Below are 49,249 nucleotides of genomic sequence, written 5' to 3' on the forward strand. Positions count from 1 at the left end.
TGAAGCTTATCGGAAGCTGACCGCTGAACACGGAAGTTAAAGCTCGAGCGCCGATGGTAGTTGGGGGTTTCCCCCTGTGAGAGTAGGACGTTGCCAAGCGAAGCGAAAGAACCAGCCCTGTGCTGGTTCTTTTTTTGTGTTTTTTTTGAAAAGGACTTACTGAGAGGTTGTAAAACAAGTCGGAATCCAAGGTTTATTCCGACAGGTTGAGCAAGCGCATAGGCAAACAAGTCGGAATCCAAGGCTTATTCCGACAGGTTGATCAAGCGCATAGGCAAACAAGTCGGAATCCAAGGTTTATTCCGACAGGTTGAGCAAGCACATAGGCAAACAAGTCGGAATCCAAGGCTTATTCAGACAGGTTGAACAAGTACATAGGCAAGCGAGTCCGAATCATTGGTTATTCAAAAAAGACTTCGAATCTTCTTATACTAACCCTCCACTCCGCCTCCTCACATTATCCTACTAAAATAATTTCTTGTAATACCATATTTAATTAACTCGTATACATAATAGAAACTCACTTTTCCGTTTCACCTACAAATAAGAAGGGAATGTAGTATTGGAGGGATATGTATGGATTTGTCGATGATTTTTAATGATGAGTTTTATACGATGAGTATTCGCATATTTTTAGCGGCAATTTTAAGTGGACTAGTAGGACTTGAACGTGAGATTAAACGGCATCCTGCAGGATTTCGAACACACTTACTTGTTGGAGTAGGTTCTTGCTTGATGATGTTATTGTCTTTGTATGGGTTTGGTCCTTATCTAAATGATCATGATAACATTCGGTTTGATCCTGCCCGTATACCATCATATGTCATCAGTGGCATTGGTTTCTTAGGAGCCGGGACAATTCTCGTAAAAGGTGCTACGATTCGAGGATTAACGACTGCAGCCTCTATTTGGGTAGTAGCAGGGTTAGGATTAATTGTAGGGGTTGGAATGTTTGCTCCAGCTATATTAACGACAGCGGTAGTTTTACTTAGTTTAATTTTCTTAAATAAATTCGAATCTGTCGTATTAAATAGGTCAAAGGCACAATTTTTTCATATAGTAGTTAATAAGGATGACATCTCGCTGTCGACAATTTTAAATGTATTTGACTCACATAAGGTAAAAATAATGAATGTATCTTTAAGGTATGGTAAAGGAAAGAACAATCGAACGATTCGTTATACGATTGAAGCTGATATAAAAAATCCAGAAGAAAAAATAAAAGTATTTGAAGAATTATCAAGAATGGAGAGGATTGAAAAAATCTTTTAAAAAAAGTGGGTTTAGACTCTATAAAAACTTGGCAAGGCTAACACTTGTAAGTGCTACAACTTGATAATTTTTATGATTACCTATAAAATTAAAGTCAAATATAGTCAAAGTCAAGCGAGGTGGAAGATAGGTGAAAAATATTTCCGATATTATCGAGCAGTATTTAAAACAAGTTCTTGATAGAAGTGATCGGGATATTGTTGAGATAAAGCGAAGCGAAATCGCTCATCGATTTGAATGTGTGCCATCACAGATTAATTATGTAATAAATACTAGATTCACATTAGAGCGTGGTTATATTGTGGAAAGTAAACGTGGTGGTGGCGGATATATTCGAATCATGAAAGTACAATCTCATGATGATGCACATCTTCTGAAACAATTAATAAATTTAATAGATAGGCGTATTTCACAAGCAAGTGCTGAAGATGTGATTGCCCGTTTGGTCGAAGAGGGTGTTCTCTCTGGGAGAGAAGCAAAAATCATGCTTAGTGTCATTGATCGATCTGTCTTATTTATTGAACTTCCATATAGAGATGAGTTACGGGCAAGAATGATAAAGGCTATGTTGACTTCCTTAATGTACAAGTAATCATTCAATATTAATAAGTTGTTTCACATATAGTTGATAGTTTTAAAAAACATAAATAAGCGTGATTTGATTTTCTATAGTTTAGGTCTTGGAGAGGTGAGGAAGAGTGATTTGTCAGGAATGTAATAAGAGACCTGCGACCTTGCATTTTACAAAGATAGTGAATGGTGAAAAGACAGAGGTTCACATTTGTGAACATTGTGCCCAGGAGAAAAGTGAGATGTTTATGTTTTCGGGAAATGGTTTTTCAATCAATAATTTGTTGGCAGGTTTATTAAATATTGAACCTTCCATTAGTGAAACGAAACCATTTATAAATAATGAAATTACTCAGTGTCCCCGTTGTAACATGACATTTCAACAGTTTGCTAAGGTAGGGAGATTCGGTTGCTCCGAGTGTTACAAAGCGTTTAATAAGCATCTAACACCAATCTTAAAAAGATTGCATAGTGGAAATACAGCACATATTGGCAAGATTCCGAAGCGGGCTGGAGGAAAAATTCATATCCGTAAAGAGATTGAAGAGTTAAAACAAAGTCTTCAAGAACAAATTGTTAATGAGGAATTTGAACAAGCAGCACTACTTCGAGATCAAATTCGTGCCTTAGAAAAAAAGGTAAGTGAACATAGAGAGGGGGAAAGTTAATCTATGTCACTACAACGTTTTATCAATCAAGCTATTAGCTCTTGGATGAATCAGGAGGGCCCTGACTCAGATATTGTATTGAGTAGTCGAATACGATTAGCTAGAAATTTTGAAGATATGCTTTTCCCAACTCTATCTACCAACGAAGAAGCTCAGTCAATTGTAAAGCTATTTGAAGAAAGGTTTGAAAAGGAGTCTTTTCAAGAAATTGGTGAGTTTGAGTTATTAAAAATGGATGAACTTCAGCCACTAGAGAAAAGAGTACTAGTGGAAAAGCATTTAATTAGTCCACACTTAGCAAAAGATGCTACATTTGGTGCCTGCCTTTTATCTGAGAATGAAGAAATTAGTATTATGATTAATGAAGAAGACCATATTCGAATACAATGTCTGTACCCCGGATTTCAATTAAATGAAGCACTAAAGGTAGCTAGTGAACTGGATGATTGGATAGAGCAACATGTAGATTATGCATTTGATGAGCAAAAAGGCTATTTGACAACCTGCCCTACAAATGTTGGAACGGGAATGCGTGCTTCAGTCATGATGCATCTTCCTGCTTTAATTCTAACAGACCAAATGAAGCGAATTATTCCTGCTATTAATCAACTTGGTTTGGTTGTGAGAGGGATATATGGTGAAGGTAGTGAAGCATTAGGAAATTTATTTCAAATATCGAATCAAATGACACTTGGAAAAACGGAAGAGGACATTGTTGAGGATCTAAATAGCGTTGTTAGTCAGTTGATTTCACAAGAACGATCTGCCAGAGAAGCATTAGTTAAGACTTCAAACATACAATTAGAAGACAGAGTATATCGCTCCTATGGTGTTCTGGCTAATAGCCGTATTATTGAGTCGAAAGAAGCAGCAAAATGCTTGTCTGATGTTCGATTAGGAATTGATTTAGGAATTCTCAAGAACATTTCCAGAACAATCTTGAATGAATTAATGATATTAACACAACCTGGTTTTTTACAGTTATATTCAGGTGGTGCATTAAGAGCAAATGAAAGAGATATAAGAAGAGCCACATTAATTCGAGAACGATTAAAGCTTGAAGAAGAAAATACAAATGAGCTTGGAGGTTGATGATCGATGATGTTTGGAAGATTTACTGAGCGAGCACAAAAAGTATTAGCACTAGCGCAAGAAGAAGCGGTGCGTTTAGGACATAACAATATCGGTACAGAACATATTTTATTAGGTTTAATTCGCGAAGGTGAAGGGATTGCAGCGAAGGCTTTAGTTGCTTTAGGATTAGGTCCTGAAAAAATTCAAAAAGAAGTAGAAGGCCTTATCGGTCGTGGTCAAGATGCATCACAAACAATCCACTATACACCTAGAGCAAAAAAAGTTATCGAACTATCTATGGACGAAGCTAGAAAGCTTGGTCACTCATATGTCGGAACGGAACATATCCTACTTGGATTAATTCGTGAAGGTGAGGGAGTGGCTGCAAGAGTTTTAAATAATCTAGGTGTTAGCTTAAACAAAGCTAGACAACAGGTTCTACAACTACTAGGTAGCAATGAGTCTTCTTCAGGGCATCAAGGAGGAGGAGCAGCTAATGCAAATACTCCGACACTTGATAGTTTAGCAAGAGACTTAACTGCCATTGCAAGAGAAGGAAGTCTTGACCCTGTTATTGGTCGAAGCAAAGAAATACAGCGTGTGATTGAAGTCCTGAGCCGTCGTACGAAAAATAATCCTGTTCTTATTGGTGAGCCAGGTGTAGGTAAAACAGCAATTGCCGAAGGGTTAGCGCAACAAATTATTAACAATGAGGTACCTGAAACCCTAAGAGATAAGCGTGTAATGACATTAGATATGGGAACAGTTGTAGCTGGAACAAAATATCGTGGTGAATTCGAAGATCGTTTAAAAAAGGTAATGGATGAAATTCGCCAAGCAGGAAATATCATTTTATTCATTGATGAGCTTCATACATTAATTGGTGCTGGTGGAGCAGAAGGTGCCATCGATGCTTCAAATATTTTAAAACCGTCATTAGCACGTGGAGAATTGCAATGTATTGGAGCAACTACACTAGATGAGTACCGAAAGTACATTGAGAAAGATGCAGCATTAGAAAGAAGATTCCAGCCTATACAAGTAGATGAACCAACTATTGAAGAATCCATTCAAATTTTACAAGGGCTAAGAGACCGCTATGAAGCGCATCATCGTGTTTCAATTACTGATGAATCTATCATTCAAGCTGTAAAACTATCTGACCGTTATATCTCAGATCGATTTTTACCAGATAAAGCAATTGATTTAATTGATGAAGCTGGTTCGAAAGTTCGTTTACGATCCTATACTGCTCCTCCTAATTTAAAAGAGCTCGAGCAAAAGCTAGAGGGTGTTAGGAAGGAAAAGGACGCTGCAGTGCAAAGTCAGGAATTTGAAAAAGCCGCATCCTTACGTGACAGTGAACAGCGCTTGAGAGAAAAGCTTGAAGAAACAAAGAAAAACTGGAAAGAAAAACAAGGTCAAGAAAACTCTGAAGTTACGGTGGATGATATTGCAACAGTTGTTGCGAACTGGACTGGTATTCCTGTAGCTAAGCTAGCTCAAACAGAAACTGAAAAGTTATTAAATATGGAGGAAATCCTTCACTCGCGTGTAATTGGACAGGAAGAAGCTGTAAAAGCAGTTGCTAAGGCAGTTAGACGTTCAAGAGCAGGCTTAAAGGATCCAAAACGCCCAACAGGTTCATTTATTTTCTTAGGACCTACTGGTGTGGGTAAGACGGAGCTAGCAAGAGCTTTAGCTGAATCAATATTCGGTGATGAGGATGCAATGATCCGTATTGATATGTCAGAGTATATGGAAAAGCATTCGACTTCAAGATTAGTAGGTTCACCTCCAGGATATGTTGGATATGAGGAAGGCGGACAACTAACAGAGAAGGTACGTCGTAAACCTTATTCTGTTGTTCTTTTAGATGAAATTGAGAAAGCACATCCAGACGTATTCAATATTTTATTACAGGTATTAGAGGATGGACGCTTAACAGATTCGAAAGGTCGATTAGTCGATTTCCGTAATACAATAGTGATTATGACATCTAACGTAGGGGCTAGTACCTTAAAGAGAAACAAGTATGTTGGATTTAATCTACAAGATGAAACACAAGATTATAAGGACATGAAGAGCAAGGTTATGGAGGAGCTTAAAAAATCCTTCCGACCAGAGTTCTTAAATCGTATTGATGAAATAATAGTCTTCCATGCTTTAGAGAAAAAGCATTTGAAAGACATTGTTACATTAATGTCCGATCAATTAACAAAACGATTAGTTGAACAGGAAATTAAGTTAGAACTAACAGATGCTGCAAAAGATAAAATTGTGGAAGAAGGCCACGATTTAGAATATGGAGCAAGGCCTTTACGTAGAGCAATCCAAAAACAAGTCGAAGACCGTCTTTCTGAGGAATTATTGCGAGGAACGATTGAAAAGGGTCAAAGTATTGTCTTAGACATTGAAAATGGTGAATTTGTCGTTAGGTCTGCTGAAAAGGTAAAATAAGAACTAACTACCTGCCGAGGTATACAATTCAAAACTATATTTTTGATGTATATCTCGGCTTTTTTTGTAAGGTTTGTTATGATTTCTTACAAAAAGTAACATAATTTAACATTAGCAAAGGTATTTTAATAAGAGAGGGTATCTAAATCATGGCAAAGAAAAAAACAAAGTTTATCTGTCAATCATGTGGTTATGAATCACCAAAATGGATGGGGAAGTGCCCAGGATGTGAAGCATGGAATACATTTGTTGAAGAAATCGAAGCAAAGCCCTCAAGAAGAGGTGCGTTTGTCCACAGTAATTCCTCAATCGTTACCAAACCTTCACCTATCTCTTCAATTGAAACAAGTAGCGAGCCCCGTATGTACACTTCAATTTCTGAATTTAATCGTGTTCTTGGAGGGGGGATTGTAAGAGGGTCTCTCGTATTAATAGGCGGTGATCCAGGGATCGGAAAGTCGACATTATTGTTACAAGTTTCTTCACAGCTTGCGAGTAAAGAAAAAGTTTTATATATCTCAGGTGAAGAATCAGTTAAACAGACAAAACTACGCTCAGACCGTCTTGGTGTTGTTTCTGACCAGTTATTTGTTTTGGCTGAAACAGACTTAGAGTATATTTCCCAGGCTATCGAACAAACAAACCCCGGATTTGTAGTCGTAGATTCAATTCAAACAGTCTATCATTCAGAAGTTACATCCGCACCTGGCAGTGTTTCGCAAGTAAGAGAATGTACTTCTGAATTGATGAAAATTGCGAAAACGAAAGGGATTGCTATTTTTATTGTAGGTCATGTTACTAAAGAGGGATCCATTGCAGGTCCGAGATTATTAGAACACATGGTGGATACAGTTTTATACTTCGAAGGAGAGAGACATCATACATACCGTATTTTGAGAGCAGTAAAAAACCGGTTTGGATCTACAAATGAAATGGGCATTTTTGAAATGAAGGAATCGGGATTAGAAGAAGTAGCTAATCCGTCAGAAATTTTCTTAGAAGAACGGTCAAAGGGAGCGGCAGGATCAACTGTTGTCGCTTCAATGGAGGGAACACGACCGGTATTAGTAGAAATTCAAGCATTAATATCTCCAACTAGCTTTGGAAATCCTAGACGTATGGCAACCGGTATAGATCATAACCGTGTATCCTTACTAATGGCTGTTCTTGAAAAGAGAGTTGGACTTCTCTTACAAAATCAAGATGCATATTTGAAGGTAGCAGGAGGAGTAAAGCTGGATGAACCTGCAATTGATCTAGCAGTCGCTATAAGTATTGCTTCTAGTTTTCGTGATCAACCACCAAAACCTACCGATGTGTTCATTGGAGAGGTCGGTCTAACAGGTGAAGTAAGGCGAGTAGCAAGGATTGAACAAAGGGTTCAGGAGGCTGCTAAACTTGGTTTTGAACGAGTAATTATTCCAGAGCGTAATTTAGGAGGATGGACAGTACCAAAAGGAGTAGAGGTTGTTGGAGTAGCAAGTGTGAGGGAAGCTCTACAATACACGTTAGGGGGATAATGAATGATTGAACACCATCAAAATGATAAGAGTTTAAATCATATTCTTCGGTTTATTGCTCCAGGCACACCTATACGGGAAGGGATTGATAATGTACTTCGTGCCAAAACAGGTGGTTTAATTGTTGTGGGCTATAATGAAATAGTTAAAGAGGTTGTAGATGGGGGTTTTCAAATAAATAGCCCTTTTTCACCAGCTTATTTATATGAACTTGCCAAGATGGACGGAGCAATCATTCTAAATGAATCCGGAAGCAAGATTTTATATGCAAATGCACAACTTGTCCCAAGTACAAATACACTGTCTACTGAAACCGGTATGCGTCACCGGACGGCGGAGCGGGTTGCAAGGCAAACAGGTGCACTTGTAGTTGCTATTTCACAACGTAGAAACGTCATTACCCTTTATCAAGGAGAATTCCGTTACGCACTAAAGGATATCGGTGTTATCTTAACAAAAGCCAATCAAGCGATACAAACTTTAGAAAAATATAAAACAGTGCTTGATCAAGCGATTACAGATCTTGGTGCACTTGAGTTTGAAGAGCTAGTAACTCATGCTGAGGTATTACAGGTTCTTCACCGCATTGAGATGGTACTTCGTATCAAAAGTGAGATTCTTTGCTATATTAATGAATTAGGAACAGAGGGAAGACTTCTTCGCTTGCAAATGACAGAGCTTCTAGTGAACGTAGAAAAAGAAGCGGCTCTAGTCATAAAGGATTATATGAAGGATCGAGCTAGTGAGCCTTATGAAATTTTAGATAAACTACAAGAGCTATCAAATGAGGAATTACTAGATGATACGATTATCTTGAAATTATTAGGATATTCAGTTGCAACAGACCCAGATGAAGTAATAGCTACCAGGGGATATCGTATTTTAAACAAAATCCCTAGACTACCTCCACTTATCATAGAAAATTTAGTATCAACCTTTCAAAATATGAAACAAATTATGCAATCATCCGTAGAACAGTTAGACGAGGTTGAAGGGATAGGGGAGGTACGCGCAAGAAAGATCAAAGAGGGGTTAAAAAGAATTAGAGAGCAGTTATTTATTGATAGGCAAATATGAATTGATAATACAATTTATCTATGATAAAATGGGTCCTTTTGTTAAATTGACACTAAAATTCGTAGATGATACTCTAATGGTGATATATTTATATTTTTTTTATTTATATGAATCTTTCCAAAGACAATTAAAAAAACTATAGGATACAGGTTTCAATAATTTTAAAGTGTTAATAATGATAAGGAGGAGGTGAAGGAATGTTAAAACGTATTGTACAGCTATTTTTTCTTATAATAGGAGGAATGCTCGGGATTTTCTTTATACCTGAACTATTTGAGCTGTTAAATGTCGGTGATATTCCGTATTTAGATAAACCATATACACTTGCCATATTAGGTGCTATTATTTTATTCATTACTACATTTTGGTTAGTTGATTACATTGTTGGTTTAATTAGATGGCTTGAAGAAACGTTAGTGAAAGCACCAGTTACCGATGTATTGTTTGGAAGTTTAGGTATTATTTTTGGATTAATCGTTGCTTTTTTAATTGTTATTCCTTTAAAGTCCATACAGTTTACTGTTGTAAATACAGTAGTCCCTATTTTTGTAACCCTACTTCTAGGCTACCTAGGATTCCAAGTTGGTTTTAAAAAGAGAGACGAACTAGTTAATCTATTTAGTAGCTCTAATAAAAGTGGTAAGAAAAAAGGTCTAGATGATGAAGAGGTTGACCCATCAGCAAAGAAGTTAAAAATTTTAGATACAAGTGTCATTATTGATGGGAGAATTGCGGACATTTGCCAAACTGGGTTCTTAGAAGGGGTTATTGTTATCCCTAGATTTGTCCTTGAAGAATTGCAGCATATAGCAGACTCTTCAGATGTACTTAAACGAAATCGCGGTAGAAGAGGGCTAGATATTTTAAATCGTATCCAGAAGGAGTTATCAATCAAAGTTGAGATTTATGAAGGCGACTTTGATGAAATTGCTGAGGTCGATAGTAAGCTTGTAAAGCTAGCACAGTTAACAATGGGTGTAGTAGTTACCAATGATTTTAACCTAAATAAGGTATGTGAATTGCAGAACGTTGCTGTGTTAAATATAAATGATTTAGCAAATGCGGTTAAACCAGTTGTATTACCTGGTGAAGAATTAAATGTACAAGTAATTAAGGACGGTAAGGAATATAATCAAGGAGTTGCCTATCTCGATGATGGTACGATGATTGTTGTCGAGGAAGGTAGGGATTATATAGGTAAAAAGATTGATGTACTGGTAACAAGTGTACTTCAAACATCAGCAGGACGAATGATTTTTGCGAAACCAAAGCTACTAGAAAAGGCATTATAATGAATAAGTCTTAGTTGTTTCAATGAATAGGGGCAAAGGAAATATGAAGTATCAAGTGGTTGTACCTGCAGCGGGGCAAGGAAAGAGAATGCAGGCGGGAAAAAACAAACAATTTATTGAATTAGTTGGTAAGCCAGTTATTATTCATACATTAATGGTTTTCGAACAAGATGAAGATTGTGCTGGTGTTATTTTAGTAGTCAACGAAAACGAACGAGTGGTATTTGAAGAACTAGTATTGAAACACTCTATTCATAAAGTATCGTCAATTGTTTCGGGTGGCCTAGAACGCCAACATAGTGTATACAATGGATTACTAGCAGTAGATGGGGTAGAAATTGTTCTCGTTCACGATGGTGCAAGACCTTTCGTGAAACAACAACTCCTATCAAAATTAGTAAGTGCAGCTTCTGAATCAGGAGCAGCCATTGCTGGAGTTCCTGTTAAGGATACGATTAAAAAAGCCACTAATGCTAATAAAGTTGTAGAAACGGTTGAGCGATCAAGCTTGTGGGCTGTCCAAACCCCACAGGCTTTTCGTGTTTCAATATTGAAACAAGCTCATGAAAAGGCAGTGGAAGACGACTTCCTCGGAACAGATGAAGCAAGTCTAGTTGAGAGGTTGGACCATGAGGTTATTATTGTAGAAAGCGACTATCAAAATATAAAACTAACCACTCCTGAAGATCTCGTTTTTGCAGAAGCAATTCTACAAAAGTGGAAAGGCATTTAGGGTAAAAGGGGGATACACAAGTGATTCGAATAGGGCAAGGTTTTGACGTACATCAGCTTGTAGAGGGGAGACCACTTATTATGGGGGGAATAGAAATCCCATATGAAAAGGGCCTCTTAGGACATTCAGACGCAGATGTTTTATTACATACCATTGCAGATGCTTGTTTAGGAGCAATTGCCGCAGGAGACATTGGAAAGCACTTTCCTGACACAGATCCAAACTTTAAGGATGCAGACTCTGCAGTATTATTACAGCATGTTTGGAAACTTGTTAAAGCAGAAGGCTATACACTCGGAAACATAGACTGTACAATAATTGCACAAAAGCCAAAAATGGCACCACACATCGAACAAATGAGAGAAAGAATTGCCGAACTATTAGAATCAACCATCTCTCAAGTAAACGTAAAAGCAACCACCACAGAAAAACTAGGCTTCACCGGTAGAGCAGAAGGTATTGCTGCTCAGGCTACTGTGTTACTTGTAAGTAAGGATTAAATTTAACATAAGAAAAAACGGAGGATGTACCATGACAAACGAAATCAGAGTAAGATATGCACCAAGTCCAACGGGTCATTTACATATAGGTAACGCACGAACAGCACTATTTAACTATCTTTTCGCTAGAAACCAAAACGGCAAATTTATAATCCGTATAGAAGATACAGACCAAAAACGAAACATTGCAGGTGGAGAAGAAAGCCAATTAAAATACCTAAAATGGCTAGGAATCAACTGGGACGAAAGTACAGATGTCGGCGGAGAGTTCGGGCCATACCGTCAATCAGAAAGAACAGACATTTATGCTAAGTATACTCAAGAGCTTTTAGAGAAAGGCTTAGCCTATAAATGCTACTGTACAGAAGAAGAAATTGAAAAAGAACGTGAAGAGCAAGTAGCAAAAGGAGAAATGCCTCGCTACTCAGGAAAGCATCGTAACCTAACGAGTGAAGAGCAAGCTGCATTTGAAAGCGAAGGGAAACTTCCTAGTATACGCTTCCGCGTTCCTGAAGGGAAAATCTATGCATTCAATGACATGGTTAAGGGTGAAATCTCCTTTGAATCAGATGGGATCGGTGATTTCGTCATTGTTAAAAAAGATGGAACACCAACCTACAACTATGCAGTTGCAGTTGATGATCACTTGATGCAAATTTCTCATGTTCTACGTGGAGAAGATCATATTTCAAATACACCAAAACAAATGATGATTTATGAAGCGATGGGCTGGGATACTCCTGTTTTTGGACATATGACGTTGATTGTGAATGAAAGCAGGAAAAAGCTAAGCAAACGTGACGAGTCCATTATTCAATTTATTGAACAATATGAAGAGCTTGGTTATATCCCAGAAGCCTTGTTTAATTTTATCGCTTTATTAGGCTGGTCACCTGGTGGGGAAGAAGAAATCTTTACAAAAGAGAAATTTATTGAAATCTTTGACTCAAACCGTCTTTCAAAATCACCGGCTTTATTTGATACACAAAAACTTACATGGATGAATAATCAATATGTGAAACAAATTGATATCGAACGCTTAGTTGACTTATCTCTACCTCACTTGATTAAAGCAGGTCGATTGAACACAAACTTAAGTGAACAGGAAATGGATTGGGCAAAAGAGTTAATAGCATTATTCCAAGAGAAGATGAGTTTTGGAGCTCAAATCGTTGAATTAACAGAACTATTCTTTACTGAGGATGTTTCCTTTGAAGAAGAGGCCATAGAAGTATTAAAAGAAGAGCAAGTCCCTGCCGTTCTTACTGCCTTTTTAGATGAAGTAAAAGCCCTATCTACGTTTGGAGCAGAAGAAATAAAAGCAGCGATGAAAAATGTGCAAAAAGCGACTGGATTTAAGGGAAAGCAACTGTTTATGCCAATAAGGGTTGCAACAACAGGACAGACACATGGCCCTGATTTACCAAAAGCAATTCACTTACTAGGTAAGGACAAAATAATTGCAAGACTATCAAAACAAATTAGTTAACAATTACAGTATTTTGTAATATAGTAAGAGTACATCTTTAAAATGCAATACGCAAAAGTGTTGATGAGGAGAGTAAAAAAGCATTTTCTTTTCAGAGAGAACCATCACCGGCTGAAAGTGGTTTACGTAAGATGTTTTTTGAAATGCACCTCTGAGCCTCTTATCAAAAGCTCGGCAATGTATGCACGAAGTCAGTAGATAAGAGCGGATACCATCCGTTATTTGGTTAGAGTTGAGGCAATCGCATTTGTTGCCTAAACAGAGTGGAACCGCGCCTACAAAGCGTCTCTGTGTTTATTTAACACAGAGACGCTTTTTTATTTTGGAAGAGAGAGAATGTGAACGGAGGGACAATAATGTTCAAAGCATTAAAAGAAGACATCGATGTTGTATTTGAACAAGATCCAGCGGCAAGATCTTATTTTGAGGTTATTTTAACATACTCTGGACTACATGCGATATGGTCCCATCGACTTGCCCATAAGCTATATAAAAATAAGTTTTTCTTTTTAGCTCGTTTGATTTCGCAAATTAGCAGATTCTTCACAGGTATAGAGATTCACCCAGGTGCACAAATAGGAAGACGTTTTTTTATAGACCATGGTATGGGTGTTGTAATTGGGGAAACCTGTGAAATAGGAGATAATGTTACCGTGTTCCAGGGGGTCACCTTAGGGGGGACTGGAAAAGAAAAAGGTAAGCGTCACCCAACCATTAAGGATAATGCTCTTATTGCTACAGGTGCTAAGGTACTTGGCTCCATTACGATTGGAGAAAACTCTAAAGTTGGAGCGGGTTCCGTTGTTTTGCATGATGTACCAGCTAACTCAACGGTAGTTGGAATCCCTGGTAGGGTAGTTATAAAGAATGGAATGAAGGTTAAAAAGGATCTAAATCACAGTGATCTTCCAGATCCAGTTGCAGATCGTTTGAAAGAACTTGAAGATAGAATTTTTGATTTACAAGAAGAGTTAGCAAGAGTCCAAAAAGAGAGGAAGCATAAGTATGACAATTCAAATCTATAATACGTTATCTAGGCGAAAGGAAGTTTTTCGTCCAATTGAAGAAAATAAAGTTAAAATGTATGTATGTGGTCCTACAGTCTATAACTATATTCATATAGGAAATGCAAGACCAGCAATTGTTTTTGATACTGTTCGAAAATACTTTGAATTCCGTGGATATGAAGTGAATTTCGTTTCAAACTTTACAGATGTAGATGACAAACTAATTAAAGCTGCCAATGAACTAGGTGTAGATGTACCAACAGTAGCACAGCGATTTATTGATGCCTATCATGAAGATGTATCGGCTCTTGGTTGCTCTCGAGCAGATGTTCATCCTAGGGTAACAGAAAGTATTGATATTATTATTGAGTTTATCGAAACCTTGATTGAAAAAGACTATGCTTATGAATCGGGTGGAGATGTTTACTATAAAACGAGATCCTTTGAGGGGTACGGTAAGCTGTCACATCAATCAATTGATGAGCTACGTTCAGGAGCAAGAATTGAAGTTGGCGAGAAAAAACAAGATGCACTAGATTTTGTTCTGTGGAAAGCAGCTAAAGAGGGAGAGATATACTGGGATAGCCCTTGGGGGAAAGGAAGACCTGGCTGGCATATTGAATGTTCGGCAATGGCAAAGAAGTTCTTAGGCGAAACAATTGATATTCATGCTGGCGGCCAAGACCTTTCGTTTCCTCATCATGAAAATGAAATAGCCCAGTCAGAAGCTCTTACTGGCCAAACTTTTGCAAACTACTGGATGCACAATGGTTATATTAATATTGACAATGAAAAGATGTCTAAGTCGTTAGGGAACTTTGTATTGGTACATGATATTATCAAGCATTACGACCCACAATTAATTCGATTTTTTATGCTGTCAGTCCATTACCGTCATCCAATTAATTATAGCGAAGAGCTCCTTAATCAAACGAAAAATGGTTTAGATAGACTACGCACTTCCTTTGCAAACCTAAATCATCGATTACAGAGCAGTACGAACCTGACTTCAACTAATGAGGAATGGTTAGCGAAAATTGCTTCTTTTAGAAAAGATTTTATTGAAGCAATGGATGATGATTTTAACACTGCCAATGCTATATCAGTTCTATTTGAGCTATCGAAACAAGCAAACTATTATCTTCAAGAGAGAAATACAGCAGAGGTTGTCATTAAGGCATTCTTAAAAGAATTCGAAACACTTTTTGGGGTATTAGGTTTAACATTAGCAGAGGATCAATTACTCGATGAGGAAATTGAAGCACTTATTGAAAAGAGAATTCAAGCCAGAAAAAATCGCGATTTTGCATTGTCTGATCAAATTCGTGATGAATTAAAGGCAAAGAATATCATTCTTGAAGATACTCCTCAAGGGACTCGATGGAAAAGAGGATAATACCAATGTCAACAGAACAAAGGCTGGATGTTCTTCAAATTAACAGTTTAGCATTAGCATATATGGGTGATGCTGTGTACGATACACACATAAGGCATCACCTACTCCTTAAAGGAGCTGTTAAACCGAATCAGCTACATAACAAAGCGAAAAACTATGTGTCGGCTAAAGCTCAAGCAAGAGTACTTCATGCTCTTGCAGAAGAAAGCTTTTTTACAGAAGAAGAACAAGGTGTCATACGCAGAGGAAGAAATGCAAAATCAGGGACTGTCCCTAAAAACACAGATGTACAAACCTACAGATATAGTACAGCATTCGAAGCACTAATTGGCTTCCATTTTCTTCGAAAAAACGAAGAACGAGTGCTCGAAATTATAACTAAGGCAATATCGATTATTGAACAGTAAAAAGCTTATAACTATATATACGTAACAAGATAAATGAAAGGAGGAAAAAATATGTCTAGTGAATTTATCATCGGAAAAAATCCGGTAGTGGAAGCACTTAAAAGTGAAAGAGAAATTAATAAAATTTGGATAGCAGAAGGCTCTCAGAAAGGGCAGATGACCCAAGTTGTCGGGATGGCAAAAGAAAAAGGAATCCTAGTTCAGTTTGTTCCCAAAAAGAAGATAGACCAAATGGTAGAAGGTAACCATCAGGGAGTTGTTGCTTCTGTTGCCGCCTATAAATATGCTGAATTAGAAGACCTATTTAATAGTGCAAAAACAAGAGGTGAGGACCCATTTTTTCTTTTGCTAGATGAACTCGAAGATCCACATAATCTAGGGTCCATTATGAGAACAGCAGATGCAGTAGGAGCACATGGAATTATTATTCCCAAGAGAAGAGCAGTTGGGTTAACTGCAACTGTAGCTAAGGCATCTACTGGTGCAATTGAGCATATCCCAGTCGTTCGTATCACGAATATGGCTCAGACAATCGAAGAGTTAAAGACACGTGGTGTTTGGATTGTTGGTACAGACGCTAAAGGCAAAGATGATTATCGTAATATGGACGGTACAATGCCAATTGGCTTGGTTATTGGTAGTGAAGGAAAGGGCATAGGCAGGCTTATTAGAGATAAATGTGACTTTTTAGTTAGACTTCCAATGGCAGGGAGTGTTACTTCCTTAAATGCATCAGTAGCAGCAAGTTTGTTAATGTATGAGGTTTATCGTAAGCGTAATCCTCTAGGGAGCTAATTAATATGGATATCCTGATTGTTGATGGATATAACATCATTGGCGCTTGGCCTTCTTTAAGAGAGTTAAAATCGAAGGACCTTTCTTCAGCTCGGGATTTGCTAATTGAAAAAATGGCAGAATATCAAGCGTACACAGGATATAGAGTGATTATTGTTTTTGACGCACACCTTGTGAAAGGAATCGAAAAGAAAAATCATAAACACAAGGTTGAGGTAATATTTACCAAAGGTAATGAGACTGCAGACGAACATATCGAGAAATTAGCTAAGCAATTAAATAATATAAAAACGCAAATTCATGTAGCGACTTCTGATTATACTGAACAATGGGCGATCTTTGGACAAGGAGCACTAAGGAAATCAGCACGAGAACTCCTAAATGAAATGGGTTCGGTTGAAAAGAGGATAGAAAATAAAGTCAAAAAAACAGTAGAGAAAAAGCCAGCTTCTAAGATTCAATTATCAAATGAAGTTGCAGAAATTTTCGAAAAATGGCGAAGAGGGCAACAATGACCGGTTGACGCTGTTTTATTTTGTCCTGTATAATATTTCTATCTAGGTAAAGTACAAACTAACTTTTCTAAGAGAATTTAGTATTTTACCATTATGTGCGTTCGGGGGGATCGGTATGAGCTCAAGCTTCGATGTCAAAGACAACACTAAATACGGACTACTCGAGGATGAAGAAGTCATTGAATTAGTTCATATAGGTCAAAGTGATGCACTGGATTACTTAATTAATAAATATCGTAATTTTGTTCGTGCAAAAGCAAGGTCTTATTTTCTAATTGGAGCGGACAGAGAAGATATTGTTCAGGAAGGTATGATTGGCCTTTATAAGGCGATTCGTGATTATAAAGAGGACAAGCTATCTTCTTTTAAGGCCTTTGCAGAACTATGTATTACTCGTCAAATCATTACTGCAATTAAAACAGCCACTCGACAAAAACATATTCCTCTTAATTCCTACGTATCTCTCGATAAGCCTATTTATGATGATGAATCGGACAGAACCTTAATGGATGTTATATCTGGTGCTAAAGTATTAGACCCAGAGGAATTGATTATTAATCAAGAGAAATTCGATGACATTGAAGTGAAAATGGCCGAGCTGCTAAGTGATTTAGAACGTAAGGTATTAGCATTGTATCTCGATGGTAGATCATACCAGGAAATCTCTGAAGATCTTAATCGTCACGTCAAATCGATAGATAATGCACTTCAGCGGGTAAAAAGAAAGCTCGAACGTTATTTAGAAATTAGGGAGCTTACACTATAGTTTTAAATAAAAACATTTAGCTGTTTCATAGAGTGAAGGTTACATATGGTATTGACATTAAAAACAAGCCTATGATAAAGTTTTAAAGATGAAATAATTTGTAAGTTTTTTGTCAAGTCAGACGTATTAACATTTTTAACAATCGCCTACGTGGTCTTTGAAATGGGGTGCTACGATGCGGAAAAAAGTAGTTTTGGCATGTGTAGTCTGTGGAAGTCGTAATTATACGACGATGAAAAATGGAAAAGACGTAGCGGAACGCCTTGAAATAAATAAATTTTGTAAAACTTGCAATGCTCATACAGCTCACCGAGAAACTAAGTGAGGCTCTACATGAGAATTGTTTCAAAATTGCTGGAGGTAACTTGAATGAAGCGTTTAACTAAGTTTTTACGTGATGTAGTTCGCGAAATGAAAAAAGTAAGTTGGCCAAAGCGCAAAGAATTAACACGTTATACGATTATCGTGTTATCTACGGTTATTTTCGTTTCTGTGTTCTTTGCTGTGATTGATTTAGGAATTTCAGAAATTATTCGTTTTGTGATTGAATAAGTATACTATTCTCATGGTATAATGATGGATAATACAGGAAGTCGAAAAAAGCCCGGTGACGGGTTTTTTTAATTGAAACTTTTTAGGGAGGGAAGGACATAGCGTCCTAACATGAATGGAAAAAAATTGGTATGTAGTACATACGTATTCTGGTTATGAAAACAAGGTTAAAGCAAATTTAGAAAAGCGTGTTGAAACAATGGGAATGCAGGATAAAATTTTTAGAGTAGTCGTTCCTGAAGAAGAAGAAACTGATATCAAAAATGGTAAAAAGAAAGTAACGAAAAGGAAGGTATTCCCGGGGTATGTATTGGTTGAAATAATAATGACCGATGATTCTTGGTATGTTGTTCGAAATACTCCTGGTGTTACTGGATTTGTTGGATCTGCTGGATCAGGGTCAAAACCGACTCCTCTATTACCTGATGAAGTTACAAATATATTAAAACACATGGGTATGGAACAGAAAGTGATTGAAGTAGACTTCGAGCTTAAAGAAACAGTTAAGGTAAAAGAAGGTCCGTTTGCTAACTTTACAGGTGCAATTGAGGATATCGATAAGGACAAACAAAAAGTTAAAGTGCATGTAAATATGTTCGGCCGTGAAACACCGGTAGAACTGGATTTTTCACAAGTTGAAAAAATATAGTTTTAAATAACTTGAAATTAAAATCGAAAAGTGGTAATATTTCATAGGTCAGTATGTCTTAACGATATATAGGACTAACTATCAAAATTCTTTATATTCACATAAAGAATACGTTGAGTGGGAGGGTAAACCCCTATTACCACATCACGGACTTTAAGGAGGTGTGTCTCGTGGCTAAAAAAGTAATTAAAATGGTAAAATTACAAATCCCTGCTGCAAAAGCTAACCCAGCACCACCAGTTGGACCAGCACTAGGTCAAGCAGGTGTAAACATTATGGGATTCTGTAAAGAGTTTAACGCTCGTACAGCAGAACAAGCTGGACTAATCATTCCTGTTGAGATTACGGTTTTTGAAGACCGTTCATTTACGTTTATTACGAAAACTCCGCCAGCAGCAGTTCTACTTAAGAAAGCAGCTGGAATTGAGTCTGGTTCTGGTGAACCAAACCGTAAAAAAGTAGCAACAGTTAAGCGTGATAAAGTACGTGAGATTGCAGAGACTAAAATGCCAGATCTAAATGCTGCAAACGTTGAGTCTGCAATGCGTATGGTTGAAGGTACTGCACGTAGCATGGGTATTGTTATTGAAGACTAATTAACCCTGCGTGCTTTTGTTTTGGGGGTTGCGGATATGGTTTTCCAGTTCGCAACCTTTATTCGTGGGAGGTTCCATTCCGCTAAAACCACATTCGAGGAGGATTTTAACAATGGCAAAAAGAGGCAAAAAGTACGTTGAAGCTGCTAAATTAGTAGACCGTACACAAGCTTACTCAGTAGCTGAAGCTATTGAACTAGTAAAGAAAACAACAACTACTAAATTTGATGCATCTGTTGAAGTTGCATTCCGTTTAGGCGTTGACCCTAAGAAAGCTGACCAACAAATTCGTGGAGCAGTTGTTCTTCCAAACGGTACTGGTAAAACACAACGTGTACTAGTATTCGCTAAGGGTGAAAAAGCAAAAGAAGCAGAAGCTGCTGGTGCAGATTATGTAGGAGATGCAGATTTCATCACTAAAATCACTCAAGGTTGGTTTGATTTTGATGTAATCGTAGCTACTCCAGATATGATGGGTGAAGTTGGTAAACTTGGTCGAGTATTAGGACCTAAAGGTTTAATGCCAAATCCTAAAACTGGTACAGTTACATTTGACGTAGACCGTGCAGTTAAAGAAATCAAAGCTGGTAAAGTTGAATACCGTGTTGACAAAGCTGGTAATATCCACGTGCCAATCGGTAAAGTTTCATTCGAAAGCGACAAGCTAGTTGAGAACTTTACAACAATCTACGAAACAATGTTAAAAGTTAAACCATCTGCAGCAAAAGGTACGTACATGAAAAACCTTGCTGTATCTTCAACGATGGGACCTGGAGTTAAGGTAGATCCATCAACTTTTGTTACTTCTAAATAATGGATATTGACTTTTTATAAGTCATTAACTATAATAAATCTTGTTGTTTGAAATAAATAGTTTCATCTGAACCGTAGACAGTAGGTGCCTCAATGAGAGCTTAATTTCCTACCGAGGTGTAGTGATTTGCTGATGGTTAATCCATCTATGAATTTTACTATACAGCCTCCATGTCTCGAGATGTGGAGGTTTTTATATGATTACACCGATGCGGTATCAAGTGTGAGATAAAAATCTACAGGAGGTGTAAGGATGAGTAATGCAGTAGAACAAAAGAAACAAATCGTAACTGAAATTGCTGATAAATTCCGTGCTAGTAAATCAACAATCGTTGTTGACTACCGTGGACTAAGTGTTGCTGAAGTAACTGAACTTCGTAAACAACTTCGTGATGCAGGAATCGATTTTAAAGTTTACAAAAACACATTAACTCGTCGTGCTGCTGAGGCTGCTGAGATCACTGGTCTTAACGACGCATTAACTGGACCGAATGCAATTGCGTTCAGTAATGAAGATGTAGTTGCTCCTGCTAAAATTCTTAATGACTTTGCTAAGAAGCATGAAGCATTAGAAATTAAAGCTGGTGTAATTGAAGGTAACATTGCTACTCTTGAAGAAGTTAAAGCTCTTGCTGAACTTCCATCACGCGAAGGATTACTTTCTATGTTGCTTAGCGTGCTTCAAGCACCTATGCGCAATTTCGCTCTTGTTACAAAAGCTGTTGCAGAACAAAAAGAAGAACAAGGCGCGTAAGTTTAACACGCAATTACAATTATCTATTCGATTTTCCATATTAGGATAAAAAACAAGGAGGATTTTACAATGACTACAGAACAAATCTTAGAAGCTGTAAAAAATATGACTGTTTTAGAACTTAACGACTTAGTAAAAGCAATTGAAGAAGAATTTGGTGTAACTGCTGCTGCTCCTGTTGCTATGGGTGCTGTTGCTGGTGGCGAAGTTGCTGCTGAGCAAACTGAATTTGATGTAATCCTAGCTGGCGCTGGCGACCAAAAAATCAAAGTTATCAAAGTAGTACGTGAATTAACAGGTCTTGGCTTAAAAGAAGCTAAAGAACTAGTTGACAACACTCCAAAAGCTGTTAAAGAAGGCGTTTCTAAAGAAGAAGCTGAAGAATTAAAAGCTAAACTTGAAGAAGTTGGAGCTAACGTAGAAGTTAAGTAATAATTTCATTGATCAATAGAAAGCTCGCTTGAAAACAGGCGAGCTTTTTTTGACTACATCCTTCAGTGATAAAAAGTTGCACTTTTGACGATGCTATAGAATAGCTCAGGAACTCCTATATTAGAGGAGGTACATAACAATGACAGAACACTACTATACAAACAAACCGTCGACAGCAAGTAATCCTCAAAATATAAACTTTACTTTAAGGGGTATTGTCCTTCAATTTAAAAGTGATCGCGGAGTTTTTTCGAAAAATGAAGTAGATTTCGGCTCTCGCCTTCTAATCGAAACATTTCAATTTCCTACTATTGAAGGTGATTTGCTAGATGTAGGTTGTGGTTATGGACCTATTGGTCTTTCGCTGGCAAAGGATTGTTCTTCGCGAAAAGTTGAGATGATCGATGTGAATGAACGTGCAATTGACTTAGCCAAGCAAAATGCAGCTAACAATGAAGTTTCTAATGTTAAAATCTATAAAAGTGATGTATTCAATGCGGTTGATCTAGAGAAAAGATTTGCTGCCATCCTCTCCAACCCTCCAATTCGTGCAGGGAAAAAGGTGGTACATCAAATACTAGAAGAAAGCTATCAATTCCTACTCCCAAAAGGTGAGTTATGGGTAGTTATTCAAAAGAAGCAAGGGGCACCATCTGCAATCGAGAAACTAGAATCTATTTTTGATGAGGTTGAGATTGTGAAAAGAGATAAAGGTTATTATATTATCAGGGCCATCCGTGACTGAAGTGAAAGAAAAAGTAGACATAAAACGAATGTTAGTACTCTATAACTGAAAATGATTTTAATGTCAATACTTTAAGGTGGAAAATGTTGACGGATATTTTTTCCTATGTTAACATTAAAAAATGCCAATATGTATTTTTTTCTAATGCATCTATTTTATTTTTTTATGTATAAATTTAGAGGCATAGGAAAGACTGATAAAATCAATAGTTCGTTTGTGAAAATATGGTTTTCTTGTTCAATCAGAAAAGAGTATTTCTGGTTTTTAAAAGAAAGATACAGTTTATTTGCTGTGTTTTTCTAAGGAGAAACCATTTTTCTTTTTGTCTATTGTGTTTATGGTTAGACAAATAAAATTTGCAAGTTTAACGCTTGATTTGAGGGGTGAATCAGTTGACAGGTCAACTAGTTCAGTATGGACGACACCGTAAGCGTAGGAGTTATGCGCGTATTAGTGAAGTTTTAGAATTACCAAATCTTATCGAAATCCAAACCTCTTCATATCAATGGTTTCTTGATGAGGGTCTTAGAGAAATGTTTCAGGATATTTCTCCGATTGAAGATTTTACTGGTAACTTATCGCTTGATTTTATCGATTATAGTTTAGGAGACCCTAAATATCCGGTCGAAGAATCAAAAGAGCGTGATGTTACATACTCTGCGCCATTACGTGTTAAGGTGCGTCTGATTAACAAAGAAACCGGTGAAGTGAAAGATCAGGACGTATTTATGGGTGATTTCCCACTAATGACTGAAACGGGCACGTTTGTTATCAATGGAGCCGAACGTGTAATTGTTTCACAGTTAGTACGTTCTCCGAGTGTGTATTACAGCGGAAAAATTGATAAAAATGGAAAAAGAGGATTTACAGCAACAGTAATTCCAAACCGTGGTGCTTGGTTAGAATACGAAACAGATGCGAAGGATGTAGTATACGTTCGTATTGATCGTACTCGGAAATTACCGGTTACGGTTCTTTTGCGTGCATTAGGGTTTGGGTCTGATCAAGAAATCATCGATTTATTTGGCGAGAATGAGTACCTTCGAAATACTCTTGATAAAGATAACACCGAGAGTACGGAAAAGGCGTTACTAGAAATTTATGAACGTTTACGTCCTGGTGAGCCACCAACAGTAGATAATGCAAAAAGCTTACTAGAATCTCGTTTCTTTGATCCGAAGAGATATGATCTAGCAAATGTTGGTCGTTACAAGATTAATAAAAAGCTGCATATTAAAAACCGCCTATTTAACCAACGTCTTGCAGAAACTCTAGTAGATGGTGAAACTGGTGAAATTATCGCTGAAAAGGGCACTCTACTAGATAGAAGAGCTCTAGACCGACTTATTCCACATCTTGAAAAGGGGATTGGATTCAAGGTTGTTCAACCTAATGGTGGTGTGCTAGAAGAAGATGTAACGATTCAATCTATTAAAATTGTCTCTCCTAGTGATCCTGATGGGGAACAAGTCATTAATGTAATTGGTAACACAATCATTGATGAGTCAATTAAAAACATTACACAAGCTGATATTCTAGCATCTATTAGTTATTTCTTTAACTTGTTACATCAGGTAGGAGATACAGATGATATTGATCACCTTGGTAATCGTCGCTTACGTTCTGTAGGTGAATTACTACAAAACCAATTTAGAATCGGACTTTCTCGTATGGAGCGTGTTGTACGTGAGAGAATGTCTATTCAAGATACAAATACAATTACACCACAACAATTAATTAATATTCGCCCTGTTATTGCGTCTATTAAAGAGTTCTTTGGTAGTTCACAGTTGTCTCAATTCATGGACCAAACGAACCCTCTAGCAGAATTAACCCACAAACGTAGGTTATCAGCTTTAGGACCTGGTGGATTAACACGTGAGCGTGCGGGCTTTGAAGTTCGTGACGTACACTACTCTCACTATGGCCGTATGTGTCCGATTGAAACTCCAGAGGGACCGAATATCGGATTAATTAACTCTCTATCATCATTTGCAAAAGTAAATAGATTTGGTTTTATTGAAACACCATACCGCCGTGTAGATCCGGAGTCTGGTAAAGTAACAGAACGAATTGATTACTTAACTGCTGATGAAGAGGATTTATATGTTGTTGCACAAGCAAACGCTAGATTGTCAGATGATGGTTCATTTATAGATGAAGATATTGTTGCTCGTTTCAAAGGTGAAAATACAGTTGTTAAACGAGAGCGTATTGATTATATGGATGTATCACCTAAACAAGTAGTTTCTGCTGCGACAGCTTGTATTCCATTCTTAGAAAACGATGACTCGAACCGTGCACTAATGGGAGCGAACATGCAACGTCAAGCAGTTCCTTTAATGAACCCAGAGGCACCACTTGTTGGTACTGGTATGGAATATGTATCTGGTAAAGACTCTGGAGCTGCAGTCATTTGTAAGTATCCGGGTGTTGTTGAAAGAGTAGAAGCAAAACAAGTTTGGGTTAGACGTTATGAAGAGGTTGATGGTCAAAAGGTTAAGGGCAACCTTGATAAATATAGACTGTTGAAATTCATCCGTTCTAACCAGGGTACATGTTATAATCAGCGCCCAATTGTTTCAGTTGGTGATGAAGTTGTTAGAGGAGAAATCCTTGCAGATGGACCTTCAATGGAACAAGGGGAGCTAGCACTTGGTAGAAACGTATTAGTTGGATTCATGACATGGGATGGTTACAACTATGAGGATGCAATCATCATGAGTCAACGCCTTGTTAAGGATGATGTATATACTTCAATTCACATTGAAGAATATGAATCAGAATCACGCGATACAAAGCTTGGACCTGAAGAAATCACTCGTGATATTCCAAACGTTGGTGAAGATGCATTGCGCAATCTTGATGAGCGTGGAATTATCAGAACTGGTGCTGAAGTAAAAGATGGTGATCTACTAGTAGGTAAAGTAACTCCAAAGGGTGTCACCGAACTTACAGCAGAGGAACGTCTATTACATGCAATCTTCGGTGAAAAAGCCCGTGAAGTTCGTGATACTTCCCTTCGTGTACCACACGGTGGTGGAGGAATCGTTCTAGATGTTAAAGTGTTTAATCGTGAAGATGGTGATGAGCTTCCACCTGGAGTAAATCAACTTGTTCGCGTATATATTGTTCAAAAACGTAAAATCTCTGAAGGGGATAAAATGGCAGGGCGCCATGGTAACAAGGGTGTTATATCTCGTATTCTTCCAGAAGAAGATATGCCATTCTTACCAGATGGTACACCTATTGATATCATGTTAAACCCTCTAGGAGTTCCATCACGTATGAACATCGGTCAGGTACTTGAGTTACACCTTGGTATGGCTGCACGCCAGTTAGGTATTCATGTAGCGTCACCTGTATTTGATGGAGCACGTGAGGAAGATGTTTGGGAAACACTTCAAGAAGCAGGTATGTCACGTGATGCCAAAACAGTATTATATGATGGAAGAACGGGTGAACCGTTTGATAACCGTGTATCTGTTGGGGTTATGTACATGATTAAACTTGCTCACATGGTTGATGACAAGTTACATGCTCGTTCAACAGGACCTTACTCACTAGTTACGCAACAGCCTCTTGGAGGAAAAGCGCAATTCGGTGGACAACGTTTTGGTGAGATGGAAGTATGGGCACTTGAAGCATACGGTGCTGCATACACACTTCAAGAAATCTTAACAGTTAAGTCAGACGATGTTGTTGGTCGTGTGAAAACATATGAAGCGATTGTTAAGGGTGAGAATGTTCCTGAACCAGGAGTTCCGGAATCGTTCAAAGTATTAATTAAAGAACTTCAGAGCTTAGGTATGGATGTAAAAATCTTATCTGGTGATGAGAAAGAAATTGAAATGCGTGATCTAGAAGATGACGAAGATCCAAATCAAAGTGATAGTGTATCTTTAGATAATGAAAAGCCAGTTAACGAATTAAAAGAAGAAAAAGATGCTGTTACAAAGGAATAATTCGGGTAACAAGCCAGCAATAAGGGTAAAACCTGGAGATTATAAGGGAGGTAGGCCCCTTGCTAGATGTCAATAATTTTGAGTATATGAAAATCGGACTCGCTTCACCTGATAAGATTCGTTCATGGTCTTTTGGTGAGGTAAAGAAGCCAGAAACAATAAATTACCGTACGTTAAAGCCTGAGAAGGACGGTTTATTCTGTGAACGTATTTTCGGTCCAACGAAGGACTGGGAATGTCATTGCGGTAAATATAAGCGTGTCCGTTATAAAGGTGTAGTTTGTGACCGATGTGGAGTTGAAGTAACACGTGCAAAAGTACGTCGTGAAAGAATGGGGCATATTGAATTAGCTGCCCCTGTCTCACACATCTGGTATTTTAAAGGAATTCCAAGCCGAATGGGACTTGTTTTAGACATGTCCCCTCGTGCACTGGAAGAAATTATCTACTTTGCTTCTTATGTTGTTACAGAAACTGGTGACACTCCATTAGAAAAAAAGCAACTTCTTTCAGAAAAAGAATTCCGTGCATATCGCGAGAAGTACGGAAATACATTCCAAGCTTCTATGGGTGCAGAAGCAATTAAAAAATTACTTTCAGACATTGAACTTAACAAGGAAGTTAATTTCTTAAAAGAAGAATTAAAAACGGCTCAAGGGCAACGTCGTACTCGTGCGATTAAACGTCTGGAAGTGTTAGAGGCATTCAGAAATTCAGGTAACGAGCCATCTTGGATGATTCTAGATGTACTTCCGGTAATTCCACCAGAATTACGTCCGATGGTTCAATTAGATGGTGGGCGTTTTGCAACTTCTGACTTAAATGACCTATATCGTCGTGTTATTAACCGTAACAACCGTTTAAAACGCTTATTAGACCTTGGTGCACCAAGTATTATTGTTCAAAATGAAAAGCGTATGTTACAGGAAGCAGTCGATGCACTGATTGACAATGGTCGTCGTGGCCGTCCAGTAACTGGTCCTGGTAATCGTCCATTAAAGTCGTTATCACACATGTTAAAAGGGAAGCAAGGGCGTTTCCGTCAAAACCTTCTTGGAAAACGTGTTGACTACTCAGGACGTTCCGTTATTGTAGTTGGACCGAATTTGAAAATGTACCAATGTGGATTACCTAAAGAAATGGCACTTGAACTATTTAAGCCTTTCGTAATGAAGGAATTAGTAGAAAAAGGCCTGGCCCACAACATTAAGAGTGCGAAACGTAAAATAGAGCGCGTAAACCCAGAAGTATGGGATGTTCTTGAATCAGTTATCAGGGAACACCCTGTATTACTAAACCGTGCACCTACTCTACATAGATTAGGAATTCAAGCATTTGAACCAACACTTGTTGAAGGACGCGCAATCCGTCTTCACCCTCTTGTATGTACAGCTTACAACGCTGACTTCGACGGTGACCAAATGGCGGTACACGTACCTTTATCAGCTGAAGCACAAGCTGAAGCACGTTTACTTATGCTAGCGGCGCAAAACATCCTTAACCCTAAGGATGGTAAACCAGTTGTTACTCCATCTCAAGACATGGTATTAGGAAACTACTACTTAACACTTGAGCGTAAAGGAGCAATTGGCGAAGGTATGGTATTTAAAGATACAAATGAAGCTTTAATTGCCTACCAAAATGGCTATGTTCATCTTCATACACGAGTTGCGGTTCATGCAGGCTCATTAAATAATGTGACTTTTACAGAGGAACAAAATCAGCAGTTATTAGTAACTACGGTTGGTAAGTTGATCTTCAATGAAATCTTACCTAAATCGTTCCCTTATATTAATGAACCAACAAAACGTAATCTTGAAGAAAAAACACCAGAAAAATACTTTATTCCAAAAGGTGCTAACGTTTTAGAAGCAATTACTAGCCAAGAACTCATCGATCCATTCAAGAAGAAAATTCTTGGAAATATCATTGCAGAAGTGTTCAAGAAGTTCAAAATTACTGAGACTTCAAAAATGTTAGATCGAATGAAGAACTTAGGTTTCAAATACTCTACTAAAGCTGGTATTACAGTAGGTGTGTCAGATATCGTAGTTTTACCTGAAAAACAAGTAATTCTAACTGAAGCGCAAGCAAAAGTAGATAATGTATTAAAACAATTCCGCCGTGGATTAATTACGGAAGAAGAACGTTATGATCGAGTTATTTCAATCTGGAGTGCAGCAAAAGATGTTATCCAAGGTAAGCTAATGGATACACTTGATAGAAGTAACCCAATATTCATGATGAGTGACTCTGGTGCCCGTGGTAACGCATCTAACTTTACGCAGTTAGCTGGTATGCGTGGTCTAATGGCCAACCCGGCTGGTAGAATCATCGAGTTACCAATCAAATCGAGTTTCCGTGAAGGTTTAACGGTACTAGAATACTTCATCTCTACTCACGGTGCGCGTAAAGGTCTAGCCGATACAGCGTTAAAAACAGCTGACTCAGGTTACTTAACTAGACGTCTTGTAGATGTTGCACAAGATGTAATCGTTAGAGATGATGATTGTGGAACAGATAGAGGTCTTCATATCCGTGCATTAAAAGATGGCACAGAGGTAATTGAAGCCCTTGAAGAGCGACTAATCGGTCGTTATGCAAGAAAAACAATTAAACATCCAGAGACAAAAGAGATTATCGTAAAAGAGAATGACTTAATCACTGAAGACCTAGCGACTACAATTGTAGAAGCAGGTGTTGAAGATGCATGGATTCGTTCAGCGTTTACTTGTAACACTAGACATGGTGTGTGTAAAAAATGTTATGGTCGTAACCTAGCAACTGGTTCAGAGGTAGAGGTTGGAGAAGCTGTAGGTATTATTGCTGCTCAATCAATCGGTGAGCCAGGAACACAGTTAACGATGCGTACATTCCATACAGGTGGAGTTGCAGGAGATGATATCACTCAAGGTTTACCTCGTATTCAGGAGCTATTTGAGGCGCGTAATCCGAAGGGTCAAGCGGTTATTTCCGAAATCGATGGTGTTGTTAGTGCAATAAATGAAGTAAGAGATAAACAACAAGAAATCGTTATTCAAGGTGATGTAGAAAGTCGCTCGTACACAGCACCATATAGTGCACGTTTAAAGGTAATTGAAGGTCAAGAAATTAACCGTGGTCAAGAATTAACGGAAGGTTCTATTGATCCTAAAGAGCTTTTAAAAGTAAAAGATATGACAGCAGTACAAGAATACTTATTGCGTGAGGTTCAAAAGGTATACCGTATGCAAGGTGTAGAAATTGGAGATAAACACGTAGAAGTAATGGTTCGACAAATGTTACGTAAAGTAAGAGTTATGGATGCAGGTGATACAGATGTGTTACCAGGTTCATTACTTGACGTACATCAATTCACAGATGCGAATACAAAAGTGATAATAAAAGGTGGAATGCCTGCAACTGGTCGTCCAGTCCTACTTGGTATCACAAAAGCATCACTTGAAACAGATTCCTTCTTATCTGCTGCATCATTCCAAGAAACAACAAGAGTTCTTACAGATGCTGCAATTAAAGGGAAGCGTGATGAATTACTTGGACTTAAAGAGAATGTAATTATTGGTAAATTAGTACCAGCAGGAACAGGTATGAACCGTTACCGTAGAGCAGAACCAATTCTTCAAACCGAAGATAAAGAAGAGACTGTTACTGTAGAATAGATTATATCTCAAAGTTGTGAGGGCAGATGTCAACAGAACCTAAACCTATTATTTTATGCGAAACATAAAAAAATATGTTCTGGGATAGTTGACATCTCTTCCTTACAATGATACTATATCGTAGGTGCTCCTAATAACCTGGTACTTTGGAGGATATGAATAATGTCTTATGATAAAGTATTACAGGCAACTGAGATAATCATAGGTACAAAGCAAACAGTGAAAGCACTACAGAACACAAAGGTACTAGAAGTTGTCGTAGCAGAAGATGCTGATCGGCGAGTTGTTAATAAACTATTACAACTAGCTGAGGAACAACGAGTAAAGATAACTAGAGTGGAATCTATGAAATTGCTTGGAAAAGCATGTGGAATAGAAGTAGGAGCTGCAGCTGTAGCGATTATTCGTTAAAAACTGTTTTTGTGGAAGACAAAGAATCGTATTCTACAAGAACTTTGTTTTTGTCAAAGAATGAACCACCTGGATGTGTGGACTTAGAAATATGTGAAGGGAGGAAAACAACAATGCCTACTATTAATCAATTAGTGCGTAAGGGCCGTGAGACTAAGGTAGTTAAATCTGACTCTCCAGCTTTAAATAAAGGGTACAACAGCTTCAAAAAAGCTCAAACTAACCTTACATCACCTCAAAAACGTGGTGTTTGTACACGTGTTGGTACGATGACACCTAAAAAACCAAACTCAGCACTTCGTAAGTATGCTCGTGTACGTTTAACTAACGGTATCGAGGTTACAGCTTACATCCCAGGAATTGGACACAACCTACAAGAGCACAGTGTAGTGTTAATTCGTGGTGGACGTGTTAAAGACTTACCAGGGGTACGTTATCACATTGTACGTGGTGCGTTAGATACAGCTGGTGTTAATAACCGTATGCAAGGTCGTTCTAAATACGGAACTAAGAGACCTAAAGCTGCAAAAAAATAAGTTAAATAACTCACATATCATGATTGAAAGGAGGAAATGATAATGCCTCGTAAAGGACCTGTAGCAAAAAGAGATGTATTACCAGATCCGATTTATAATTCAAAGCTTGTATCTCGTTTAATCAACAAAATGATGGTTGACGGAAAAAGAGGTAAATCACAAGCGATTTTATATAATGCGTTTGAATTAGTACAACAACGTTCTGGAAAGGACGCTATGGAAGTATTCGAACAAGCAATTAAGAACATCATGCCTGTACTTGAAGTAAGAGCTCGCCGTGTAGGTGGATCTAACTACCAAGTACCTGTAGAAGTTCGCCCTGAACGTAGAACTACTTTAGGACTACGTTGGTTAGTAAACTATGCTCGTCTTCGTGGAGAAAAAACGATGGAAGAGCGTTTAGCTAACGAAATTTTAGATGCAGCAAACAATAGTGGTGCAGCTGTTAAAAAGCGTGAGGACACTCACAAAATGGCTGAAGCTAACAAAGCATTCGCACACTACCGTTGGTAGGATAAAAACTAGCTCTGTTAAATTACTGATTTTAACAGAGCCTTTTCCGAAAAAAAATATACTTAAACTATGGAAGGAGAAAGACACCCAATGGCAAGAGAGTTCTCCTTAGACAAAACTCGTAATATTGGTATCATGGCACATATTGATGCTGGTAAAACTACGACAACTGAGCGTGTACTTTACTACACAGGTCGTATCCATAAAATTGGTGAAACTCATGAAGGAGCTTCACAAATGGACTGGATGGAGCAGGAGCAAGAGCGTGGAATCACAATCACTTCTGCTGCAACAACTGCTTCGTGGAAAGGTCACCGCGTAAATATCATCGATACACCAGGTCACGTAGACTTCACAGTTGAAGTTGAACGTTCACTTCGTGTACTAGATGGAGCTGTAGCTGTTCTTGATGCACAATCAGGAGTTGAGCCTCAAACTGAAACAGTTTGGCGCCAAGCAACAACATATGGTGTTCCTCGTGTTGTATTCGTAAACAAAATGGACAAAATCGGTGCAGATTTCTTATACTCTGTAGGAACTATCCATGATCGTTTACAAGCAAATGCACATCCAATTCAATTACCAATCGGTGCTGAAGATCAATTCGAAGGAATTATCGATCTTATCGAAATGAAAGCTACTTTCTATGGTAATGACTTGGGGACAGATATTGTTGACAAAGAAATTCCTGAAGAGTACAAAGAACAAGCTGATGAGTACCGTGCTAAATTAGTAGAAGCGGTTGCTGAGCTTGATGAAGAATTAATGATGAAGTACCTAGAAGGTGAAGAATTAACAAACGAAGAAATTAAAGCTGCTATCCGTAAAGGTACAGTTAACGTTGAATTCTATCCTGTAATCTGTGGTTCTGCATTCAAAAACAAAGGTGTTCAAAAAATGCTTGATGCAGTTCTTGATTACCTTCCAGCTCCAGTTGATGTACCAGCGATTAAAGGTATTTTACCTGATTCTGAAGAAGAAGTAATTCGTGAATCAAGTGATGAAGGTCCATTCTCAGCACTTGCATTTAAAGTTATGACTGACCCATATGTAGGTAAATTAACTTTCTTCCGTGTATATTCTGGTACACTAGAGTCTGGTTCATATATCCAAAACTCAACTAAAGGTAAGCGTGAACGTGTAGGTCGTATCCTTCAAATGCATGCTAACTCTCGTGAAGAGATCTCTAAGGTTTACGCTGGAGATATCGCAGCAGCAGTTGGATTAAAAGATACTACTACTGGTGACACATTATGTGATGATAAGAATCCAGTTATTCTTGAATCAATGAATTTCCCTGAGCCGGTAATTCAATTATCAGTTGAGCCTAAATCAAAAGCTGACCAAGATAAAATGGGTACAGCGTTACAAAAATTATCTGAAGAAGATCCAACATTCCGTGCGCACACTGACCCTGAAACGGGCCAAACGATCATCGCTGGTATGGGTGAGTTACACTTAGATATCATCGTTGACCGTATGAGACGTGAATTTAAAGTTGAAGCTAATGTAGGTGCACCACAGGTTGCATACCGTGAAACATTCCGTGGATCTGCAAGAGTTGAAGGTAAATTTGCTCGTCAATCAGGTGGACGTGGACAATTCGGACACGTTTGGATTGAATTCGAACCTAACGAAGAAGGAAAAGGTTTCGAATTTGAAAATAAAATCGTCGGTGGGGTAGTTCCACGTGAATACGTACCTGCTGTACAAGCTGGACTTGAAGATTCAATGAAAAACGGTGTACTAGCTGGATATCAATTAATTGATGTTAAAGCTGCACTAGTTGATGGTTCATACCATGATGTTGACTCAAGTGAAATGGCGTTTAAAATTGCTGCATCAATGGCATTGAAAAACGCAGTTTCAAAATGTAACCCAGTTATTCTTGAACCTATGATGAGAGTTGAAGTTGTTATTCCTGATGAGTACATGGGAGACATCATGGGTGGTATCACTGCTCGTCGTGGACGTGTAGAAGGTATGGAAGCTCGTGGAAATGCACAAGTTGTTCGTGCAATGGTTCCACTATCTGAAATGTTCGGATACGCTACTTCATTACGTTCTAACACTCAAGGTCGCGGAGTATTTACAATGCACTTTGATCACTACGAGGAAGTACCTAAGAGTATTTCTGAAGAAATCATCAAAAAAAATAAAGGTGAATAATTGATTTTCACCTGTAGTTAAAGTATAACTACTTATGTAGGCTTTGAAAGTGGGAGCTATTTCTCACTTTCAGAGCATTTCATACTTAAAATAATTATCTCAAATACTTAAGGAGGTTTTCCCTAATGGGTAAAGAAAAATTTGATCGTTCCAAAGCACATGCTAACATCGGTACAATTGGACACGTTGACCATGGTAAAACTACATTAACTGCTGCTATCACTTCAGTTTTAGCAAAAAGATCTGGTAAAGGTACAGCAATGGCTTATGACCAAATCGATGGTGCACCTGAAGAGCGTGAGCGTGGTATCACAATCTCAACTGCACACGTTGAGTACGAAACTGACAACCGTCACTATGCACACGTAGACTGCCCAGGACATGCTGACTATGTTAAAAACATGATCACTGGTGCTGCTCAAATGGACGGCGGAATCTTAGTTGTATCTGCAGCTGATGGTCCAATGCCACAAACTCGTGAGCACATTCTATTATCTCGTCAGGTAGGTGTACCTCACCTTGTTGTATTCTTAAACAAATGTGACATGGTTGATGACGAAGAATTATTAGAATTAGTTGAAATGGAAGTTCGTGATTTACTATCTGACTATGATTTCCCTGGAGACGATGTGCCAGTAGTAAAAGGTTCTGCTCTTAAAGCTCTTGAAGGAGAAACTGAGTGGGAAGATAAAATTATCGAATTAATGGCTGCTGTTGATGAATACATTCCAACTCCACCTCGTGACACTGATAAGCCTTTCATGATGCCAGTTGAGGACGTATTCTCAATCACTGGACGTGGAACAGTTGCTACAGGTCGTGTTGAGCGTGGACAAGTAAAAGTTGGTGAAGTAATCGAAATCATCGGTTTAACTGAAGAGCCTAAAACAACAACTGTTACTGGTGTTGAAATGTTCCGTAAGCTTCTTGACTATGCTGAAGCTGGAGACAACATTGGAGCTCTACTTCGTGGAGTTTCACGTGATGACATCCAACGTGGTCAAGTACTTGCTAAACCAGGTACAATCAAACCACACACAAAGTTCAAAGCAGAAGTTTATGTATTATCTAAAGAAGAGGGTGGACGTCACACTCCATTCTTCACAAACTACCGTCCTCAGTTCTACTTCCGTACAACTGACGTAACTGGTATTTGTAACCTTCCTGAAGGCGTAGAAATGGTTATGCCTGGTGACAACATCGAAATGACTGTTGAACTAATCGCTTCAGTTGCGATTGAAGAAGGAACTAAATTCTCTATCCGTGAGGGTGGACGTACTGTTGGAGCTGGCGTTGTAGCTTCAATCCAAGAGTAATTCTTATTACACTATAAACAGGAGGCCTTCGGGTTTCCTGTTTTTTATTTGGATTGGCTTGTAGGGTGCTTGGAGTAAATCATGGTTGTTATATATAATATAGAAGGAACTTGATAATCAGGTAATTATATATTTGAGTGAAGATGACCTGGTAGCTCTGGTAACATATATTGTAGTCTGCAATATAAAACATTGGTCGATATATGATTTATCAGCTCAAAAACTAGTTCAAACCCTATATTTTAGGTCGATAAAAAGACTTATCAGCCTATAAAAATAGCTTACCCCTAAAACAAAGATCGATAAAACGATATATAATTAATTGGATGGAGTTCTATTACTCCATAGAACCAAGAAACAAATTTACCCCTTTAACAAAATCAACTTCTCTTAACCCTTCATCATTAAAGAAACTTATATCCATACAAGAATATATTAGCGTGCTAAAACATCACTTTCTTCCATTATATAACTTCAACTATTAATCCTAGAAAACTTGAAAACAGCTTAATAGGTATGTATAATGAAAAAAGTGCGTAAGACATGCATAAAAATATATTTTATGTTGCATTTACCTATTATATTATTATATAATAGTGAATGTTGGTCTTTGACTGCGATGATGTGGAAGGTTGCTGATACACCCGGCCGCTTTGCCATGGCGAGTGTAAGGAAATTTCCACGGAGAAAGTCTATTTTAAAAGTAGGCGAATAAAGGAGGGAAAATAATGGCAAAACAAAAAATTCGTATTCGTTTAAAGGCGTATGATCACAGAATTCTTGATCAGTCTGCTGAAAAAATCGTAGAAACTGCGAAACGTTCTGGTGCAGCTGTATCTGGACCAATTCCGCTTCCAACTGAGAAATCAATTTATACGATTCTTCGTGCGGTACACAAATATAAAGATTCTCGTGAGCAATTCGAAATGCGTACACACAAACGTTTAATCGACATCGTTAACCCAACACCACAAACTGTTGATGCGTTAATGCGTTTAGATTTACCGTCTGGTGTAGACATCGAAATTAAACTATAAAATACATGTTAAAAATATAGGAGGTGTAACTAATGACCAAAGGAATCTTAGGTAGAAAAATCGGTATGACTCAAGTATTCGTAGAAAACGGTGAACTTGTTCCTGTAACTGTTATCGAAGCTACTCCAAACGTTGTTCTTCAGACAAAATCTGTTGAAAGCGATGGTTACGAAGCTATTCAATTAGGTTTCGAAGATAAGAGAGAAAAGCTTTCTAACAAACCTGCAAAAGGTCATGTTGCAAAAGCGAATACAGCACCTAAGCGCTTCTTACGCGAAATTCGCGGAATTGAGGTTGCTGGTTACGAAGTAGGTCAGGAAGTTAACGTAAATATCTTCGCTGAAGGAGATATGGTAGATGTAACAGGAATTTCAAAAGGTAAAGGTTTCCAAGGTTCAATCAAACGCCATGGACAATCACGCGGACCAATGTCTCACGGTTCACGTTACCACCGTCGCCCAGGGTCAATGGGACCTGTTGCTCCAAACCGCGTATTCAAAAACAAACTATTACCTGGTCGCATGGGTGGAGAGCGCGTAACAGTTCAAAACTTACAAATTGTTAAGGTTGATACTGAGCGTAACTTACTTCTTGTTAAAGGGAACGTTCCTGGACCAAGAAAAGCTCTAATCACTGTTAAAAGTGCGGTTAAATCGAAATAATCTCTTTAAGAAAGGAGGAAATGCAAATGCCAAAAGTTGCATTGTATAGCCAAACTGGTTCAACTTTAGGAGAAATCGAATTAAATGATTCGGTATTCGGAATTGAACCTAATAATCATGTGTTATTTGAAGCAGTTATTATGCAAAGAGCTTCCTTACGTCAAGGAACTCATAAAACAAAAATTCGTTCAGAAGTACGTGGCGGAGGACGCAAACCTTGGAAACAAAAAGGTACAGGTCGCGCTCGTCAAGGATCTATTCGTTCACCACAATGGCGTGGAGGCGGAATCGTATTCGGTCCTACACCAAGAAGCTACAGCTTCAAATTACCTAAAAAAGTACGTCGTTTAGCTGTTAGATCAGCATTATCGTCAAAAGTATTAGAGAACAACTTACTAGTATTAGATAACCTAACTTTAGAAGCACCAAAGACTAAAGAAATGTCTGCAATTCTAAAAGGATTATCAGTAGAACGTAAGGCGTTAATCGTAACAGGTGATGTAAATGAGTCTGTTGCATTATCAGCACGTAACATTCCTGGAGTAACTGTTGTTACTGCTAACGGAATCAATGTTCTTGATGTTCTTAACCACGATAAGCTTATCATGACTAAAGCTGCGGTGGAAAAAGTAGAGGAGGTGCTTGCATAATGAGAGATCCTCGTGATATTATTAAGCGCCCCGTTATTACTGAACGTTCAACTGACTTAATGTCTGAAAAGAAATATACGTTTGATGTTGATGTTAAAGCTAACAAGACTGAAGTTAAAGACGCTATCGAGCAAATCTTCGGTGTCGATGTAGAAAAAGTTAACATCATGAACTATAAAGGTAAATTTAAGCGTATGGGACGTCACAGTGGTTACACTAACCGTCGTAGAAAAGCAATCGTAAAATTAACAGCTGATAGCAAAGAAATCGAATTCTTTGAAGTATAAGTCTATTAGTGAAGGAGGGAAATAGAGATGGCGATAAAAAAGTATAAACCAACCTCAAATGGTCGTCGTGGAATGACAGTTTCTGATTTCGCAGAAATCACAACTGCTACTCCAGAGAAATCATTATTAGCGCCTTTACACAGAAAAGGCGGACGTAATAACCAAGGTAAATTAACTGTACGTCACCAAGGTGGCGGACATAAACGTCAATACCGTATCATCGATTTCAAACGTGATAAAGATGGTATACCTGGACGCGTTGCTACAATCGAGTACGATCCAAACCGTTCAGCAAATATCGCTTTAATCAATTATGTTGATGGAGAAAAACGTTACATCCTTGCTCCTAAGAACTTAGTAGTAGGTTTAGAAGTAATGTCTGGTCCTGAAGCTGATATTAAAGTAGGTAATGCACTTCCACTTGCTAACATTCCTGTTGGTACAGTTATCCATAACATTGAGTTAAAGCCTGGTAAAGGTGGACAATTAGTTCGTTCTGCTGGTACTTCTGCTCAAGTTCTTGGTAAAGAAGGTAAATACGTACTTGTACGTTTAAACTCAGGTGAAGTACGTATGATTCTTGCTACTTGCCGTGCTTCTATCGGCCAAGTTGGTAACGAACAACACGAACTTATTAACATTGGTAAAGCAGGTCGTTCTCGTTGGTTAGGCAAACGCCCAACAGTACGTGGATCTGTAATGAACCCGAACGATCACCCACACGGTGGTGGTGAAGGTAAAGCACCAATCGGACGTAAGTCACCAATGTCTCCTTGGGGTAAACCAACACTTGGAGCGAAAACTCGTAAGAAGAAGAACAAATCAGATAAGTTCATCGTACGTCGTCGTAAAAAATAACGGGGTTGAGCTACGGTTCACAGGAACCGTAGGGCAATCACGAAGGGAGGTTCACATATGGGTCGCAGCTTAAAAAAAGGACCTTTTGTTGATGATCATTTAATGGTTAAAGTTGAGAAAATGAATGAAACTGAAAAGAAACAAGTTATCAAAACTTGGTCTCGTCGTTCAACGATTTTCCCTCAATTTATTGGTCACACAATTGCTGTTTATGATGGTCGTAAGCATGTACCAGTATATGTTACGGAAGATATGGTTGGTCACAAACTAGGTGAATTCGCACCTACCCGTACGTATAAAGGCCACGCAAATGACGATAAGAAAACAAGACGCTAATGAGAGGAGGCATTTATTATGCAAGCTAAAGCTGTTGCAAACACAGTTCGTATTGCTCCTCGTAAAGCACGTTTAGTGATAGATTTAATTCGAGGTAAGCAAGTAGGTGAGGCAGTGGCGATCCTACGCCATACGCCTAAGGCTGCTTCTCCAATTGTAGAGAAAGTACTTAACTCTGCAATTGCAAATGCAGAACATAACTACGAAATGGACGCTAATAACCTAGTAATTACAGATGCTTTTGTTAATGAAGGTCCAACATTGAAACGTTTCCGTCCACGTGCAATGGGTCGTGCTTCACAAATTAACAAACGTACTAGCCACATTACAATCGTGGTATCAGAAAAGAAGGAGGGATAATCAGTGGGTCAAAAAGTTAATCCTATAGGTTTGCGTATCGGAGTTATCCGTGATTGGGAATCAAAATGGTACGCAGGCAAAGATTATGCAGACTTATTACATGAAGACCTTAAGATTCGTGAGTATATCGCTAAGCGTCTACATGATGCTTCAGTATCTAAAATAGAAATCGAACGTGCTGCTAACCGTGTAAACGTAACTGTTCACACTGCTAAACCAGGTATGGTAATTGGTAAAGGTGGTACAGAGGTTGAAGCACTTCGTAAAGCGTTAAACCAATTAACTGGTAAACGTGTACACATCAATATTCTTGAAATCAAAAGAGCAGATATGGAAGCAATTCTTGTTGCTGAAAACATCGCTCGTCAATTAGAAAACCGTGTATCTTTCCGTCGTGCACAAAAGCAAGTTATCCAACGTGCAATGCGCGCTGGTGCAAAAGGAATTAAAACAATGGTTTCTGGTCGTCTAGGCGGTGCAGATATCGCTCGTTCTGAACATTATAGTGAAGGAACAGTTCCTCTTCATACACTTCGTGCTGATATTGACTATGGCACTGCAGAGGCAGATACAACATACGGTAAAATCGGAGTTAAAGTTTGGATTTATCGTGGAGAGGTCCTTCCTACGAGAAAGAAAACTGAGGAAGGAGGAAATTAATTATGTTAATGCCAAAACGCGTTAAGTATCGTAGAGAACACCGCGGGAAAATGCGTGGTAATGCTAAAGGTGGTACTGAGGTTCACTTCGGTGAATATGGTATTCAAGCACTTGAAGCATCATGGATTACGAACCGTCAGATTGAGGCAGCTCGTATCGCAATGACTCGTTATATGAAACGTGGCGGTAAAGTATGGATTAAAATTTTCCCTTCTAAGCCGTACACAGCAAAACCTTTAGAGGTACGTATGGGATCCGGTAAAGGGGCGCCTGAAGGATGGGTAGCTGTTGTAAAACCGGGTAAAATAATGTTTGAAATTTCAGGTGTATCTGAAGAAGTAGCAAGAGAGGCACTTCGTTTAGCATCTCATAAGCTACCAATCAAAACTAAGTTTGTAAAACGTGAAGAAATTGGTGGTGAATCAAATGAGTAATCCAAAAGAAATTCGTGAATTAACCACTGCCGAAATTGAACAAAAAGTTAAATCTTTAAAAGAAGAGCTATTCAACCTACGCTTCCAGTTAGCTACTGGTCAGCTTGAGAACACAGCTCGTATTCGTGAAGTTCGTAAATCGATCGCTCGTATGAAAACTGTTATCCGTGAGAGAGAGATCGGCGTTAATAATCGTTAACCAGAGAGGAGGGTTTGCTAAATGAGTGAACGCAACCAACGCAAAGTCTATACTGGTCGTGTCGTGTCTGACAAGATGGATAAGACAGTCACAGTTCTTGTAGAAACCTATAAGAAACATTCACTTTACGGGAAGCGCGTAAAGTATTCTAAAAAATTCAAAGCTCATGATGAGAATAACGAAGCAAAAACTGGCGATATCGTAAAAATTATGGAGACTCGTCCGTTATCTGCAACAAAACGCTTCCGTTTAATTGAAGTTGTAGAAAAAGCAGTTATTATCTAATATATGTTCGGATAAATCACAAATCCGAAGGGAGGTTTCATAATGATTCAACAAGAAACTCGTTTAAAAGTAGCTGACAACTCTGGAGCTCGTGAAGTTCTTACAATTAAAGTTCTAGGTGGTTCAGGTCGTAAGACAGCAAATATTGGTGATGTTATTGTTTGTACAGTAAAACAAGCAACACCAGGAGGCGTTGTTAAAAAAGGTGACGTAGTTAAAGCGGTAATTGTTCGTACAAAACGCGGAGTACGTCGTAATGATGGATCATATATTCGTTTTGATGAAAATGCTTGCGTAATTATCCGTGATGACAAGGGTCCACGTGGAACTCGTATCTTCGGACCTGTAGCACGTGAATTACGTGACAATAACTTTATGAAAATCGTTTCATTAGCTCCGGAAGTATTATAAATCAATTAAAGAAATGCCTTTTAAGGAGGTGCGAGTTAGATGCATGTAAAAAAAGGTGATAAAGTTCAAGTTATCTCTGGAAAAGATAAAGGTAAACAAGGTGTAATCCTTGAGGCTTACCCAAAGAAAGACCGTGTACTTGTTGAAGGTGTGAACATTGTTAAAAAACACTCTAAACCATCACAAGCAAACCCACAAGGTGGAATCATTAATAAAGAAGCAGCTATCCATGTATCAAATGTAATGCCATTAGATCCTAAATCAGGAACTCCTACAAGAGTTGGATTTAAAGTAGAAGATGGCAAAAAGGTACGTGTTGCAAAAAAATCTGGTGAATTATTAGATAAATAGTAGAAGAAAGGAGGTACTGAAATGAACCGCCTAAAAGAAAAATTTCAGAATGACATTACACCTGCTTTAATGAGCAAGTTTAACTATTCTTCAGTTATGGAAGTTCCTAAACTAGAAAAGATCGTTATCAACATGGGTATTGGTGATGCGGTTGCTAATTCAAAAGCATTAGATACAGCTGTTGAGGAATTAGCTACAATTACTGGTCAAAAGCCTGTAGTAACAAAAGCTAAGAAATCTATCGCAGGTTTCCGCTTACGTGAAGGTATGCCTATCGGTGCTAAAGTTACATTACGCGGTGAGCGTATGTATCAATTCATAGATAAACTAATTTCAGTTTCTCTTCCACGTGTACGTGACTTCCGTGGTATTTCTAAGAAATCTTTTGATGGCCGTGGTAACTATACACTTGGTGTTAAAGAACAATTAATCTTCCCTGAGATTGATTACGATAAAGTATCTAAAGTTCGTGGTATGGATATCGTTATTGTAACAACTGCTAAATCAGATGAAGAAGCTCGTGAGTTATTAACTCAATTCGGAATGCCGTTCCAAAAGTAAAGGAGGCGATATCGTGGCTAAAAAATCTATGATTGCGAAACAAAAACGCGTTCAGAAATTTAAAGTACAAGAGTACACTCGATGTGAGCGTTGCGGACGTCCTCATTCAGTATTACGCAAATTTAAACTTTGTCGTATTTGTTTCCGTGAACTAGCTTATAAGGGTCAAATTCCTGGTGTTAAAAAAGCAAGTTGGTAAAACCCGATAATGGGAAGGAGGTAAAATTACAATGGTCATGACAGATCCTATTGCAGATATGCTAACTCGCATCCGTAATGCGAACATGGTACGTCACGAGAAATTAGAAATCCCAGCTTCAAAAATTAAGAGAGAAATCGCTGAAATTTTAAAGCGTGAAGGATTCGTTCGTGATGTTGAGTATGTAGAAGATAACAAGCAAGGAATCATCCGTATTTTCTTGAAATATGGTGCAAATAATGAGCGTGTAATCACAGGATTAAAACGTATTAGTAAGCCTGGTCTTCGCGTATATGCGAAAGCTGATGAAGTACCACGTGTATTAAACGGTTTAGGAATTGCGATTATTTCAACTTCACAAGGTGTTTTCACTGACAAAGAAGCTCGTCAAAAACAAGCTGGTGGAGAAGTACTAGGTTACGTTTGGTAATAAGTTTTTAAATGAATGGAGGTGTAATAGATGTCACGTGTTGGTAAAAAACTTTTAGAAATCCCAACTGGTGTTACTGTTACAATGAATGATAACACTGTTACTGTGAAAGGTCCGAAAGGCGAACTTACTCGTACTTTCCACCCTGATATGACTATTAATGTGGAAGATAACGTTCTTAGCGTTACTCGTCCTACTGATAATAAAGAGCATCGTGCACTTCATGGTACAACTCGTAGTATTCTAGGAAACATGGTTGAAGGTGTAGCAAAAGGTTATGAAAGAGGTCTTGAATTAGTGGGTGTCGGTTACCGTGCTTCTAAATCAGGAAACAAACTAGTTCTTAACGTTGGTTACTCTCATCCTGTTGAAATTACTCCTGAAGCTGGAGTTGAAGTAGATGTACCAGCTAACACTAAGATCATCGTTAAAGGTATCGATAAAGAACGTGTTGGTGCACTTGCTGCTAATATTCGTGATGTAAGACCACCTGAGCCTTATAAAGGAAAAGGTATCCGTTACGAAGGTGAAAAAGTTCGTCGTAAAGAAGGTAAAACTGCTAAGTAATACCGCTTAGAAAAAAGAAAGGAGTGACGTAGATGATTACGAAACCTGATAAAAATGCAGTTCGTAAGAAAAGACATGCACGTGTTCGTTCAAAATTATCAGGAACTGCTACACGCCCTCGTTTAAATGTGTACCGTTCAAATCAACACATTTATGCTCAAGTAATCGATGATTTAAATTCAGTAACGATTGCTAGTGCTTCGACTTTAGATAAAGAACTTAGCTTAGAATCTTCGGCAAACATGGATTCTGCAGTTAAAGTTGGTGAGCTAGTTGCTAAGCGTGCTCAAGAAAAAGGTGTTAAAACGGTAGTATTCGACCGTGGAGGATACCTATATCATGGACGTATTAAAGCTTTAGCTGACGCTGCTCGTGAAGCTGGTCTAGAATTTTAATCAAAAAAGGAGGGACATAACATGCGTCGCGTAGATCCAAACAAATTAGAACTTGAAGAGCGCGTTGTTACTGTCAACCGTGTTGCTAAAGTAGTAAAAGGTGGACGTCGTTTCCGCTTTGCTGCATTAGTCGTTGTTGGCGATAAGAACGGCCATGTCGGAATGGGTACTGGTAAAGCACAAGAAGTACCAGAAGCTATCCGCAAAGCTATTGAAGATGCTAAGAAAAACTTGATCACTGTACCAATGGTTGGAACAACAATTCCACACCAAGTTATCGGACAATTTGGTGCAGGTAACATACTACTTAAGCCTGCTTCAGAGGGTACTGGGGTTATCGCTGGTGGTCCAGTGCGTGCAGTACTTGAATTAGCTGGTGTTAATGACATTTTATCTAAATCTCTAGGTACAAACACACCTATCAATATGGTGCGTGCTACTATTAATGGTCTTAACCAATTGAAGCGTGCTGAAGATGTAGCTAAGTTACGTGGTAAATCAGTTGAAGAACTGTTAGGATAAGGAGGGAAATAAAATGGCAAACAAATTAGCAATTACCCTCACTCGTAGTGTAATAGGTCGTCCTGAAGATCAACGTGTAACTGTTCGCACACTTGGCTTGAAAAAGATGCATCAAACTGTAGTGCACGAGGACAATGCTGCGATTCGCGGTATGATTAATAAAGTTTCTCATCTAGTTACAGTTACAGTTACAGAACAATAATCGAATCTTTATCAATAAGGAGGTGCCCAAATGAAACTTCATGAATTAAAACCAGCAGAAGGTTCACGTAAAACTCGTAACCGAGTAGGTCGTGGTACAGGTTCTGGTAACGGGAAAACATCTGGTAAAGGTCATAAAGGTCAAAACGCTCGTTCTGGCGGAGGAGTTCGCCCAGGATTTGAGGGTGGTCAAACACCTTTATTCCAACGTCTTCCTAAACGTGGTTTCACAAACATCAGTCGTAAAGACTTTGCTATTGTAAACCTTGAAACGTTAAACCGCTTTGAAGACGGCACTGAAGTTACACCTGAACTTTTATTAGAGACCGGTGTAATCAGCAAGTTAAACTCAGGTGTTAAAGTCCTTGCTAAAGGTGCTGTTGAAAAGAAGCTTACAGTGAGAGCTCATAAATTCTCATCTGCCGCTAAAGAAGCAATCGAAGCAGCAGGCGGTAAGGCTGAGGTGATCTAATGTTTCAGACAATCTCCAATTTTATGCGCGTAAGTGATATCAGAAATAAGATCATTTTCACTCTTTTAATGTTAGTTATATTTCGAATTGGTACATTCATACCTGTTCCTAGTGTAAATCCAGATGTCCTAAAAGCTAGTGATGAATTAAATGTGTTTGGTATCTTAAATACGTTTGGTGGGGGAGCACTTTATAACTTCTCTATCCTAGCAATGGGGATTATGCCTTACATTACAGCATCCATTATCGTGCAGTTGTTACAAATGGATGTTGTACCAAAGTTCACTGAGTGGTCAAAGCAAGGTGAAGTAGGTCGTCGTAAATTGGCTCAATTTACTCGTTACGGTACAATTGTGCTAGGTTTTATCCAAGCACTTGGTATGTCTTATGGATTCAACAATATGGCTGGCGGTCAATTGATTGAAAACCCAGGAGTAGGTACTTATCTATTAATCGCTACAGTTTTAACTGGTGGAACTGCATTTTTAATGTGGTTAGGAGAACAGATTACTGCTAAAGGAGTAGGTAATGGTATTTCAATCATTATCTTCGCGGGGATCGTAGCTGCTATTCCTACGACAGTAAATCAAATCTATGCACAGCAGTTTGGCGATGCAGGAGATGCTCTATTCTTACGTATTGTTACTGTTGTTTTACTTTTATTAGCTGTTATTGCAATCGTGGTTGGTGTAATCTTCATTCAACAAGCATTACGTAAAATCCCGATTCAGTATGCAAAGCGTTTAGTTGCGAATAGTCCAGTTGGTGGACATTCAACACACTTACCGCTAAAAGTTAATGCAGCAGGAGTAATTCCAGTAATCTTTGCTATTTCATTTATCATTACTCCACCAACTATCGCTTCGTTTTTTGGTCAAAATGATGTAACATTATGGATTCAAAGAACATTCGATTATTCACAACCGGTTGGAATGATTTTATATGTTGCACTAATTATTGCTTTCACTTATTTCTATACATTCGTTCAGGTAAATCCAGAACAAATGGCAGAGAATTTAAAGAAGCAAGGTGGATATATTCCCGGCATCCGTCCAGGAAAGAATACACAGGAATATGTAACTCGTATTCTATATAGACTTACATTTGTTGGTGCGATCTTCTTATCAGTAATTTCAGTCCTTCCTGTATTCTTTATAAACTTTGCTGGCCTACCACCTTCAGCACAAATTGGTGGAACAAGTTTGCTAATCGTTGTTGGTGTTGCACTTGAAACAATGAAACAGCTTGAAAGTCAGCTTGTAAAGCGCCACTACAAAGGCTTTATTAAATAATATGGTACTGGGAATTTAATTCCCAGAACCTGAATATAAGAGACTGAGGGGGAACAAATATGAACCTAGTATTGATGGGACTACCTGGTGCTGGTAAAGGCACTCAGGCAGAGCGAATTGTTGATAGCTATTCAATCCCTCATATCTCAACGGGTGACATGTTCCGTGCTGCGATTAAAGAAGGAACACCACTTGGAATAAAAGCAAAATCATTTATGGATCAAGGAAACTTGGTTCCAGATGAAGTGACAATCGGTATTGTTCGTGAACGATTAAGTAAAGATGACTGTGAAAAAGGCTTTTTACTTGATGGTTTCCCTCGAACTGTTGCTCAAGCTGATGCATTAGAAGGAATGCTTTCCGAATTAGGAAAGACAATTGACTATGTAATTAACATAGATGTTGACCAAAGCATTCTTATGGATCGTCTTACAGGCCGTAGGATTTGTAAAAGCTGTGGATCTACTTACCACTTAGTTTTTAACCCACCTGCACAAGATGGGGTTTGTGACAAATGTGGAGGAGAGCTATATCAGCGTCCAGATGATAATGCTGAGACTGTAGGTAATAGACTTGAGGTTAACTTAGAACAAACTAAGCCACTTCTTGATTTTTATAATGCTAAAGGGTATCTTCGTAATATTAATGGTCAGCAACATATTGATGAGGTATTTGCTGATATAAAAGCACTACTTGGAGGTTCGGGTGAATGATTATTTGTAAGACTCCACGTGAGATAGAGATCATGCGTGAAGCTGGCAAAATCGTTGCTCTAACACATCAAGAACTGCAAAAACATATTACACCAGGTATTAGTACAAAAGAATTGGATGCAATCGCTGAGAAGTTTATTCTCAAAGCTGATGCACTTCCTTCCTTTAAAGGGTATAATGGTTTTCGCGGAAGCATCTGCGCTTCTGTAAACGAAGAATTAGTACACGGGATACCAGGTGATAGAATACTTCGAGATGGTGATATCATTAGTATCGACATAGGTGCGAAGTATAATGGTTACCATGGAGATTCTGCTTGGACATATGCAGTTGGTACTATATCAGAGGAAAACCAAAAACTTCTAAAGGTTACCGAGGAATCACTATTCAAAGGTTTAGATCAAGCAAAGCCTGGTGAGAGGCTTTCGAATATCTCTCATGCAATTCAGGACTATGTTGAGTCTCACAACTTTTCGATCGTACGAGAGTATGTTGGGCATGGTGTTGGGCAAGACTTGCATGAAGACCCTCAAATCCCTCATTACGGTCCTCCTAATAAAGGACCAAGGCTAAAGCCAGGGATGGTGCTTGCAATCGAACCAATGGTGAATGCAGGTAGTCGATACGTGAAAACGTTAGCTGATAACTGGACTGTTGTCACAGTTGATGGTAAAATGTGTGCTCACTTTGAACATACAATTGCTATTACCGAAAATGGATATGAGATCCTTACAAAAGCCTAAGTGAAGGTGATTATGGTTTGCGCGAATCTGATTCGAGTCCACTCATAGGTCAGTTTGTAATGATTACAGAGGGCAGAGATGCCGGTCAGTATGCAGTGATCATACAAATTCTCGATGAACGCTTCGTATTACTTGCAGATGGGGATAAGCGGAAGTTCAATAAGCCTAAAAAGAAAAACATTAATCATCTTGAATTTTTCAATTGCGTATCTCCGGAAGTTCAGAGCAGTATTAATGAAACGAGTCGTGTGACAAATGGTAAACTTAAGTATGCATTACAAAAGTTTATTAATGATCACGTTACTGATTTGAAGAAGGGAGAACAATTCGATGGCTAAAGACGATGTAATTGAAGTGGAAGGTACTGTTGCTGAGACATTACCTAACGCAATGTTTAAGGTTGAATTAGAGAATGGTCATACTGTATTAGCTCATGTCTCTGGTAAAATTCGCATGCACTTTATTCGCATTTTACCTGGAGATAAAGTTACTGTAGAATTATCACCATATGACTTAACACGCGGTAGAATTACCTACCGATTCAAATAAATGCACTCCGTACTATCAAGGAGGTTTGAAAAATGAAAGTTAGACCATCTGTAAAGCCTATCTGCGAAAAATGTAAAGTTATTCGTCGTAAAGGTAAAGTTATGGTTATTTGTGAAAACCCGAAACATAAACAAAAACAAGGCTAATATACAAGGAGGTGTGTGTATAAATGGCACGTATTGCTGGTGTTGATATTCCACGTGAAAAACGTATTGTAATATCATTAACATATATTTTCGGTATCGGAAAGACTACAGCACAGAAAGTTCTTGCTGAAGCTGGCGTATCACCGGATACACGCGTTCGTGATCTTACTGAAGATGAATTAGGAAAAATTCGTGAAGTTATTGACCGTCTAAAGGTTGAAGGTGACCTTCGTCGTGAAATCTCACTAAATGTTAAACGTCTTATCGAAATTGGTGCTTACCGTGGGCTTCGTCATCGTCGCGGATTACCAGTTCGTGGTCAAAATACGAAAAACAATGCTCGTACACGTAAAGGTCCACGCCGTACTGTAGCGAACAAGAAAAAATAGTAAAGGAGGGAATTGAACAATGGCACGTAAAACGAATACTCGTAAACGTCGTGTGAAAAAGAATATTGAAGCTGGTGTAGCTCACATCCGCTCAACATTCAATAACACAATTGTTACTATTACTGATGTTCACGGAAATGCAATTGCTTGGTCAAGTGCTGGTGCATTAGGTTTCAGAGGTTCTCGTAAATCTACACCTTTCGCAGCACAAATGGCTGCTGAAACTGCTGCAAAAGCTTCTGTTGAACATGGTATGAAAACTCTTGAAGTTACTGTAAAAGGTCCTGGTGCTGGTCGTGAAGCTGCTATTCGTAGCCTTCAAGCTGCAGGTCTAGAAGTTACAGCAATTAAAGACGTAACTCCAGTTCCTCATAACGGATGCCGTCCACCAAAACGTCGCCGTGTTTAATTTTTCTGTATAGATTTTGTATCCATGTCAATAATGGGTTATGATAAAGTAATTTATAAGTTCTTACAGAATTATTAACCAGTTGTTGTGCACATTCGGGAACTTACTTATAGGGAATTTCGGTTAGATCCATATATAGATACAATCTAGCCGGGGTTTCGACGTTTTGAAGGAGGGTTTATAAATGATCGAAATTGAAAAACCAAAAATCGAAACGGTTGACATCAGCGAAGATACCAAGTTTGGTAAATTCGTGGTCGAGCCACTCGAGCGTGGATATGGTACAACTTTGGGTAACTCCTTGCGTCGTATCCTATTGTCTTCTCTCCCTGGTGCCGCTGTAACATCTATACAAATAGATGGTGTACTGCATGAGTTCTCAACAATTGAAGGCGTCGTCGAAGATGTAACATCTATTATTTTAAATGTGAAAAAGCTAGCACTTAAAATCTACTCTGATGAAGAGAAGACGCTCGAAAT

Annotated in this window: 61 protein-coding genes, 1 pseudogene and 2 other annotated features; all 62 genes and pseudogenes read left to right on the plus strand. The window is 38.4% G+C overall.

Annotation, left to right across the window (positions count from 1 at the left end; translation table 11 throughout):
* Positions 1-576: 576 nt before the first annotated feature.
* A complete protein-coding gene (locus J2Z26_RS20750) occupies positions 577-1,272 on the plus strand; it encodes an MgtC/SapB family protein (protein ID WP_227413558.1) in 696 nt (231 codons plus the stop codon).
* 130 nt (positions 1,273-1,402) lie between these two features.
* Positions 1,403-1,864 (plus strand): CtsR family transcriptional regulator, encoded by a 462-nt coding sequence (locus J2Z26_RS20755; protein ID WP_193534141.1) that lies wholly within the window; start codon positions 1,403-1,405, stop codon positions 1,862-1,864.
* Positions 1,865-1,970: 106 nt separating this feature from the next.
* Entirely contained in the window at positions 1,971-2,510 is a 540-nt protein-coding gene (locus J2Z26_RS20760; RefSeq protein WP_193534140.1) for a protein-arginine kinase activator protein McsA, read from the plus strand.
* Between the two features lie 3 nt (positions 2,511-2,513).
* On the plus strand, positions 2,514-3,602 hold the full coding sequence (locus J2Z26_RS20765) for a protein-arginine kinase McsB (RefSeq protein ID WP_193534139.1): 1,089 nt from the start codon (positions 2,514-2,516) through the stop codon (positions 3,600-3,602).
* Between the two features lie 6 nt (positions 3,603-3,608).
* A complete protein-coding gene (gene clpC, locus J2Z26_RS20770; RefSeq protein WP_193534138.1) occupies positions 3,609-6,044 on the plus strand; it encodes an ATP-dependent protease ATP-binding subunit ClpC in 2,436 nt (811 codons plus the stop codon).
* Between the two features lie 149 nt (positions 6,045-6,193).
* Positions 6,194-7,564, plus strand: a complete 1,371-nt coding sequence (radA, locus tag J2Z26_RS20775; RefSeq protein WP_193534137.1) for a DNA repair protein RadA — start codon at positions 6,194-6,196, stop codon at positions 7,562-7,564.
* A gap of 3 nt (positions 7,565-7,567) precedes the next feature.
* On the plus strand, positions 7,568-8,641 hold the full coding sequence (gene disA / locus J2Z26_RS20780) for a DNA integrity scanning diadenylate cyclase DisA (RefSeq protein ID WP_193534136.1): 1,074 nt from the start codon (positions 7,568-7,570) through the stop codon (positions 8,639-8,641).
* 197 nt (positions 8,642-8,838) lie between these two features.
* Positions 8,839-9,933 (plus strand): PIN/TRAM domain-containing protein, encoded by a 1,095-nt coding sequence (locus tag J2Z26_RS20785; RefSeq protein WP_193534135.1) that lies wholly within the window; start codon positions 8,839-8,841, stop codon positions 9,931-9,933.
* Between the two features lie 43 nt (positions 9,934-9,976).
* The gene (ispD, locus tag J2Z26_RS20790; protein ID WP_193534134.1) at positions 9,977-10,666 is read left to right on the plus strand and encodes a 2-C-methyl-D-erythritol 4-phosphate cytidylyltransferase; all 690 of its coding nucleotides are present in this window, start codon (positions 9,977-9,979) and stop codon (positions 10,664-10,666) included.
* Positions 10,667-10,686: 20 nt separating this feature from the next.
* Positions 10,687-11,166 (plus strand): 2-C-methyl-D-erythritol 2,4-cyclodiphosphate synthase, encoded by a 480-nt coding sequence (gene ispF, locus J2Z26_RS20795; RefSeq protein ID WP_193534133.1) that lies wholly within the window; start codon positions 10,687-10,689, stop codon positions 11,164-11,166.
* Positions 11,167-11,197: 31 nt separating this feature from the next.
* Positions 11,198-12,655, plus strand: a complete 1,458-nt coding sequence (gene gltX, locus J2Z26_RS20800) for a glutamate--tRNA ligase (protein WP_193534132.1) — start codon at positions 11,198-11,200, stop codon at positions 12,653-12,655.
* A 51-nt stretch (positions 12,656-12,706) separates the two neighbouring features.
* Positions 12,707-12,948, plus strand: a binding site (T-box leader).
* A 63-nt stretch (positions 12,949-13,011) separates the two neighbouring features.
* Positions 13,012-13,680: a serine O-acetyltransferase gene (gene cysE / locus J2Z26_RS20805; RefSeq protein WP_227413557.1), complete on the plus strand. Its 669-nt coding sequence runs from the start codon at positions 13,012-13,014 to the stop codon at positions 13,678-13,680.
* Positions 13,661-15,058 (plus strand): cysteine--tRNA ligase, encoded by a 1,398-nt coding sequence (cysS, locus tag J2Z26_RS20810; RefSeq protein WP_193534131.1) that lies wholly within the window; start codon positions 13,661-13,663, stop codon positions 15,056-15,058. Before cysE ends, cysS begins: the two co-directional genes overlap by 20 nt.
* Positions 15,059-15,063: 5 nt before the next feature.
* A complete protein-coding gene (locus J2Z26_RS20815; protein ID WP_193534130.1) occupies positions 15,064-15,465 on the plus strand; it encodes a Mini-ribonuclease 3 in 402 nt (133 codons plus the stop codon).
* Between the two features lie 51 nt (positions 15,466-15,516).
* On the plus strand, positions 15,517-16,260 hold the full coding sequence (gene rlmB, locus J2Z26_RS20820) for a 23S rRNA (guanosine(2251)-2'-O)-methyltransferase RlmB (protein ID WP_193534129.1): 744 nt from the start codon (positions 15,517-15,519) through the stop codon (positions 16,258-16,260).
* Positions 16,261-16,265: 5 nt separating this feature from the next.
* Positions 16,266-16,775 carry an NYN domain-containing protein gene (locus J2Z26_RS20825; protein ID WP_193534128.1) on the plus strand — a complete coding sequence of 170 codons (510 nt, stop codon included), beginning with the start codon at positions 16,266-16,268 and terminating at the stop codon, positions 16,773-16,775.
* Positions 16,776-16,890: 115 nt separating this feature from the next.
* On the plus strand, positions 16,891-17,541 hold the full coding sequence (sigH, locus tag J2Z26_RS20830) for an RNA polymerase sporulation sigma factor SigH (protein ID WP_193470964.1): 651 nt from the start codon (positions 16,891-16,893) through the stop codon (positions 17,539-17,541).
* Positions 17,542-17,716: 175 nt separating this feature from the next.
* Positions 17,717-17,866, plus strand: a complete 150-nt coding sequence (gene rpmG, locus J2Z26_RS20835; RefSeq protein ID WP_193534127.1) for a 50S ribosomal protein L33 — start codon at positions 17,717-17,719, stop codon at positions 17,864-17,866.
* A gap of 44 nt (positions 17,867-17,910) precedes the next feature.
* Positions 17,911-18,093 (plus strand): preprotein translocase subunit SecE, encoded by a 183-nt coding sequence (secE, locus tag J2Z26_RS20840; RefSeq protein WP_193470966.1) that lies wholly within the window; start codon positions 17,911-17,913, stop codon positions 18,091-18,093.
* A gap of 115 nt (positions 18,094-18,208) precedes the next feature.
* Positions 18,209-18,742, plus strand: coding sequence for a transcription termination/antitermination protein NusG (nusG, locus tag J2Z26_RS20845; RefSeq protein ID WP_193534126.1), 534 nt, complete (start codon positions 18,209-18,211; stop codon positions 18,740-18,742).
* A 170-nt stretch (positions 18,743-18,912) separates the two neighbouring features.
* A complete protein-coding gene (gene rplK, locus J2Z26_RS20850; protein WP_193534125.1) occupies positions 18,913-19,338 on the plus strand; it encodes a 50S ribosomal protein L11 in 426 nt (141 codons plus the stop codon).
* A gap of 112 nt (positions 19,339-19,450) precedes the next feature.
* Positions 19,451-20,152: a 50S ribosomal protein L1 gene (gene rplA / locus J2Z26_RS20855; RefSeq protein ID WP_193470969.1), complete on the plus strand. Its 702-nt coding sequence runs from the start codon at positions 19,451-19,453 to the stop codon at positions 20,150-20,152.
* Between the two features lie 53 nt (positions 20,153-20,205).
* Positions 20,206-20,356, plus strand: a sequence feature (ribosomal protein L10 leader region).
* A gap of 48 nt (positions 20,357-20,404) precedes the next feature.
* The gene (gene rplJ, locus J2Z26_RS20860) at positions 20,405-20,905 is read left to right on the plus strand and encodes a 50S ribosomal protein L10 (protein ID WP_193534124.1); all 501 of its coding nucleotides are present in this window, start codon (positions 20,405-20,407) and stop codon (positions 20,903-20,905) included.
* A gap of 69 nt (positions 20,906-20,974) precedes the next feature.
* Complete coding sequence (gene rplL, locus J2Z26_RS20865) at positions 20,975-21,337, plus strand: 50S ribosomal protein L7/L12 (RefSeq protein ID WP_193534123.1); 363 nt, start codon at positions 20,975-20,977, stop codon at positions 21,335-21,337.
* Between the two features lie 139 nt (positions 21,338-21,476).
* Positions 21,477-22,082 carry a class I SAM-dependent methyltransferase gene (locus J2Z26_RS20870; protein WP_193534122.1) on the plus strand — a complete coding sequence of 202 codons (606 nt, stop codon included), beginning with the start codon at positions 21,477-21,479 and terminating at the stop codon, positions 22,080-22,082.
* Between the two features lie 392 nt (positions 22,083-22,474).
* Entirely contained in the window at positions 22,475-26,047 is a 3,573-nt protein-coding gene (rpoB, locus tag J2Z26_RS20875; protein ID WP_193534121.1) for a DNA-directed RNA polymerase subunit beta, read from the plus strand.
* A 59-nt stretch (positions 26,048-26,106) separates the two neighbouring features.
* The gene (gene rpoC / locus J2Z26_RS20880) at positions 26,107-29,706 is read left to right on the plus strand and encodes a DNA-directed RNA polymerase subunit beta' (RefSeq protein WP_193534120.1); all 3,600 of its coding nucleotides are present in this window, start codon (positions 26,107-26,109) and stop codon (positions 29,704-29,706) included.
* Positions 29,707-29,868: 162 nt separating this feature from the next.
* Positions 29,869-30,117, plus strand: a complete 249-nt coding sequence (locus J2Z26_RS20885; RefSeq protein ID WP_193534119.1) for a 50S ribosomal protein L7ae-like protein — start codon at positions 29,869-29,871, stop codon at positions 30,115-30,117.
* Between the two features lie 113 nt (positions 30,118-30,230).
* A complete protein-coding gene (gene rpsL / locus J2Z26_RS20890) occupies positions 30,231-30,653 on the plus strand; it encodes a 30S ribosomal protein S12 (RefSeq protein ID WP_193470976.1) in 423 nt (140 codons plus the stop codon).
* Between the two features lie 42 nt (positions 30,654-30,695).
* On the plus strand, positions 30,696-31,166 hold the full coding sequence (rpsG, locus tag J2Z26_RS20895; protein WP_193470977.1) for a 30S ribosomal protein S7: 471 nt from the start codon (positions 30,696-30,698) through the stop codon (positions 31,164-31,166).
* A gap of 90 nt (positions 31,167-31,256) precedes the next feature.
* Entirely contained in the window at positions 31,257-33,335 is a 2,079-nt protein-coding gene (gene fusA, locus J2Z26_RS20900) for an elongation factor G (RefSeq protein WP_193534118.1), read from the plus strand.
* Between the two features lie 125 nt (positions 33,336-33,460).
* Positions 33,461-34,651, plus strand: coding sequence for an elongation factor Tu (gene tuf, locus J2Z26_RS20905; protein ID WP_193534117.1), 1,191 nt, complete (start codon positions 33,461-33,463; stop codon positions 34,649-34,651).
* Positions 34,652-35,379: 728 nt separating this feature from the next.
* Positions 35,380-35,688, plus strand: coding sequence for a 30S ribosomal protein S10 (rpsJ, locus tag J2Z26_RS20910; RefSeq protein WP_034676072.1), 309 nt, complete (start codon positions 35,380-35,382; stop codon positions 35,686-35,688).
* 32 nt (positions 35,689-35,720) lie between these two features.
* Positions 35,721-36,350 (plus strand): 50S ribosomal protein L3, encoded by a 630-nt coding sequence (rplC, locus tag J2Z26_RS20915; protein WP_193534116.1) that lies wholly within the window; start codon positions 35,721-35,723, stop codon positions 36,348-36,350.
* 26 nt (positions 36,351-36,376) lie between these two features.
* A complete protein-coding gene (gene rplD / locus J2Z26_RS20920) occupies positions 36,377-37,000 on the plus strand; it encodes a 50S ribosomal protein L4 (protein ID WP_193534115.1) in 624 nt (207 codons plus the stop codon).
* Complete coding sequence (gene rplW, locus J2Z26_RS20925; RefSeq protein ID WP_193534114.1) at positions 37,000-37,287, plus strand: 50S ribosomal protein L23; 288 nt, start codon at positions 37,000-37,002, stop codon at positions 37,285-37,287. The genes rplD and rplW overlap by 1 nt, the downstream gene beginning before the upstream one ends.
* Before the next feature lie 27 nt (positions 37,288-37,314).
* Positions 37,315-38,145 carry a 50S ribosomal protein L2 gene (gene rplB / locus J2Z26_RS20930; RefSeq protein ID WP_193534113.1) on the plus strand — a complete coding sequence of 277 codons (831 nt, stop codon included), beginning with the start codon at positions 37,315-37,317 and terminating at the stop codon, positions 38,143-38,145.
* A gap of 57 nt (positions 38,146-38,202) precedes the next feature.
* A complete protein-coding gene (rpsS, locus tag J2Z26_RS20935; RefSeq protein ID WP_193534112.1) occupies positions 38,203-38,481 on the plus strand; it encodes a 30S ribosomal protein S19 in 279 nt (92 codons plus the stop codon).
* Between the two features lie 18 nt (positions 38,482-38,499).
* Positions 38,500-38,841, plus strand: a complete 342-nt coding sequence (gene rplV / locus J2Z26_RS20940; RefSeq protein ID WP_193470985.1) for a 50S ribosomal protein L22 — start codon at positions 38,500-38,502, stop codon at positions 38,839-38,841.
* Between the two features lie 3 nt (positions 38,842-38,844).
* The gene (gene rpsC, locus J2Z26_RS20945) at positions 38,845-39,501 is read left to right on the plus strand and encodes a 30S ribosomal protein S3 (protein ID WP_193534111.1); all 657 of its coding nucleotides are present in this window, start codon (positions 38,845-38,847) and stop codon (positions 39,499-39,501) included.
* Between the two features lie 2 nt (positions 39,502-39,503).
* Entirely contained in the window at positions 39,504-39,935 is a 432-nt protein-coding gene (gene rplP / locus J2Z26_RS20950) for a 50S ribosomal protein L16 (RefSeq protein WP_193470987.1), read from the plus strand.
* Entirely contained in the window at positions 39,928-40,134 is a 207-nt protein-coding gene (gene rpmC / locus J2Z26_RS20955; protein WP_193470988.1) for a 50S ribosomal protein L29, read from the plus strand. Before rplP ends, rpmC begins: the two co-directional genes overlap by 8 nt.
* A gap of 21 nt (positions 40,135-40,155) precedes the next feature.
* The gene (gene rpsQ, locus J2Z26_RS20960) at positions 40,156-40,419 is read left to right on the plus strand and encodes a 30S ribosomal protein S17 (protein ID WP_193534110.1); all 264 of its coding nucleotides are present in this window, start codon (positions 40,156-40,158) and stop codon (positions 40,417-40,419) included.
* Positions 40,420-40,461: 42 nt separating this feature from the next.
* The gene (gene rplN / locus J2Z26_RS20965; protein WP_193470990.1) at positions 40,462-40,830 is read left to right on the plus strand and encodes a 50S ribosomal protein L14; all 369 of its coding nucleotides are present in this window, start codon (positions 40,462-40,464) and stop codon (positions 40,828-40,830) included.
* Positions 40,831-40,869: 39 nt separating this feature from the next.
* Positions 40,870-41,181, plus strand: a complete 312-nt coding sequence (rplX, locus tag J2Z26_RS20970; RefSeq protein ID WP_193534109.1) for a 50S ribosomal protein L24 — start codon at positions 40,870-40,872, stop codon at positions 41,179-41,181.
* 21 nt (positions 41,182-41,202) lie between these two features.
* Positions 41,203-41,742, plus strand: coding sequence for a 50S ribosomal protein L5 (gene rplE / locus J2Z26_RS20975; protein ID WP_193470992.1), 540 nt, complete (start codon positions 41,203-41,205; stop codon positions 41,740-41,742).
* Between the two features lie 13 nt (positions 41,743-41,755).
* Entirely contained in the window at positions 41,756-41,941 is a 186-nt protein-coding gene (locus J2Z26_RS20980; RefSeq protein ID WP_193470993.1) for a type Z 30S ribosomal protein S14, read from the plus strand.
* A gap of 31 nt (positions 41,942-41,972) precedes the next feature.
* On the plus strand, positions 41,973-42,371 hold the full coding sequence (gene rpsH, locus J2Z26_RS20985; RefSeq protein ID WP_193470994.1) for a 30S ribosomal protein S8: 399 nt from the start codon (positions 41,973-41,975) through the stop codon (positions 42,369-42,371).
* Positions 42,372-42,401: 30 nt separating this feature from the next.
* A complete protein-coding gene (gene rplF / locus J2Z26_RS20990; RefSeq protein WP_193534108.1) occupies positions 42,402-42,938 on the plus strand; it encodes a 50S ribosomal protein L6 in 537 nt (178 codons plus the stop codon).
* Between the two features lie 32 nt (positions 42,939-42,970).
* The gene (rplR, locus tag J2Z26_RS20995; RefSeq protein ID WP_193470996.1) at positions 42,971-43,333 is read left to right on the plus strand and encodes a 50S ribosomal protein L18; all 363 of its coding nucleotides are present in this window, start codon (positions 42,971-42,973) and stop codon (positions 43,331-43,333) included.
* A 21-nt stretch (positions 43,334-43,354) separates the two neighbouring features.
* A complete protein-coding gene (gene rpsE, locus J2Z26_RS21000) occupies positions 43,355-43,855 on the plus strand; it encodes a 30S ribosomal protein S5 (RefSeq protein WP_193534107.1) in 501 nt (166 codons plus the stop codon).
* Between the two features lie 13 nt (positions 43,856-43,868).
* Positions 43,869-44,057, plus strand: a complete 189-nt coding sequence (gene rpmD, locus J2Z26_RS21005; protein ID WP_193534106.1) for a 50S ribosomal protein L30 — start codon at positions 43,869-43,871, stop codon at positions 44,055-44,057.
* A gap of 30 nt (positions 44,058-44,087) precedes the next feature.
* Positions 44,088-44,528, plus strand: a complete 441-nt coding sequence (gene rplO / locus J2Z26_RS21010; protein ID WP_193534105.1) for a 50S ribosomal protein L15 — start codon at positions 44,088-44,090, stop codon at positions 44,526-44,528.
* Positions 44,528-45,820, plus strand: a complete 1,293-nt coding sequence (gene secY, locus J2Z26_RS21015) for a preprotein translocase subunit SecY (RefSeq protein ID WP_193534104.1) — start codon at positions 44,528-44,530, stop codon at positions 45,818-45,820. Before rplO ends, secY begins: the two co-directional genes overlap by 1 nt.
* A 59-nt stretch (positions 45,821-45,879) precedes the next feature.
* The gene (locus J2Z26_RS21020; RefSeq protein ID WP_193534103.1) at positions 45,880-46,533 is read left to right on the plus strand and encodes an adenylate kinase; all 654 of its coding nucleotides are present in this window, start codon (positions 45,880-45,882) and stop codon (positions 46,531-46,533) included.
* Positions 46,530-47,276 carry a type I methionyl aminopeptidase gene (gene map, locus J2Z26_RS21025; RefSeq protein ID WP_193534102.1) on the plus strand — a complete coding sequence of 249 codons (747 nt, stop codon included), beginning with the start codon at positions 46,530-46,532 and terminating at the stop codon, positions 47,274-47,276. Before J2Z26_RS21020 ends, map begins: the two co-directional genes overlap by 4 nt.
* Before the next feature lie 17 nt (positions 47,277-47,293).
* Entirely contained in the window at positions 47,294-47,614 is a 321-nt protein-coding gene (locus tag J2Z26_RS21030; RefSeq protein WP_193534101.1) for a KOW domain-containing RNA-binding protein, read from the plus strand.
* Positions 47,607-47,825 carry a translation initiation factor IF-1 gene (gene infA / locus J2Z26_RS21035; RefSeq protein WP_010285101.1) on the plus strand — a complete coding sequence of 73 codons (219 nt, stop codon included), beginning with the start codon at positions 47,607-47,609 and terminating at the stop codon, positions 47,823-47,825. The genes J2Z26_RS21030 and infA overlap by 8 nt, the downstream gene beginning before the upstream one ends.
* Before the next feature lie 32 nt (positions 47,826-47,857).
* Positions 47,858-47,971 carry a 50S ribosomal protein L36 gene (gene rpmJ, locus J2Z26_RS21040; RefSeq protein WP_003156543.1) on the plus strand — a complete coding sequence of 38 codons (114 nt, stop codon included), beginning with the start codon at positions 47,858-47,860 and terminating at the stop codon, positions 47,969-47,971.
* Between the two features lie 23 nt (positions 47,972-47,994).
* Positions 47,995-48,360 (plus strand): 30S ribosomal protein S13, encoded by a 366-nt coding sequence (gene rpsM / locus J2Z26_RS21045; protein ID WP_193534100.1) that lies wholly within the window; start codon positions 47,995-47,997, stop codon positions 48,358-48,360.
* A 19-nt stretch (positions 48,361-48,379) separates the two neighbouring features.
* Positions 48,380-48,769 carry a 30S ribosomal protein S11 gene (rpsK, locus tag J2Z26_RS21050; protein ID WP_193471005.1) on the plus strand — a complete coding sequence of 130 codons (390 nt, stop codon included), beginning with the start codon at positions 48,380-48,382 and terminating at the stop codon, positions 48,767-48,769.
* 184 nt (positions 48,770-48,953) lie between these two features.
* A pseudogene (locus J2Z26_RS21055) lies at positions 48,954-49,249 on the plus strand (DNA-directed RNA polymerase subunit alpha); the annotation flags it as partial.

It is taken from the genome of Cytobacillus luteolus, assembly GCF_017873715.1.
Lineage (GTDB): Bacteria > Bacillota > Bacilli > Bacillales > Bacillaceae_L > Bacillus_BV > Bacillus_BV luteola.

Coding starts and splice junctions, on each gene's coding strand:
- J2Z26_RS20885 (WP_193534119.1), top strand. CDS start 29,869: ATGTCTTATGATAAAGTATTACAGGCAACTGAGATAATCATAGGTACA.
- rpsG (WP_193470977.1), top strand. CDS start 30,696: ATGCCTCGTAAAGGACCTGTAGCAAAAAGAGATGTATTACCAGATCCG.
- J2Z26_RS21020 (WP_193534103.1), top strand. CDS start 45,880: ATGAACCTAGTATTGATGGGACTACCTGGTGCTGGTAAAGGCACTCAG.
- rpsL (WP_193470976.1), top strand. CDS start 30,231: ATGCCTACTATTAATCAATTAGTGCGTAAGGGCCGTGAGACTAAGGTA.
- J2Z26_RS20750 (WP_227413558.1), top strand. CDS start 577: ATGGATTTGTCGATGATTTTTAATGATGAGTTTTATACGATGAGTATT.
- cysE (WP_227413557.1), top strand. CDS start 13,012: ATGTTCAAAGCATTAAAAGAAGACATCGATGTTGTATTTGAACAAGAT.
- fusA (WP_193534118.1), top strand. CDS start 31,257: ATGGCAAGAGAGTTCTCCTTAGACAAAACTCGTAATATTGGTATCATG.
- rpmG (WP_193534127.1), top strand. CDS start 17,717: ATGCGGAAAAAAGTAGTTTTGGCATGTGTAGTCTGTGGAAGTCGTAAT.
- rplF (WP_193534108.1), top strand. CDS start 42,402: ATGTCACGTGTTGGTAAAAAACTTTTAGAAATCCCAACTGGTGTTACT.
- rpsM (WP_193534100.1), top strand. CDS start 47,995: ATGGCACGTATTGCTGGTGTTGATATTCCACGTGAAAAACGTATTGTA.
- J2Z26_RS20785 (WP_193534135.1), top strand. CDS start 8,839: ATGTTAAAACGTATTGTACAGCTATTTTTTCTTATAATAGGAGGAATG.
- rplL (WP_193534123.1), top strand. CDS start 20,975: ATGACTACAGAACAAATCTTAGAAGCTGTAAAAAATATGACTGTTTTA.
- rplN (WP_193470990.1), top strand. CDS start 40,462: ATGATTCAACAAGAAACTCGTTTAAAAGTAGCTGACAACTCTGGAGCT.
- rpsE (WP_193534107.1), top strand. CDS start 43,355: ATGCGTCGCGTAGATCCAAACAAATTAGAACTTGAAGAGCGCGTTGTT.
- rpsK (WP_193471005.1), top strand. CDS start 48,380: ATGGCACGTAAAACGAATACTCGTAAACGTCGTGTGAAAAAGAATATT.
- rplP (WP_193470987.1), top strand. CDS start 39,504: ATGTTAATGCCAAAACGCGTTAAGTATCGTAGAGAACACCGCGGGAAA.
- rpsH (WP_193470994.1), top strand. CDS start 41,973: ATGGTCATGACAGATCCTATTGCAGATATGCTAACTCGCATCCGTAAT.
- tuf (WP_193534117.1), top strand. CDS start 33,461: ATGGGTAAAGAAAAATTTGATCGTTCCAAAGCACATGCTAACATCGGT.
- rplD (WP_193534115.1), top strand. CDS start 36,377: ATGCCAAAAGTTGCATTGTATAGCCAAACTGGTTCAACTTTAGGAGAA.
- rplC (WP_193534116.1), top strand. CDS start 35,721: ATGACCAAAGGAATCTTAGGTAGAAAAATCGGTATGACTCAAGTATTC.
- ispD (WP_193534134.1), top strand. CDS start 9,977: ATGAAGTATCAAGTGGTTGTACCTGCAGCGGGGCAAGGAAAGAGAATG.
- rpsS (WP_193534112.1), top strand. CDS start 38,203: ATGGGTCGCAGCTTAAAAAAAGGACCTTTTGTTGATGATCATTTAATG.
- rplR (WP_193470996.1), top strand. CDS start 42,971: ATGATTACGAAACCTGATAAAAATGCAGTTCGTAAGAAAAGACATGCA.
- clpC (WP_193534138.1), top strand. CDS start 3,609: ATGATGTTTGGAAGATTTACTGAGCGAGCACAAAAAGTATTAGCACTA.
- rpmD (WP_193534106.1), top strand. CDS start 43,869: ATGGCAAACAAATTAGCAATTACCCTCACTCGTAGTGTAATAGGTCGT.
- J2Z26_RS20870 (WP_193534122.1), top strand. CDS start 21,477: ATGACAGAACACTACTATACAAACAAACCGTCGACAGCAAGTAATCCT.
- gltX (WP_193534132.1), top strand. CDS start 11,198: ATGACAAACGAAATCAGAGTAAGATATGCACCAAGTCCAACGGGTCAT.
- nusG (WP_193534126.1), top strand. CDS start 18,209: ATGGAAAAAAATTGGTATGTAGTACATACGTATTCTGGTTATGAAAAC.
- cysS (WP_193534131.1), top strand. CDS start 13,661: ATGACAATTCAAATCTATAATACGTTATCTAGGCGAAAGGAAGTTTTT.
- rpmJ (WP_003156543.1), top strand. CDS start 47,858: ATGAAAGTTAGACCATCTGTAAAGCCTATCTGCGAAAAATGTAAAGTT.
- rplW (WP_193534114.1), top strand. CDS start 37,000: ATGAGAGATCCTCGTGATATTATTAAGCGCCCCGTTATTACTGAACGT.
- rplX (WP_193534109.1), top strand. CDS start 40,870: ATGCATGTAAAAAAAGGTGATAAAGTTCAAGTTATCTCTGGAAAAGAT.
- radA (WP_193534137.1), top strand. CDS start 6,194: ATGGCAAAGAAAAAAACAAAGTTTATCTGTCAATCATGTGGTTATGAA.
- secE (WP_193470966.1), top strand. CDS start 17,911: ATGAAGCGTTTAACTAAGTTTTTACGTGATGTAGTTCGCGAAATGAAA.
- rlmB (WP_193534129.1), top strand. CDS start 15,517: ATGTCTAGTGAATTTATCATCGGAAAAAATCCGGTAGTGGAAGCACTT.
- rpsJ (WP_034676072.1), top strand. CDS start 35,380: ATGGCAAAACAAAAAATTCGTATTCGTTTAAAGGCGTATGATCACAGA.
- disA (WP_193534136.1), top strand. CDS start 7,568: ATGATTGAACACCATCAAAATGATAAGAGTTTAAATCATATTCTTCGG.
- rplE (WP_193470992.1), top strand. CDS start 41,203: ATGAACCGCCTAAAAGAAAAATTTCAGAATGACATTACACCTGCTTTA.
- rplO (WP_193534105.1), top strand. CDS start 44,088: ATGAAACTTCATGAATTAAAACCAGCAGAAGGTTCACGTAAAACTCGT.
- infA (WP_010285101.1), top strand. CDS start 47,607: ATGGCTAAAGACGATGTAATTGAAGTGGAAGGTACTGTTGCTGAGACA.
- J2Z26_RS20825 (WP_193534128.1), top strand. CDS start 16,266: ATGGATATCCTGATTGTTGATGGATATAACATCATTGGCGCTTGGCCT.
- rplJ (WP_193534124.1), top strand. CDS start 20,405: ATGAGTAATGCAGTAGAACAAAAGAAACAAATCGTAACTGAAATTGCT.
- rpmC (WP_193470988.1), top strand. CDS start 39,928: ATGAGTAATCCAAAAGAAATTCGTGAATTAACCACTGCCGAAATTGAA.
- J2Z26_RS20815 (WP_193534130.1), top strand. CDS start 15,064: ATGTCAACAGAACAAAGGCTGGATGTTCTTCAAATTAACAGTTTAGCA.
- rplB (WP_193534113.1), top strand. CDS start 37,315: ATGGCGATAAAAAAGTATAAACCAACCTCAAATGGTCGTCGTGGAATG.
- map (WP_193534102.1), top strand. CDS start 46,530: ATGATTATTTGTAAGACTCCACGTGAGATAGAGATCATGCGTGAAGCT.
- sigH (WP_193470964.1), top strand. CDS start 16,891: ATGAGCTCAAGCTTCGATGTCAAAGACAACACTAAATACGGACTACTC.
- secY (WP_193534104.1), top strand. CDS start 44,528: ATGTTTCAGACAATCTCCAATTTTATGCGCGTAAGTGATATCAGAAAT.
- rpsQ (WP_193534110.1), top strand. CDS start 40,156: ATGAGTGAACGCAACCAACGCAAAGTCTATACTGGTCGTGTCGTGTCT.
- rplV (WP_193470985.1), top strand. CDS start 38,500: ATGCAAGCTAAAGCTGTTGCAAACACAGTTCGTATTGCTCCTCGTAAA.
- rplA (WP_193470969.1), top strand. CDS start 19,451: ATGGCAAAAAGAGGCAAAAAGTACGTTGAAGCTGCTAAATTAGTAGAC.
- J2Z26_RS20765 (WP_193534139.1), top strand. CDS start 2,514: ATGTCACTACAACGTTTTATCAATCAAGCTATTAGCTCTTGGATGAAT.